50 protein-coding genes, 4 tRNA genes and 1 pseudogene (2 of these 55 cut by a window edge) are annotated in these 57,671 nt (G+C 59.3%); 20 read left to right on the forward strand and 35 right to left on the reverse strand.

Annotation, left to right across the window (positions count from 1 at the left end; all coding sequences use genetic code 11):
* Window positions 1–57, forward strand: the final stretch of a protein-coding gene (locus tag ACA060_RS24715) for an HvfA family oxazolone/thioamide-modified RiPP metallophore (protein ID WP_010467563.1). It extends 342 nt beyond the left edge of the window; 57 of the gene's 399 nt are visible here — the last part of the coding sequence; the start codon falls outside the window, past its left edge; it ends in the stop codon at window positions 55–57.
* Window positions 58–118: 61 nt separating this feature from the next.
* Here ACA060_RS24715 and ACA060_RS24720 read toward each other — a convergent pair whose 3' ends face one another.
* The 8 genes from ACA060_RS24720 to rluD form a co-directional block, all read right to left on the reverse strand.
* Window positions 119–1,744: a methyl-accepting chemotaxis protein gene (locus ACA060_RS24720; RefSeq protein WP_497313775.1), complete on the reverse strand. Its 1,626-nt coding sequence runs from the start codon at window positions 1,742–1,744 to the stop codon at window positions 119–121.
* Window positions 1,745–1,895: 151 nt separating this feature from the next.
* A tRNA-Pro gene (locus ACA060_RS24725) sits at window positions 1,896–1,972 on the reverse strand.
* 95 nt (window positions 1,973–2,067) lie between these two features.
* Window positions 2,068–2,143 (reverse strand) — tRNA-Lys (locus ACA060_RS24730).
* 5 nt (window positions 2,144–2,148) lie between these two features.
* A tRNA-Pro gene (locus tag ACA060_RS24735) sits at window positions 2,149–2,225 on the reverse strand.
* Window positions 2,226–2,234: 9 nt separating this feature from the next.
* Window positions 2,235–2,310, reverse strand: a tRNA-Asn gene (locus ACA060_RS24740).
* Between the two features lie 300 nt (window positions 2,311–2,610).
* Window positions 2,611–5,175, reverse strand: coding sequence for an ATP-dependent chaperone ClpB (gene clpB, locus ACA060_RS24745; protein WP_109634937.1), 2,565 nt, complete (start codon window positions 5,173–5,175; stop codon window positions 2,611–2,613).
* 130 nt (window positions 5,176–5,305) lie between these two features.
* On the reverse strand, window positions 5,306–6,031 hold the full coding sequence (gene pgeF / locus ACA060_RS24750) for a peptidoglycan editing factor PgeF (protein WP_109634938.1): 726 nt from the start codon (window positions 6,029–6,031) through the stop codon (window positions 5,306–5,308).
* Window positions 6,028–6,990 carry a 23S rRNA pseudouridine(1911/1915/1917) synthase RluD gene (rluD, locus tag ACA060_RS24755; RefSeq protein ID WP_007942311.1) on the reverse strand — a complete coding sequence of 321 codons (963 nt, stop codon included), beginning with the start codon at window positions 6,988–6,990 and terminating at the stop codon, window positions 6,028–6,030. The genes pgeF and rluD overlap by 4 nt, the downstream gene beginning before the upstream one ends.
* A gap of 151 nt (window positions 6,991–7,141) precedes the next feature.
* Between rluD and ACA060_RS24760 the strand changes: the two genes are divergently transcribed.
* The 4 genes from ACA060_RS24760 (at window position 7,142) to ACA060_RS24775 (ending at window position 11,434) form a co-directional block, all read left to right on the forward strand.
* Window positions 7,142–8,164 (forward strand): outer membrane protein assembly factor BamD, encoded by a 1,023-nt coding sequence (locus ACA060_RS24760; RefSeq protein WP_109634940.1) that lies wholly within the window; start codon window positions 7,142–7,144, stop codon window positions 8,162–8,164.
* 114 nt (window positions 8,165–8,278) lie between these two features.
* On the forward strand, window positions 8,279–8,512 hold the full coding sequence (locus ACA060_RS24765; protein WP_109634942.1) for a PP0621 family protein: 234 nt from the start codon (window positions 8,279–8,281) through the stop codon (window positions 8,510–8,512).
* The gene (locus tag ACA060_RS24770) at window positions 8,502–10,091 is read left to right on the forward strand and encodes a sensor histidine kinase (protein ID WP_109634943.1); all 1,590 of its coding nucleotides are present in this window, start codon (window positions 8,502–8,504) and stop codon (window positions 10,089–10,091) included. The genes ACA060_RS24765 and ACA060_RS24770 overlap by 11 nt, the downstream gene beginning before the upstream one ends.
* Window positions 10,088–11,434, forward strand: a complete 1,347-nt coding sequence (locus ACA060_RS24775; RefSeq protein ID WP_497313778.1) for a sigma-54-dependent transcriptional regulator — start codon at window positions 10,088–10,090, stop codon at window positions 11,432–11,434. Before ACA060_RS24770 ends, ACA060_RS24775 begins: the two co-directional genes overlap by 4 nt.
* A 48-nt stretch (window positions 11,435–11,482) precedes the next feature.
* Here ACA060_RS24775 and thiO read toward each other — a convergent pair whose 3' ends face one another.
* From thiO to ACA060_RS24810, 7 genes are read right to left on the reverse strand one after another with little or no spacing between them, the layout of a single operon-like run.
* On the reverse strand, window positions 11,483–12,583 hold the full coding sequence (gene thiO, locus ACA060_RS24780; protein WP_497313780.1) for a glycine oxidase ThiO: 1,101 nt from the start codon (window positions 12,581–12,583) through the stop codon (window positions 11,483–11,485).
* 57 nt (window positions 12,584–12,640) lie between these two features.
* Complete coding sequence (locus tag ACA060_RS24785) at window positions 12,641–13,042, reverse strand: type IV pilin protein (RefSeq protein ID WP_109634948.1); 402 nt, start codon at window positions 13,040–13,042, stop codon at window positions 12,641–12,643.
* 14 nt (window positions 13,043–13,056) lie between these two features.
* Complete coding sequence (locus ACA060_RS24790; protein WP_497313782.1) at window positions 13,057–16,167, reverse strand: pilus assembly protein; 3,111 nt, start codon at window positions 16,165–16,167, stop codon at window positions 13,057–13,059.
* Window positions 16,154–16,624 carry a pilus assembly PilX family protein gene (locus ACA060_RS24795; RefSeq protein WP_497313784.1) on the reverse strand — a complete coding sequence of 157 codons (471 nt, stop codon included), beginning with the start codon at window positions 16,622–16,624 and terminating at the stop codon, window positions 16,154–16,156. The genes ACA060_RS24790 and ACA060_RS24795 overlap by 14 nt, the downstream gene beginning before the upstream one ends.
* Window positions 16,621–17,334 carry a PilW family protein gene (locus ACA060_RS24800; protein WP_109634953.1) on the reverse strand — a complete coding sequence of 238 codons (714 nt, stop codon included), beginning with the start codon at window positions 17,332–17,334 and terminating at the stop codon, window positions 16,621–16,623. Before ACA060_RS24800 ends, ACA060_RS24795 begins: the two co-directional genes overlap by 4 nt.
* Window positions 17,331–17,780 (reverse strand): type IV pilus modification protein PilV, encoded by a 450-nt coding sequence (gene pilV, locus ACA060_RS24805; RefSeq protein ID WP_109634955.1) that lies wholly within the window; start codon window positions 17,778–17,780, stop codon window positions 17,331–17,333. The genes ACA060_RS24800 and pilV overlap by 4 nt, the downstream gene beginning before the upstream one ends.
* Window positions 17,777–18,250, reverse strand: a complete 474-nt coding sequence (locus tag ACA060_RS24810; protein WP_497313787.1) for a GspH/FimT family pseudopilin — start codon at window positions 18,248–18,250, stop codon at window positions 17,777–17,779. The genes pilV and ACA060_RS24810 overlap by 4 nt, the downstream gene beginning before the upstream one ends.
* A 131-nt stretch (window positions 18,251–18,381) precedes the next feature.
* Between ACA060_RS24810 and ACA060_RS24815 the strand changes: the two genes are divergently transcribed.
* Complete coding sequence (locus tag ACA060_RS24815) at window positions 18,382–18,939, forward strand: GspH/FimT family pseudopilin (RefSeq protein WP_497318348.1); 558 nt, start codon at window positions 18,382–18,384, stop codon at window positions 18,937–18,939.
* Here the strand turns inward: ACA060_RS24815 and ispH are convergent.
* The 6 genes from ispH to murJ all read right to left on the reverse strand — a co-directional run bounded on the left by ispH (window position 18,908) and on the right by murJ (window position 26,448).
* Window positions 18,908–19,855 (reverse strand): 4-hydroxy-3-methylbut-2-enyl diphosphate reductase, encoded by a 948-nt coding sequence (gene ispH, locus ACA060_RS24820; protein WP_497313789.1) that lies wholly within the window; start codon window positions 19,853–19,855, stop codon window positions 18,908–18,910. The two genes, ACA060_RS24815 and ispH, sit on opposite strands and share 32 nt — an antisense overlap.
* A gap of 192 nt (window positions 19,856–20,047) precedes the next feature.
* Entirely contained in the window at window positions 20,048–20,485 is a 438-nt protein-coding gene (fkpB, locus tag ACA060_RS24825; RefSeq protein WP_178082362.1) for an FKBP-type peptidyl-prolyl cis-trans isomerase, read from the reverse strand.
* Between the two features lie 7 nt (window positions 20,486–20,492).
* Complete coding sequence (gene lspA, locus ACA060_RS24830) at window positions 20,493–21,005, reverse strand: signal peptidase II (RefSeq protein ID WP_497313791.1); 513 nt, start codon at window positions 21,003–21,005, stop codon at window positions 20,493–20,495.
* Complete coding sequence (ileS, locus tag ACA060_RS24835; protein ID WP_497313793.1) at window positions 20,998–23,829, reverse strand: isoleucine--tRNA ligase; 2,832 nt, start codon at window positions 23,827–23,829, stop codon at window positions 20,998–21,000. The genes lspA and ileS overlap by 8 nt, the downstream gene beginning before the upstream one ends.
* Window positions 23,830–24,780: a bifunctional riboflavin kinase/FAD synthetase gene (gene ribF, locus ACA060_RS24840; protein WP_497313795.1), complete on the reverse strand. Its 951-nt coding sequence runs from the start codon at window positions 24,778–24,780 to the stop codon at window positions 23,830–23,832. It abuts the gene before it with no gap.
* A gap of 129 nt (window positions 24,781–24,909) precedes the next feature.
* Window positions 24,910–26,448, reverse strand: a complete 1,539-nt coding sequence (gene murJ, locus ACA060_RS24845) for a murein biosynthesis integral membrane protein MurJ (RefSeq protein ID WP_497313797.1) — start codon at window positions 26,446–26,448, stop codon at window positions 24,910–24,912.
* 252 nt (window positions 26,449–26,700) lie between these two features.
* Between murJ and rpsT the strand changes: the two genes are divergently transcribed.
* Window positions 26,701–26,979: a 30S ribosomal protein S20 gene (gene rpsT, locus ACA060_RS24850; protein ID WP_008154937.1), complete on the forward strand. Its 279-nt coding sequence runs from the start codon at window positions 26,701–26,703 to the stop codon at window positions 26,977–26,979.
* A 185-nt stretch (window positions 26,980–27,164) separates the two neighbouring features.
* On the opposite strand, the gene ACA060_RS24855 is transcribed toward rpsT, so the two are convergent.
* From ACA060_RS24855 to rplU, 5 genes are all read right to left on the reverse strand, one after another.
* Window positions 27,165–27,629, reverse strand: a complete 465-nt coding sequence (locus tag ACA060_RS24855; RefSeq protein WP_497313799.1) for a CreA family protein — start codon at window positions 27,627–27,629, stop codon at window positions 27,165–27,167.
* 12 nt (window positions 27,630–27,641) lie between these two features.
* Entirely contained in the window at window positions 27,642–28,760 is a 1,119-nt protein-coding gene (proB, locus tag ACA060_RS24860) for a glutamate 5-kinase (RefSeq protein WP_109634973.1), read from the reverse strand.
* Window positions 28,761–28,897: 137 nt separating this feature from the next.
* Window positions 28,898–30,121: an Obg family GTPase CgtA gene (gene cgtA / locus ACA060_RS24865; RefSeq protein ID WP_010467530.1), complete on the reverse strand. Its 1,224-nt coding sequence runs from the start codon at window positions 30,119–30,121 to the stop codon at window positions 28,898–28,900.
* Between the two features lie 193 nt (window positions 30,122–30,314).
* On the reverse strand, window positions 30,315–30,590 hold the full coding sequence (rpmA, locus tag ACA060_RS24870) for a 50S ribosomal protein L27 (RefSeq protein WP_003215862.1): 276 nt from the start codon (window positions 30,588–30,590) through the stop codon (window positions 30,315–30,317).
* A 34-nt stretch (window positions 30,591–30,624) separates the two neighbouring features.
* On the reverse strand, window positions 30,625–30,939 hold the full coding sequence (gene rplU / locus ACA060_RS24875; RefSeq protein WP_003176051.1) for a 50S ribosomal protein L21: 315 nt from the start codon (window positions 30,937–30,939) through the stop codon (window positions 30,625–30,627).
* Window positions 30,940–31,179: 240 nt separating this feature from the next.
* Here rplU and ACA060_RS24880 point away from each other — a divergent pair, with 240 nt between their 5' ends.
* The 3 genes from ACA060_RS24880 to ACA060_RS24890 all read left to right on the forward strand — a co-directional run bounded on the left by ACA060_RS24880 (window position 31,180) and on the right by ACA060_RS24890 (window position 33,145).
* Window positions 31,180–32,148, forward strand: a complete 969-nt coding sequence (locus tag ACA060_RS24880; protein WP_109634975.1) for a polyprenyl synthetase family protein — start codon at window positions 31,180–31,182, stop codon at window positions 32,146–32,148.
* Window positions 32,149–32,340: 192 nt separating this feature from the next.
* On the forward strand, window positions 32,341–32,682 hold the full coding sequence (locus tag ACA060_RS24885; protein WP_010467527.1) for a zinc ribbon domain-containing protein YjdM: 342 nt from the start codon (window positions 32,341–32,343) through the stop codon (window positions 32,680–32,682).
* A gap of 205 nt (window positions 32,683–32,887) precedes the next feature.
* Window positions 32,888–33,145: a PA4570 family protein gene (locus ACA060_RS24890; protein ID WP_017340862.1), complete on the forward strand. Its 258-nt coding sequence runs from the start codon at window positions 32,888–32,890 to the stop codon at window positions 33,143–33,145.
* A 129-nt stretch (window positions 33,146–33,274) separates the two neighbouring features.
* Here the strand turns inward: ACA060_RS24890 and bamJ are convergent, their stop codons facing one another.
* The 3 genes from bamJ to ACA060_RS24905 all read right to left on the reverse strand — a co-directional run bounded on the left by bamJ (window position 33,275) and on the right by ACA060_RS24905 (window position 35,022).
* Entirely contained in the window at window positions 33,275–33,892 is a 618-nt protein-coding gene (gene bamJ / locus ACA060_RS24895; RefSeq protein WP_497313802.1) for a BamJ family beta-barrel-assembly machinery protein, read from the reverse strand.
* Between the two features lie 121 nt (window positions 33,893–34,013).
* Window positions 34,014–34,325 (reverse strand): DUF6482 family protein, encoded by a 312-nt coding sequence (locus ACA060_RS24900; RefSeq protein WP_497313804.1) that lies wholly within the window; start codon window positions 34,323–34,325, stop codon window positions 34,014–34,016.
* Window positions 34,326–34,533: 208 nt separating this feature from the next.
* Window positions 34,534–35,022, reverse strand: a complete 489-nt coding sequence (locus ACA060_RS24905) for a TIGR00645 family protein (RefSeq protein WP_007943976.1) — start codon at window positions 35,020–35,022, stop codon at window positions 34,534–34,536.
* A gap of 159 nt (window positions 35,023–35,181) precedes the next feature.
* Here ACA060_RS24905 and ACA060_RS24910 point away from each other — a divergent pair, with 159 nt between their 5' ends.
* Complete coding sequence (locus ACA060_RS24910) at window positions 35,182–37,011, forward strand: hypothetical protein (protein ID WP_497313806.1); 1,830 nt, start codon at window positions 35,182–35,184, stop codon at window positions 37,009–37,011.
* 6 nt (window positions 37,012–37,017) lie between these two features.
* Here the strand turns inward: ACA060_RS24910 and ACA060_RS24915 are convergent.
* A pseudogene (locus ACA060_RS24915) lies at window positions 37,018–37,357 on the reverse strand (PA4575 family protein).
* 317 nt (window positions 37,358–37,674) lie between these two features.
* Window positions 37,675–40,113, reverse strand: coding sequence for a Lon protease family protein (locus ACA060_RS24920; protein WP_109634985.1), 2,439 nt, complete (start codon window positions 40,111–40,113; stop codon window positions 37,675–37,677).
* Between the two features lie 276 nt (window positions 40,114–40,389).
* On the opposite strand from ACA060_RS24920, the gene ACA060_RS24925 reads away from it, so the two are divergent.
* The 4 genes from ACA060_RS24925 (at window position 40,390) to ACA060_RS24940 (ending at window position 43,902) form a co-directional block, all read left to right on the forward strand.
* Window positions 40,390–40,878 carry a DUF3015 domain-containing protein gene (locus tag ACA060_RS24925; protein ID WP_010467516.1) on the forward strand — a complete coding sequence of 163 codons (489 nt, stop codon included), beginning with the start codon at window positions 40,390–40,392 and terminating at the stop codon, window positions 40,876–40,878.
* A gap of 92 nt (window positions 40,879–40,970) precedes the next feature.
* The gene (locus tag ACA060_RS24930) at window positions 40,971–42,824 is read left to right on the forward strand and encodes an Lnb N-terminal periplasmic domain-containing protein (protein ID WP_497313809.1); all 1,854 of its coding nucleotides are present in this window, start codon (window positions 40,971–40,973) and stop codon (window positions 42,822–42,824) included.
* A gap of 156 nt (window positions 42,825–42,980) precedes the next feature.
* Window positions 42,981–43,337: a hypothetical protein gene (locus ACA060_RS24935; protein WP_497313811.1), complete on the forward strand. Its 357-nt coding sequence runs from the start codon at window positions 42,981–42,983 to the stop codon at window positions 43,335–43,337.
* Between the two features lie 70 nt (window positions 43,338–43,407).
* Window positions 43,408–43,902: a GreA/GreB family elongation factor gene (locus tag ACA060_RS24940; protein WP_497313813.1), complete on the forward strand. Its 495-nt coding sequence runs from the start codon at window positions 43,408–43,410 to the stop codon at window positions 43,900–43,902.
* Between the two features lie 166 nt (window positions 43,903–44,068).
* Here ACA060_RS24940 and ettA read toward each other — a convergent pair whose 3' ends face one another.
* Window positions 44,069–45,733 carry an energy-dependent translational throttle protein EttA gene (gene ettA / locus ACA060_RS24945; RefSeq protein ID WP_497313815.1) on the reverse strand — a complete coding sequence of 555 codons (1,665 nt, stop codon included), beginning with the start codon at window positions 45,731–45,733 and terminating at the stop codon, window positions 44,069–44,071.
* A 284-nt stretch (window positions 45,734–46,017) separates the two neighbouring features.
* On the opposite strand from ettA, the gene ACA060_RS24950 reads away from it, so the two are divergent.
* From ACA060_RS24950 to ACA060_RS24970, 5 genes are all read left to right on the forward strand, one after another.
* On the forward strand, window positions 46,018–49,866 hold the full coding sequence (locus tag ACA060_RS24950) for a bifunctional diguanylate cyclase/phosphodiesterase (RefSeq protein ID WP_497313817.1): 3,849 nt from the start codon (window positions 46,018–46,020) through the stop codon (window positions 49,864–49,866).
* 238 nt (window positions 49,867–50,104) lie between these two features.
* Entirely contained in the window at window positions 50,105–51,358 is a 1,254-nt protein-coding gene (gene glyA / locus ACA060_RS24955; protein WP_109634995.1) for a serine hydroxymethyltransferase, read from the forward strand.
* Window positions 51,359–51,639: 281 nt separating this feature from the next.
* Window positions 51,640–52,953: a C4-dicarboxylate transporter DctA gene (locus ACA060_RS24960; protein ID WP_109634997.1), complete on the forward strand. Its 1,314-nt coding sequence runs from the start codon at window positions 51,640–51,642 to the stop codon at window positions 52,951–52,953.
* A 67-nt stretch (window positions 52,954–53,020) separates the two neighbouring features.
* Entirely contained in the window at window positions 53,021–53,725 is a 705-nt protein-coding gene (locus tag ACA060_RS24965; RefSeq protein WP_109634999.1) for a FadR/GntR family transcriptional regulator, read from the forward strand.
* Window positions 53,726–53,750: 25 nt separating this feature from the next.
* Window positions 53,751–54,440, forward strand: a complete 690-nt coding sequence (locus ACA060_RS24970; RefSeq protein WP_497313820.1) for a GntR family transcriptional regulator — start codon at window positions 53,751–53,753, stop codon at window positions 54,438–54,440.
* Window positions 54,441–54,543: 103 nt separating this feature from the next.
* Here the strand turns inward: ACA060_RS24970 and yjiA are convergent, their stop codons facing one another.
* The 3 genes from yjiA to ACA060_RS24985 all read right to left on the reverse strand — a co-directional run.
* Entirely contained in the window at window positions 54,544–55,512 is a 969-nt protein-coding gene (gene yjiA / locus ACA060_RS24975) for a GTPase (protein ID WP_497313822.1), read from the reverse strand.
* Between the two features lie 163 nt (window positions 55,513–55,675).
* On the reverse strand, window positions 55,676–55,873 hold the full coding sequence (locus ACA060_RS24980) for a YbdD/YjiX family protein (RefSeq protein WP_008154232.1): 198 nt from the start codon (window positions 55,871–55,873) through the stop codon (window positions 55,676–55,678).
* Window positions 55,874–55,887: 14 nt separating this feature from the next.
* Window positions 55,888–57,671, reverse strand: partial view of a carbon starvation CstA family protein gene (locus ACA060_RS24985; protein ID WP_497313824.1) — the 3' portion only. Its footprint extends 283 nt past the window's final position; the window shows 1,784 of its 2,067 coding nt (coding positions 284–2,067); its start codon lies beyond the right edge, outside the window; it ends in the stop codon at window positions 55,888–55,890.

Below are 57,671 nucleotides of genomic sequence, written 5' to 3' on the forward strand. Positions count from 1 at the left end.
GGCAAGAAAATGCCAAAAGGCCTGTTCGAGCACCTGAAAGACCAAGACGGCGCCTAAGCCTTCAAGTACAAAACCGCGCTTTTCCTTCGGGAAGCGCGGTTTTTTTCGTCTGGCGGATTTACACCTGGAAGCGCTGGACCATGGTCCGCAAGGAATTGGCCAATTGTGAAAGCTCGTGGCTCGAAGCGCTGGTCTGATCCGCACCGGCAGCGGAACGAACCGACAGGTCGCGAATGTTCACCAGGTTGCGATCGACTTCCCGCGCCACTTGCGCCTGTTCTTCAGCCGCGCTGGCGATCACCAGGTTACGTTCGTGAATTTGGTGGACCGACGCCGTGATGGTCTGCAACGCCTCGCCCGCACGCTCGGCCAAAGCCAAAGTGCTGGCTGCTCGGGTCGAGCTGGCTTGCATGGAATCCAGCGCCTGGGTTGAGCCACTGCGCATGCCCTGGACCATTTGCTCGATTTCCTGGGTCGATTGCTGCGTGCGATAGGCCAGCGCACGCACTTCGTCGGCCACCACCGCAAACCCTCGACCGCTTTCCCCGGCCCGCGCGGCTTCAATGGCCGCGTTGAGCGCTAGCAGATTGGTTTGCTCGGCGATCGCCCGAATCACATCCAGCACCTTGCCGATGTCCTTCGACTGGTTGGCCAGGGATTGCACCAAACCGCCGGTGATCTGCACATCGCTGGCGAGTGCACTGATGGCCGTGACGGTTTCGCTGACGCGCTCCTGGCCAACGTGCGCGGACTCACTGGATTGGCGCGTGGCGTCGGAGGTCGACACGGCATTGCGGGCAACCTCCTCCACTGCCGTGGTCATTTCTGTCACGGCGGTGGCCGCTTGTTCAATTTCGTTGTTCTGTTGTTGCAGGTTCTGCGTGCCGTCGAGGGTGACCGCGTTCAACTCATCAGCCGCCGTGGCCAATTGCGCCGCCGAACCGCTAATACCTTGCAGGGTTTCCCGCAGATTCTGTTGCATGGTCGCAAGGGCCTTGAGCAAGCGGCTGACTTCGTCGTTGCCATGGGTTTCGATGGGGCGAGTCAGGTCGCCTCGGGCGACGTTTTCTGCGGCGTGCAAAGCTTCGCCCAGCGGTTTGACGATGCTGCGGGTCAGCAGCATGGCCAGGCCAACGGTGGCCAAGGCTGCGAGGGCGATGAACAGGCTGACGATCATTCGCGATGTTTCGTAATGCGCTTCGGATTTCTGGCTTTCGGCGGCGACTTGTTTGGCGAACAGATCGGCCAGGTCATTGAGCTGTTTACCGGAGCCATCGACCACGGTTTTCATGTCCACCAGCAGCAGCTTGGTCAGTTCGTCACGGCGTCCCTGCTCCGCCAGTGAGAACGATTGGGCAATGCCGGCACGATACGCCGCGAAGGTGGTTTTGAACTGGTCATACAAGGCCTTGCCTTCGACGGTGTTGACCAACTGGTCGTAGGCGGCAATCTTCTCGCTCAGCTCTTTGTCGCGGGTGTCCATCTGGCCGCGATACACAGCAATGTTCTTCGGGTCCTGATCGAGGGCCATGCGCAGGGAAATGGTGCGGATGCGCAGCATGATCTCGCGGATCTCATCACCGCCGCGGATACTCGGCAGCCATTGTTTCTCCAAGGCCACCTCGCTGTCGCGAATGCTCGACATTTGCCCCAGCGCGAAAACCCCGAGCAAGGCGACCAACACAGCAATCAGAGCAAACCCCAAGGCAGCCCGAGGTGCGATATTCAACTGACGAAGCAACATAACGAACGCCCTATTCTTGTAGTACTTGGATAAGGGGCGTTGTTTCGGCAGTCCCCGTCGCCTCGTTATCGGCAAGTTGTACGATGACTGAAGTGTGTTTTTATGAAGACAAAAAAAATCCCCGTATCTTTCGATACGAGGATTTTTAATATGGTCGGGGTAAGGGGATTCGAACTCCTGACATCCTGCTCCCAAAGCAGGCGCGCTACCGGACTGCGCTATACCCCGGTAAAAAAAAGGCACCTTTTAAAGGCGCCTTCTGCGAACAGAGCTTTTGGCGTCTGATCTTAAGATCTGATCCCAGCGTTAACTGGTTTCAAAAATGGTGGGTCGTGTGGGATTCGAACCTACGACCAATTGGTTAAAAGCCAACTGCTCTACCAACTGAGCTAACGACCCAAAAATGGTCGGGGTAAGGGGATTCGAACTCCTGACATCCTGCTCCCAAAGCAGGCGCGCTACCGGACTGCGCTATACCCCGGTTTGAAATTGGCTCCGTGACCAGGACTCGAACCTGGGACCCAATGATTAACAGTCATTTGCTCTACCGACTGAGCTATCACGGAACTACATATTTCAATTACAACGTTTGACGCTTTGTTGCACTCTCTTCGACCCGTTCGCATCGCTGCGTTCGTGTGTCTGAGGCGCGCTATTCTACAATCTTAAGCACCTCTGTCAACCCCTTAAATTGCATTCAAGTTAATGATTTGCAACTTATTTCAGATTCCTGCTTGGGGAGCAGAAACCCTTACGGGCGACTTACTGCGGGGCGCACTTTACAAGCCTTTTCCTTTCAGTTCAACAACCTGACGAAAAAAAGGCCTCGCGATGCGAGGCCTTGTTTATTTCACCGCCGTGACGGGTCAGGCAAATACGATCTCGTCGTTCTCCACCTTGCCGACAGCCGTGTCGCCAGGCATGAATCGACCGGACAGAATCAGCTGTGCCAGCGGGTTCTCGATCCAGCGCTGAATCGCTCGTTTGAGCGGCCGCGCGCCGTACACCGGGTCGTATCCCACCGCGATCAGCTTGTCCATGGCCTCTGGACTCAGCTCCAGTTTCAGCTCGCGCTCAGTCAGACGACTGCGCAGACGACCCAACTGGATCTCGGTAATGCCCGCGATCTGATCCCGCGCCAATGGCTCGAAGATCACGACTTCGTCGACCCGGTTAATGAACTCCGGACGGAAGTGTGTGGAAATCGCATCCATCACTGCCGCACGTTGCGCCTCGCGATCACCGACCAGTTCCTGGATCTGCACCGAGCCCAGGTTGGAGGTCATGACGATCACGGTGTTCTTGAAATCCACCGTGCGGCCATGGCTGTCGGTCAGGCGCCCATCTTCCAGCACTTGCAGCAAGATGTTGAACACATCCGGGTGGGCCTTCTCGACCTCGTCAAGGAGGATCACCGAGTAAGGCTTGCGACGCACCGCCTCGGTCAGGTAACCGCCCTCTTCATAGCCCACGTAGCCTGGTGGCGCACCAATCAGTCGGGCGACGGAATGTTTCTCCATGAACTCGGACATGTCGATCCGCACCATCGCCTCTTCGGTATCAAAGAGGAACTCGGCCAGCGCCTTGCACAGCTCGGTTTTACCGACACCGGTCGGGCCGAGGAACATGAAAGAACCACTCGGGCGATTCGGGTCGGACAACCCGGCCCGGGAACGCCGCACCGCGTTGGAAACGGCGATCACCGCTTCGTCCTGGCCGATCACGCGCTGGTGCAACAGGCTTTCCATCTTCATCAGCTTGTCGCGCTCGCCTTCGAGCATTTTCGACACTGGAATGCCGGTCCACTTCGAGACGACTTCGGCGATCTCTTCCTCAGTCACCTTGCTGCGCAGTAACTGGTTCTCGCTTTTACCGTGCTGATCGACCATTTGCAGGCTGCGCTCCAGGTCTGGGATCACCCCGTATTGCAGCTCGGCCATGCGGTTCAGGTCGCCTTTACGGCGCGCGGCTTCCAGTTCCTGACGGGACTGTTCAATTTTCTGCTGGATCTGTGCAGAACCCTGAACCTCGGCTTTTTCCGAGTTCCAGATTTCTTCGAGGTCCGAGTACTCACGTTCGTGGCGAACGATTTCCTCCTGGAGTTTCTCCAGACGTTTCTTCGCCGCGTCGTCGCTTTCTTTCTTCAGCGCCTGTGATTCCACCTTCAGCTGTATCAGACGGCGCTCCAGACGATCGAGCACTTCCGGCTTGGAGTCGATCTCCATGCGGATGCGGCTGGCCGCTTCGTCGATCAGGTCGATGGCCTTGTCCGGCAACTGACGGTCTGTAATGTAGCGATGACTGAGCTTGGCCGCGGCGATGATAGCGCCGTCAGTGATCGCCACTTTGTGGTGGACCTCATAACGCTCTTTCAGGCCACGCAGAATAGCGATGGTGTCTTCTTCGCTCGGCTCGTCCACCAGGACTTTCTGGAAGCGCCGTTCGAGGGCCGCATCCTTCTCTATATATTGGCGGTACTCATTGAGCGTGGTCGCGCCGACACAATGCAACTCGCCGCGCGCCAACGCAGGCTTGAGCATGTTGCCCGCATCCATCGAGCCTTCGCCCTTGCCGGCGCCGACCATGGTGTGCAGTTCGTCGATGAACAGAATGATCTGCCCTTCCTGCTTCGACAGTTCATTGAGCAAGGATTTGAGGCGCTCTTCGAACTCGCCGCGGTACTTGGCGCCGGCAATCAGCGACCCCATGTCCAAAGACAGCAAGCGCTTGCCCTTGAGACCATCCGGCACTTCACCGTTGATGATGCGCTGGGCCAGGCCTTCGGCGATGGCGGTTTTACCCACGCCGGGCTCACCGATCAGCACCGGGTTGTTCTTGGTGCGGCGTTGCAGCACCTGGATGGTCCGGCGAATTTCGTCGTCACGGCCGATCACCGGGTCGAGCTTGCCTTCTTCGGCACGCTTGGTCAGGTCGACGGTGTACTTGTCCAGCGCCTGGCGCGACTCTTCGTGGTTGGCGTCATTGACCGCCTCACCGCCGCGCAGGTTGTTGATTGCGTTTTCCAGGGCTTTTTTGCTCACACCTTGGCCGAGCAGCAACTTGCCGAGTTTGCTGTTCTCATCCATCGCCGCGAGCAACACCAGCTCACTAGAGATGAACTGATCGCCCTTCTGCTGAGCCAGGCGATCGGCCTGATTGAGCAGGCGCGCCAAGTCCTGCGACATGTTCACGTCGCCGGTGGGGTTCTGGATTTTCGGGAGCTGGTCGAGCTCTTTGGTCAGCTCTTTACGCAGGCTGTTGACGTCAAAACCGACCTGCATCAACAGGGGTTTGATCGAACCGCCCTGCTGCTCAAGCATCGCCTGCATCAAGTGCGCCGGCTCGATACCGGGATGGTCAAGGCCGACGGCCAGCGATTGGGCGTCGGATAGAGCTAACTGCAATTTGCTGGTTAAACGATCTATACGCATGGGTCACCTTCCTTTTGAGCAGGCCGGACCTATAAAACATCCTGAATGAAGAAACCTGCCAGATACCGTTATAGATGCGGTCGATTCTGGGAGTTTCAAGCGTCGAACAGTTGATGTAGATCAGGAAAGCTTAGTCTTCGAGCCAGATAAGGGAGGCAAACCGACCAGTGCGTGGACTGCGGCGGTAAGAAAAGAAGCGAGGATCGGTCACGGTACAGAAACCGCCACCATAAACAACGGTGACACCGCGCACAGCCAGACGCAAACGCGCCAGCTCGTAGATGTCAGCCATGAATTTGCCAGCATTTTGGCTCGGCACAAAGGCTTTGGCCGCTTCAGGCAGTTGCTGGACGAAAGTCTCGCGCACTTCGGCGCCGACTTCGAAGGCTTGCGGGCCAATGGCCGGGCCAAGCCAGACCAGCACGTCTTCCGGAGGTACGGCCAAACTGTCGAGCGTTGCTTCGAGCACACCCGCCGCCAACCCGCGCCAACCGGCATGGGCCGCCGCAACGCGAGTGCCCGCGCGGTCGCAAAACAATGCGGGCAGGCAATCGGCGGTCATCGCGGCGCAGGCGATTCCGGGTGTGGAAGTCCAGCTGGCGTCGGCGGTGGCCGTGATGCCTGGATCCGCGTGGGCCACGGCGATGCCGTGAACCTGCTTTAACCAGGCCGGTTGAATAGAAAAATGATCGGTGAGGCGACGGCGGTTTTCGGCAACCGCTTCGGGGCTGTCGTCGACGTGATCGCCGAGGTTGAGGCTGTCGAACGGCGCCAGACTGACGCCGCCCGCACGGGTGGTCACACAGGCTTTCACCCCGGCAGGCGCAGGCCAGTCGGGAATCAGCCAGTCACTCATCCGATGAACGCCTCACGGTCTTGCTTGAGCAGAGTCAGCAACCAGACGAAGTCGTCCGGCAGTGGCGATTCCCAGCTCATGCGTTTACCGGTGGTCGGGTGATCCAGCTCCAGGAACCGAGCATGCAGGGCCTGACGCGGGAACGCCTTCAACGATTCGACCATGGTCACACTGGCTGCCGGCGGAATGCGGAAACGACCGCCGTAGGCAGGGTCTCCGACCAACGGGTAGTTGATGTGAGCCATGTGCACACGAATCTGGTGCGTACGACCGGTTTCCAGCTTCACCCGCACATGCGTGTGGGAGCGGAAACGCTCAAGCACGCGGTAATGGCTGACGGCTTGCTTGCCCCCTTCCATCACGGCCATGCGCTGGCGTTGCTGGCCGTGACGACCGATCGGCGCGTTGATCTTGCCGCCGGCAGTGACCACACCGATCACGATGCATTCGTAGATCCGGCTTACGCTGCGGCTCTGCAATTGCGTGACAAGCTGTGTCTGCGCCTGAATGGTCTTGGCCACCACCATCAGACCGGTGGTGTCCTTGTCGAGGCGATGCACGATACCGGCGCGGGGCACATTGATAATGTCCGGCACGTGGTGCAGCAAGGCGTTGAGCAGGGTGCCATCGGCGTGACCGGCGGCAGGATGCACCACCAGGCCCGCAGGTTTGTTGATCACCAGGATGTCGTCGTCTTCATAGACGATGTCCAGCTCGATGTCTTGAGCGATCCATTCACCCTGAGCTTCCTGCTCGGCAGTCAGCTCAAGAATGGCGCCACCATGAACGATGTCTCGCGGGCGGATAACCGCCCCATCCACAGTCAGGCGGCCGTCTTTGATCCAGGCGGAAAGGCGCGAGCGCGAGTGCTCAGCGAATAATTGTGCGGCGACTTGATCGAGGCGTTGGCCGCCCAATTCGGACGGCACCTCTGCGCGAAGTTCAATTTTATCGGACATGCTCAGACTAGGCGTCGGCACAGCCTTTGGTTTCGGCTGCGCGCTTGTGGTTAAATACGGCGTCTTTTGCCCCGAGGCTATTCAACGGGGCGCTCATCATAACAGGACGGCCCCGCCCAAGACAGCGGCCGTCATAGGGACGCAAGCCGCCATGCAAGTGAAACACCTGCTGCTGATCGCCATCCTCGCATTGACCGCTGCTTGCTCATCGAAGGAAGTCGTAGACGAAAACCTTAGCGAAGTCGAGCTGTACCAGCAGGCTCAGACCGACCTGGACAACAATAGCTACACCGCCGCCACAGCCAAGCTGAAGGCGCTGGAGTCGCGTTATCCGTTTGGGCGCTACGCCGATCAGGCTCAACTCGAGTTGATCTACGCCAACTACAAGAACGCCGAGCCTGAGGCTGCCAAGTCTGCCGCGGAGCGTTTCATTCGTTTGCACCCACAGCATCCGAACGTGGATTACGCGTATTACCTCAAAGGCTTGACCTCCTTCGACCAGGACGTCGGCCTGCTGGCGCGCTTCCTGCCGCTGGACATGACCAAGCGTGACCCGGGTGCTGCCCGCGACTCGTACAACGAGTTCGCCCAGCTGACCAGCCGCTTCCCGAACAGCCGCTACTCGCCGGATGCCAAGCAGCGCATGATCTACCTGCGCAACCTGCTGGCCTCCTACGAAATTCACGTCGCCGACTACTACCTGACCCGTCAGGCCTATGTCGCCGCCGCGAACCGTGGTCGTTACGTGGTGGAAAACTTCCAGGAAACCCCATCGGTCGGCGACGGCCTGGCGGTGATGACTGAAGCCTATCAGCGTCTGCACCTGGACGATCTGGCAGCCACCAGCCTCGAAACCCTGAAGCTCAACTACCCGAACCACCCAAGCCTGGTGGACGGTCAGTTCAAGCCTTCGGTCGACGAAGCCGACAACCGTTCGTGGTTGAGCAAGGCCACCCTGGGCCTGATCGAATCCCGTCCGCCGCTGCCGCCGGGCGAAACCCGCGCCAACCAGGACGTGCAGAAGCAGTTCCAGGATGCCAAGGATGCGATTCCGAACGATCTCAAGCCTAAAGATGCAGATGGCGACGTGATCGAAGAAGAGGAACACGAGTCCGAAGCCAACAACGAAGACCGCTCGTGGTTCAGCTACATGACCTTCGGCGTGTTCGACTGACACATCGGGTTGTGCAAAAAAGGGAGACTCTTGAGTCTCCCTTTTTTATTGCGCTGTGCGCGGGTCAGGTCCTTGGCTAAACTGCCTGTTCATTAGCCAATAAAGCTGCTCACCATGCTTCGTTTACTGTTCTGGATTGCCTTGATTGCCGCTGCGGTATGGTTCTGGCGCAAGTTCAAGGCTTCGACTTCCGCGCCCAAGTCCCCCGCCGAGCGGGATGCCGCGCCCATGGTCCGCTGCGCGCATTGCGGCGTTCACCTGCCCCGCGACCGCGCGCTGAGCCTTCAACAACAGTGGTATTGCAGCCAGGCTCACCTCGAGCAAGGCCCGGGCTCAAGTGATCGCTGAGACGTCCAGTCCCGGCGGCAAACAGGCTCAGCGACTGCTGCGCCTTTATCATCTCTACCGTTTAAGCGTCGGCATCACTCTGGTGCTGTTGATCTCCAGCAACATGGACAACCAGTTGCTGGCTTTCGCCGAGGACGAACTGCTGCGCAGTGGCAGCTGGTTATACCTGGTGCTGAACATCCTGCTGGTGGTCTTTTGGGAGAACACCCGACGGCCGGCCCAGCTTTTCAGCCTTGCCCTGGTCGATGTCCTGCTGCTGTGCGGCCTGTTCTATGCCGCGGGCGGCGTGGCCAGCGCCATCGGCAACTTGCTCATCGTTTCGGTGGCGATCAGCAACACCCTGTTGCGCGGGCGTATCGGCCTGTTGATCGCGGCGGTTGCTGCTCTGGGCATCGTCGGTTTCAGCTTCCTCCTGAGCTTCAGCCACCCCGTCAGTCCCAGCGAGTACCTGCAAGCCGGCACCCTCGGCGCGCTGTGTTTTGCCGCTGCATTGCTGGTGCAGGGCCTGATCAGTCGACTGGAGGTCAGCGAACACCTCGCCCGGCAGCGCGCCAGTGAAGTGGTGGGCCTGGAAGCGCTCAACGCGTTGATCCTGCACCGCATGCGCACGGGCATTCTGGTGCTCGACGACCAGCGGCGGGTCCAACTGGCCAATCACAGCGCCTTGAGCTTGCTGGGGCAGAAAAACCTCGACGGCCAGTTGATCGACGATTACTCACCAGCCTTGGTCGAACGCCTGCAACTATGGTTCAACAACCCAACGCTGCGCCCGCAAAGCCTGAAAATCGCCAGCAGTGGCCTGGAACTGCAACCCAGCTTCATTGCCCTGGACCAAAGCCCGAATCATCAGACTCTGGTGTTTCTCGAGGACCTTGCCCAGATCGCTCAACAAGCGCAGCAACTGAAACTCGCCGCACTCGGTCGTCTGACTGCCGGTATCGCCCATGAAATCCGCAATCCACTGGGCGCCATTAGTCATGCCGCGCAGCTATTACAGGAATCCGAGGAACTGAAGGGCGCAGATCGGCGTCTGACGCAGATTATCCAAGACCACTCTCAGCGAATGAATCGGGTTATCGAAAACGTCCTGCAACTGTCCCGCCGCCAGCAAACCGTGCCACAAAGGCTCGATCTGAAGCCGTGGCTGGAGCACTTCGTCGCCGAAACCCGTGAAGGGGCAACTGATCGTCAATTGATTCACCTGCACATCGGATCGGGCGACTTCAAAACCCTGATGGACCCGAATCAGCTGACCCAGATTCTCGACAACCTGTTGCGCAATGCCTGGCGCCATAGCGCGCTGAATCACGACCTGGCGCAAGTATGGCTCGAATTGTTTGTCGAACCCGACAGCCAGTTACCGACGCTCGAGGTCCGGGACAACGGTCCCGGTGTGGCGCCGGACCAACAGACGCATTTGTTCGAACCCTTCTTCACCACCAGTAGCCAGGGCACTGGCCTGGGGCTTTATCTGTCCCGTGAGCTGTGCGAAAGCAACCAGGCCCGCCTAGACTTCAATCCACGCCAAGGCGGCGGCTGCTTTCGCATCACTTTTGCTCACGGACGGAAACAAAGTTGAACACGAGCCCACGGCCAAAAGTCCTGATCGTCGACGACGAACCGGATATCCGCGAACTCCTGGAGATCACCCTGGGACGGATGAAACTCGATACCTACAGTGCCCGCAACCTTGGCGAAGCCCAGGCCTTGTTGACACGGGAGACATTCGACCTGTGCCTGACCGACATGCGCCTGCCCGACGGCACGGGTCTTGAGCTGGTGCAGTACATCCAGCAGCGTTACCCACAAGTGCCGGTGGCGATGATCACCGCCTACGGCAACCTCGAAACGGCGATCAATGCACTCAAGGCAGGCGCCTTCGACTTCCTGACCAAGCCGGTCGACCTGACACGCCTGCGCGAACTGGTCACCAGCGCCCTGCGTTTGACGGCCGCGGGCAGCGCCAGTAACGCCATCGATCGCCGGTTGCTGGGCGATTCACTGCCCATGCGCAACCTGCGCAAACAAATCGACAAACTCGCCCGCAGCCAGGCGCCGGTGTACATCAGCGGCGAATCCGGTAGCGGCAAGGAATTGGTCGCCCGACTGATTCACGAACAAGGCCCGCGGTCTGCTCAACCATTCGTCCCGGTCAACTGCGGGGCGATTCCGTCGGAGTTGATGGAAAGCGAATTCTTCGGCCATCGCAAAGGCAGTTTCAGTGGCGCCATCGAAGATAAACCCGGGCTGTTTCAGGCGGCCCATGGCGGCACTTTGTTTCTCGACGAAGTGGCTGACTTGCCCTTGGCGATGCAGGTCAAGCTGCTCCGGGCCATTCAGGAGAAGGCCATTCGCAGCGTCGGCGGGCAGCAAGAAGTGGTGGTCGACGTGCGTATCCTGTGCGCCACCCACAAAGACCTCGACGCTGAAGTCAGCGCCGAACGCTTTCGCCAGGATTTGTACTATCGGTTGAACGTGATCGAACTCCGCGTTCCCCCATTGCGCGAGCGCCGCGACGACATCGAACCGCTGGCCAGTCATGTGCTCAAGCGTCTGGCGGCCGGCAGCGGCCAACCCGCCGCGAAGCTCCACCCACTCGCTCTCGACGCGCTGAAAAGTTACCGCTTCCCAGGCAACGTGCGGGAGCTGGAGAACGTGCTGGAGCGGGCTTACACCCTGTGCGAGAACAAACAGATCGAAGCCAGCGACCTGCGACTGGCCGAAGGCAACTGCACCGCAGAGAACGTCGTGGCGGACCTGACGCAGATCGACAACCTGGAAGACTATCTGGAAAATGTCGAACGCAAACTGATCCTGCAGGCATTGGAGGAAACGCGCTGGAACCGCACGGCGGCGGCTCAGCGGTTGAATCTTTCATTCCGGTCGATGCGCTACAGGCTCAAGAAACTCGGCCTGGATTGAGGGCCCCATCGCGAGCAGGCTATCTGACCGTCACCGAAGATCCTTCGGCTAGATCCGCCCGGTCGGCGCATACGGCGCCGGATCAATAATCGGCGCCCTCCCCAACATCACATCCACAAACAACTGACACGACGCTGGCGCCAGCACCAGCCCGTTACGGTAATGCCCGCAATTGAGCCAGAGTCCGTCGAAGCCCGGCACTCGGCCAATGTAGGGAATGCCCTCCGGCGACCCCGGCCGCAATCCAGCCCAATGCCCCACCACTTCGGCATCCGCCAGCGCAGGAATCAGCTCCACCGCCGACGCTTTCAGACTCTCCATCGCCGAATCGGTTGGCGTCTTGTCATAGCCTTCATGTTCCAGCGTGCTGCCAATCAGAATGTGTCCGTCGCGCCGGGGAATCGCGTAACGCCCCTTGGCCAGGACCATGCTCGGCAAGAAGTCCGCCGCGCACTTGTACAAAATCATCTGACCTTTCACCGGCTCGACCGGCAATTCAAGCCCCAGACTCTTGAGCAAGTCACCACTCCAGGCGCCCGCCGTCAGGACCACCTGATCACCGAGAACAGGGCCCGTCGAGGTCTGCACACCGACGACCCGATCGCCTTCACGAACAAACCCGCTGACTTCGCACTGCTCACGAATCGTCACGTTCGGCAGCGCCAGCAAAGCAGCCTTGAGGGACTTCACCAGCCGCGGATTACGCACGTTGGCCACATCGGCCATGTAGATCGCCCGGGAAAAACCGGCGCCCAACACCGGTACAGCATCATGTGCCGCCGAGATATCCACAGCCCGCAGCGGACGGTTTTCCCGCTCGGCCCAGGCCAGCGCCTCGGCCTCGTCATCCAGATCCAGCCAGTACAGGCCGGTGGTGTGCACTTCAGGATCAACCCCGGTCGCGGCGAACAGTCGCTCACCGAGCTGTGGATAAAAATCCTGAGACCAATGCGCCAGCGCGGTGACTGCCGGGCTGTAGCGCCACGGATAGAGCGGCGAAACAATTCCGCCACCGGCCCACGACGATTCCTGACCGACGCTCGAACGATCCAGCAACACGATACTTTGCACTTCGGACGCGAGATTGAACGCCGTCAGCAACCCAATCACGCCGCCGCCGACAATCACCACTTGCTGTTGCCTGCTCATGTTCTGATCCAACCGATAAATAGACAGAGGACGCAAAAAGGCGCCCGAAAAAGAAACTCAGCGACCCCAGCAATCTTTGGTGACGAGCCCGGATGTCGCATTGACCATGCTTCTGACGCCGGTATTGGTGAGGGTGAAATCCCCACACTTGTCGGTCGCCATTGCAGCGCCGGTCTTGCGCGTTGCCGTCAGCAAAAAGGTTTGATCGGTCAGGGTCGGGGTGATGGTGTAGAAGTCGTTGCCGGCGCTCAATCCGGTGGCAGCGGTGTAGACATTGTTTTTCGAGTAGAACCGCTCAAGGATTTGCGCCTGCTCGGAAAGCAGCCCGGCCACTTCAGTGCGGCGGCCCTTTTTCACGTACTCCGTGAGGTTTGGGGCGGCAATGGTTATGACGATCCCGATGATCGCAATCACGATCATGATTTCGATCAGGGTGAAACCTCGGTTGGATCTGCGCATTCCTAAACTCTCACTTACTGTATTTGTCGCCACATGATGCGACGGCTGCCGCCGCCGGATTTTTCCACCAGGGTGCTGATGCCGCCACTGGAATCGTTCACGATCTTGCGGGTCGCACCGTTGACGATGGCGTTCAGCGTCGGGATGCCGCCGGTGAAAATCACGCCGCTGGACACCGTGTCCTTGGTGTCGACTGTCCCGTCGTTATTGGTATCGAGCACCGCGTAGTTGAGCATCTTACCGCTGAACGCATCCAGTTCGACCAGTTTGCCCGTACCGAAGCTGGCGCATGGGTCGGTGGTGTCCACACTCGCCGTGGTAAAGACGATCCGCCCCAGCACCAGATTGGCCTGATTGATCACCCGTTCCCCCGTCAGCACGCTGTTGTACACCAGCGGCAAGTACCAGCCCTTCTCTCCCGGATAGGTCACGTCGTTCTGGCTGGTGGTGATGAATTGCCCGGTGCTGCCAGAGAACACACCGGTCACCGCTTGCGCCTGCAAACTGGACACAGTGATCTGACCCGCGCCGCCTTCTGCATCCCACACGGCGTAGAACGCCTGCAAATCCTTGTTGGTCTTGTCGGCAGTCTCGTTGAATTTTCCGGTGCCGAAGAATACTTCCTTGCCGCCCAGTGAGTTGTCCGCCAGCAACGGCTGCACGGTAATCGGCTGGGTGGCGCCACCCGCCGTGGTAAACAACGGCTTGCCGGCAAACGCCACGCCCCAGCTATTGGGGGCGGTAGCGCTCAAATCAAACTTCCACAACCGCCCTTTCAAGTCGCCACCATAGGCGGCCTGCACCACATTCTGCGAGTTGACCCTGAGCTTCACCGACGATAGGCCGTTGGTGGTGTCGGTGCTGTCGACCACGATTTTCTTGATCAACGAACCGTCACGAACATCCACCACGTACAACGCCGCCACCCCGGAGTTGCTGCCATAACCGTTGGAAATGAACGCAGCCCAGCGACCGTCGGCCAAGCGTGCCACTTCCGGTCGTGCGTAGGCATAACCCAGATCATTGAAAACGTTCGCGGTGTTGGCCGTGGCCGGTGCGCTGAACTCCCACAATGCCTTGAACACGTTGCCCGCAGACGCATCGAACAGCTGCAATGCATAGAAAGTTCTGCCGCCGGCCCCGGTCCCGCCAATGGCCAGGGTTTTCCAGGCGCTGCCGAACTGGGCATCGAACACCCCGAGCTGACCGTCGACCAGAAACTTGTGGCTCACACCGTTGATGTAGGTCGGGTCGGCGATGTAGCGCAGCGATGGCAACACGCTGGAAGGCATGTAGGCATAACGCCGGGTGCCATTGGCCGAGTTGATGACATTCACGAACCCGTCGTTGGCGTTCACCACCAGGCTGGTATTCATGCTGGCGGCTTTGGTGGTCAGGTAGGTGCTGTAGGTGGTGTCGCCCACCAGATCGGAGGCGGTTTTGTCCGTGGGTGATGCCAGTACAAGCGGCGAATTGATGATGTCGCCGAGCAGCACGCTACGCACCTTGAGCCCGGCTTTGTTGGTGCCCTTGCTCCATTCCACCAGATCGCTGCCGGTGATGCCCGTAGGCAGGCCTTGGCTGAGGGAGGTCTGCTGCGTCGGGGAGAAACTGGTATACGCCAAGCTGACCGCCGTGTTGGTCAGGGTGTTCCAGGACTGGTAAGTCGGTGCGGTGGCACCGGGAACGATGGTGGTGTCGGTGGTCCACAACGCTGCCGCGGTGTTGACCGTACCGGCCGTGGTGAAGCCGAAGGATTTGATCGTGCCGCGCCAGTCTTTAGGGTCATAACTGGTCTGGAAGTAACTTGAATTGCTGGCCAGGGTAGTGCCGCTGGTGACACCGCTGCCACCGGAGCCGGCCTTCGAGGTGATGTCGCTCAGGGCCGAGGACAATGCACTGTTGAGCCCGGCGCTGTCGGTCGCCTGATAGTACTTGCCCTGTCCGTAGCTTGCCGCGTCCGACAACATCTGATTCGCGGCGGTAAAGCCCACGGTGTAGGTGTTGATGTTCTGTTTCGGGAAGTCCACCGCGTTCCAGCTTTTACCTGCCGCGTCGGTGCCGGTGGAACGCATGTCGATGTCGAAGGCAAACTTGGCAACGTCGTCCAGGTAAAGGGTGTCGCCCTCTCCGTCACCACTCAGGTTGTCACCATCGTTGTTCACACCATCCCAGTTGGGTAGGCGAGCTCCACCCAATGGATCGGCAGTCGGAAAAGTCCGGTCGTAAGTCGGTAACCCATCGGTGATCACCACACCATAATTTTTCTGACAGCGATACTGAATCGGGCTGGTATAAGTCGCCGGTGTCGAGTTGTAGAACGGCGCCAGCCCCCGAAAATAGCGGGTTATTTCATAGTAGGTTTCCGCCAGCGGCGTATTGGCCACGGCGCTCAACCCGTTGATGGCAGCGATCAGGTTGTTGTAGTTGGTGTCAGCCTGAGATTGGGTGACACTGCCGCTCACCGCAGAGAGATCACTGATTGATCGGGCGATGAAGCCGCCGCCCCCGGAGTTGCTGGTCGTGGGGGGATTGAACGTCGCCAGACCAATACGTAGCGAGCGATTGCTGGAGACCAGGTTTGTAGACACATCCTGTGCCACGCTAATCCGGTATTCGTTGGGAATCGCACTGGCTCCCGTGGTGAAATCCTTGCTCGAACCGTTGGCCAGGGTCACCAGATAGGACAGATAGTCAGCCGTATAGCGAGTGTTTTCATTGCCCACCGGGTCGGGCAGTTTCAAGCAGATCGATGACAACCCCAAAAAACCGCGATAAAAACCGTACCAGTTGCCGCTGTTCGGGCAATTGCCACGGTTGAGGCTCGACAAGGGGATATTGGCATTGCTCATGTCCAGATTCTGGCCGTTCAAACATGACCCGTTGGAATTGCAAATCGCAATCTGCGCACGGTTGACCGTTGGATCGAAACCAGGCGCCCATATGATGTTGTTCATACTCCCCGAGTCATCAATCAGCAGCATGACATTCGGAGCGACCGCTGCCGCGCTCAACAGCGGTGAGTCCGACGGTGTGAAGGCGTACGCCGGTGCGGACAGGTAAAGCCCCAGCAACACGCCGCAGATCAGCTGCCACACCCGGCCGCGCCTCTCAGTACTTCGCATAAATACTCTCCACGACGCTGCGCGAGTTGCCCGTGATGCCGACGGCGGTCACCCGGTAAAGCGTCGCCGAGGTGTTGCTCGGCACATTCACGGCGTTAACCGTGGTGCCGATATTCTGCACCGCGTAAAAGCCCTTGCCCGAGGCGATCCAGGTCACGCCGGGGGTGGAACCGGGGCCGGCGACAGTGACCGTCGACGCGTCCGACGGCGGTGCGCACTGGCTGCAGACCGGCAATGAATAGCTGTCCAGCTGGACCGCGCTTTCGCCCACGCGTAACGCCGCTTCAGCACCCTGGAACGACTGATTGCGCAAGCTCACACTGCCGGCCATTTTTTCCTGCAGGGTAGCGTTCTGCATCGATGAAAGGCCGATCAGCGTCAGCAACAACAGAAACACCAGGCTGACCAGCAGCGCCATACCCCGCTGGGCGTGAAAAGTCATGGAGGCCTTCCTCATGGCAACCTGTTGCGCAAGGCGGCAACCACGTTGAAGGTTTGATTGCGCACCCGGTTGTTCGGGTCGGTGAGGGTCAGGCTCAGGCGGACGCTGCGAATCCGCGCGGGGTCGGACGGGTTAGGGCTGTAGCTGGAGGCGGCTACGTCAGTGGCAGAATTGGCGAGGCCGAAGCTCACGCTGAAGGCACTGACGTTGTCGATCAGCACAAACTGGGCCGGCGTGCCGGTACCGGAGCCCATCATGATTTTGTTATTGCTGAAGCTGTAGATCAGGCGCCGGATCGGGAATGCCAGAAACCCCGAGGCCGCTACCCGCGCACCCGTGTAGGCCGTCGCCGTGTTCCGACAGTCGGAGATCACCGTCCAGGCGGGCACCCCGCCACTGCTTCCGATATCAGCGGTCACCAGCGTCAACTTGAGGTTGGCGTTGTCCCAACTGATGGGCGTTATCTGGCCAGCGCTGAAGTCGCCGGCAGTACTTGAGTCAGTGATCGTCCCCAGGCAGCCAAACATGCCGACCATGCGGAGTTCCTGAATCATCTTGCTCAACACAAACCGCGCATCTTCCTGCATGGCGGCGGAGGTGTTCTGGCTGACGTAGGTGTTCTTGGCGGCGATGAAAACCTGCACCACGCCCAGCACCACAATCAGGCTCAACGCGAGGGCGATCAACAACTCGATCAGCCCGAAACCTCTGCTGGACCGATTCATGGCGTTGCCACCGGGTCGACAGCGGCACGACTGGTCAAAACGAAGCTGCGACGTGAATTGGCGGTATTGGCGGCGCGCGAGTCGTCCCAGGTGATGGTGATGGTGTAGACCCGCTGGCTCAGCGTAACGGCGCCGGTGGCTGTCGCGCCGCCGAAATTGACGATGTTGGTGGTGAAATCGTAAAGGTCCTGATCCCGGGCAACGTTCAGGTTGCCTGACGTTGGTGGCGTCACGGTATAGTCGGCGCCGGAGTTGGCGCGGATACGGTCCATCATGTCGTAGGCGATAAAACTCGCCTGGCTGGTCATCCGCGAACTGTCGGTGTATTTCAGCGCATTGAGCTGAATCGCCGCCGCGCCCAGCAGCCCCACGGTCAGAATCACCAACGCGACCAGCACTTCGATCAGCGTCATGCCCTCCTGTGCATGTTTGCTCCGTTCCCTCATCCGCAATTTCCACCCAATAGAATTCGTCCGTTCAAACACACATTCAGCGTCCTGCTTTGCGCCCCCAATACATAGCTGATCACCACGGGTGTGGACGGCGCCGCCAAACCGCCCAGATTGTTGAAATCAATGGCGGTCACTCCCAAGGGTAGCGTCAGAGCCGCGCCGCTGCTCATCGCTGGAACAACCCGCAATACATTGGCCGGCGTGTTCGTACTGTCATAGACCGCCAATTCACCGGTCCAGACGCTGCCACCCGCGGTCGGACGAATCCGAGTAGCGACGCCCCGGTCGATGGCCTCAAGCCGGGCGAAATTGAGTCCGCGTTGCAGGTCGCCAATTTCGGTGTCGGCCTTGGTGCCTTGCACCGACCGGGTAAACGCGGGCACGGCCAGGGTGATCAGGATCAAAAAAACCGCGAGCGAGACCAACAGCTCGATCAGCGTGAAACCTTTTGTACGATGATCCATCGGTGCCCTCCGTTGCCGTCGGCTATACCTGCTTCTACACGCTAGAACATTCGACCGGATGGCGTACGGTTGATTTGCCATTACTCGCGCACGGATTGCGCGGGCCGCAGCACTCCACGGAGGGAGATGATATGCATCAGCGAGGCTTCAGCCTGATCGAACTGCTCATGGGACTGACAATTGCCGGGATTGTTCTGCTGTTGGTCAGTCCGGCGTTCGCGGCGCTTACAGAATCGAATCATCGCGAGGAGGCGGCGAAGTCTCTTGCCAGTGGTATTCGCAGTGCCCGAAGCGAAGCACTCGCGCGTAATCAGGCCACCGTCATCCATGGCATCAACGACGACTGGGGCCAGGGCTGGCGAATCATTCTGGATATCAGCGGCAAAGGGCCGGAGGACAGCAGCAATCCGATGCTGATTGAGCGCGTAAGTGGCGCTCGGGTGCCGATTGTCGGTAATTGGCCGGTCAAGCGATTCGTGCGTTTCAGCCGTATTGGCGAACCACAAATGCCTGGCCGGGCCTTTCAAGCGGGGACGCTGCACATTTGCGCAGCCCGCGAACCGGTCAGCCAGCGCCAGGTGGTGCTGGCCGCGACCGGTCGCGTCAGCCTGCGCAGCGATAAAGCTGAGCAGGCGCTGTGTCCGGGAGGGAAAAAAGTTAAAGCAGGGAGCGCACGCGCAACTCTTTAGGCATGGAGAACGTGATGTTCTCCTCGCGACCAGCCAATTCATCGGCCCCGGTAGCGCCCCAGGCCTGCAACTGCTGGATCACGCCACGCACCAGCACTTCCGGAGCAGAGGCGCCAGCGGTGATACCGATACGCTCGACACCGTCGAACCAGCTCTTTTGCAGGTCTTCGGCGCCGTCGATCAGGTAAGCCGGGGTGGCCATGCGTTCGGCGAGTTCACGCAAGCGGTTGGAGTTGGAGCTGTTCGGGCTGCCGACCACCAGTACCACATCACATTCGTCGGCCAGTTGCTTGACGGCGTCCTGACGGTTTTGCGTGGCGTAGCAGATGTCGTCCTTGCGCGGGCCACCAATCGCCGGGAAGCGTGCACGCAGGGCGTCGATCACGCGGCTGGTGTCGTCCATGGACAGGGTGGTCTGGGTCACGAACGCCAGTTTGTCGGGGTTGAGCACCTGCAACGAGGCAACGTCTTTCTCGTCTTCAACCAGATAGATCGCGCCACCATTGCTGCCATCGTACTGGCCCATGGTGCCTTCGACTTCCGGGTGACCGGCGTGGCCGATGAGGATGCATTCACGGCCATCACGGCTATAGCGCGCGACTTCGATGTGCACCTTGGTGACCAGCGGGCAAGTCGCGTCGAACACTTTCAGGCCTCGGCCGGCGGCTTCGGTACGCACAGCCTGGGAAACGCCGTGGGCACTGAAGATCACGATGACGTCGTCCGGCACCTGATCCAGTTCCTCGACGAAGATCGCCCCGCGAGCACGCAGGTCTTCGACGACGAATTTGTTGTGGACCACTTCGTGGCGCACATAGATCGGCGGCCCGAAGACTTCCAGGGCGCGGTTGACGATTTCGATCGCCCGGTCCACGCCGGCGCAGAAGCCACGGGGGTTGGCGAGTTTGATTTGCATGCTGTGCCTCGTGTCTTGCGCGCAAGAAATAGTAGTGCCACCTGTCATACGAACACCGGGTTCGAAAACAGTGAAAATCTTAATGTGGGAGCGGGCTTGCTCGCGAAGGCTGCTTCACATTCAACAAAATGTTGGCTGATACACCGCTTTCGCGAGCAAGCCCGCTCCCACAATTAGACCGCATTCGGTCAGTTACAGCGATTTGACGCTGATGATCTCGACGTCAAAGGTCAATGTCTTGCCGGCCAGTGGGTGATTGAAGTCGATGGTCACTTGCTCGTCATCAAATTCTTTCACAACACCCGGCAGCTCAGTATTGGCCGCATCGTTGAAGATCACCAGCAAACCCGGCGACAGGTCCATGTCCTTGAACTGCGAACGCGGGATGATCTGCACGTTTTGCGGGTTTGGCTGGCCAAACGCGTTTTCCGGTTGAATCGTCAGCGTGCGCTTATCGCCCGCCTTGAAGCCGAACAGCGCCGCTTCGAAACCCGGTAACAGGTTGCCATCGCCGACCTTGAAGGTCGCCGGGGCTTTGTCGAAGGTGCTGTCGACCGTGTCGCCGTTCTCCAGGCGCAGTGCAAAGTGCAAGGTGACTTCCGTGTTCTGGCGGATGCGTTGCTCAGCCAATACCTGTTCAGTCATGAACGGTTTCTCCGGTTTTCTTGCTTTTGAACATATCCAGCGCAAGCATCACGGCACCGACGGTAATTGCACTGTCGGCGAAGTTGAACGCCGGGAAGTACCAGCGGTTCTGCCAATGCACCAGAATGAAATCGATCACATGGCCCAAGGCAATGCGGTCATACAGATTGCCCAGCGCCCCGCCCAGCACCAGCGCCAAAGCGATGGCCAGCCAGGTTTCGTTGCGCCCCAGACGCTTGAGCCAGACCACCAGAACCGCACTCACCCCAATGGCGATCAGGGCAAACAACCAACGCTGCCAGCCAGAACTGTCAGCCAGGAAGCTGAAGGCCGCGCCGGTGTTGTAGGCCAGGGTCCAACTGAACAGATCGGGAATGATCACGATCTGCTGGAACATTTCGAGCTTGTTTTCGAAGTAGAACTTGCTGGCCTGGTCGATGACCAGGACCAGCAAACTCAACCAGAGCCAGCTCAGCCGTCCGAAACGGCCAACGGCATTAGGCATAATGACGAACCTCGCCAGCGCCGCTGATGTTGTCGACGCAACGACCGCAGATTTCCGGATGCTCCGGGTTCACGCCGACGTCTTCACGGCAGTGCCAGCAACGGGCGCACTTGGCGAAGGCCGACTTGACGATTTTCAGCTTCAGGCCGCTGACTTCGGTGACTACCGCGTCCGCAGGTGCCTGAACAAAAGGCGCCACACTCGCGGTCGAAGTGATCAGCACGAAGCGCAGTTCGTTGCTCAGCTGGGCCAGGTCGGCGCTCAGAGCGTCTTCGGCGAACAGCGTCACTTCGGCTTGCAGGTTGCCACCGACGGCCTTGGCCGCGCGCTGGATTTCCATTTCCTTGTTGACCGCGACCTTCACCGCCATGATCCGCTCCCAGTAGGCGCGGCCCAGTTCGACGTTGTCCGGCAATTCGGTCAAGCCTTCGTACCAGGTGTTGAGCATCACCGACTCGTTACGCTCGCCCGGCAGGTATTCCCACAGTTCGTCAGCGGTGAAGGCGAGGATCGGCGCGATCCAGCGCACCAGCGCTTCACTGATGTGGTACAGCGCGGTTTGCGCCGAACGGCGGGCCTTGCTGTTGGCGCCAGTGGTGTACTGGCGATCCTTGATGATGTCGAGGTAGAAACCGCCCAATTCCTGCACGCAGAAGTTGTGAATCTTGGAGTAGACGTTCCAGAAGCGGTATTCGCCGTAGTGTTCTTGCAACTCGCGTTGCAGCAGCAGGGTGCGATCCACGGCCCAACGGTCCAGCGCCAGCATGTCTTCGGCCGGCAGGATGTCGGTGGCCGGGTTGAAACCGGTCAGGTTCGAGAGCAGGAAGCGCGCGGTGTTACGGATCCGCCGGTAGGCGTCCGCACTGCGTTGCAGGATCTGGTCGGAAACCGCCATTTCACCCGAGTAATCGGTGGAAGCCACCCACAGACGCATGATATCTGCGCCCAGAGTGTCGTTGACCTTTTGCGGCGCGATCACGTTGCCCAGGGACTTGGACATCTTGCGACCGGACTCGTCGACGGTAAAGCCGTGGGTCAGAAGCTCGCGGTACGGCGCGTGGTTGTCGATGGCGCAACCGGTCAGCAACGACGAGTGGAACCAGCCGCGGTGTTGGTCCGAACCTTCCAGGTACAGGTCGGCACGCGGGCCGGTCTCGTGGCCCATCGGGTGCGAACCGCGCAGGACGTGCCAGTGCGTGGTGCCCGAATCGAACCAGACGTCCAGGGTGTCGCTGATCTTGTCGTATTGTGGCGCTTCGTCACCGAGCAACTCGGCGGCGTCCATCTTGAACCAGGCTTCGATGCCTTCGACTTCGACGCGCTTGGCGACTTCTTCCATCAGCTCGGCGGTACGTGGGTGCAGCTCACCGCTTTCCTTGTTGAGGAAGAACGGGATAGGCACACCCCAGTTGCGCTGACGGGAGATGCACCAATCCGGCCGGTTGGCGATCATCGAGTGCAGGCGCGCCTGGCCCCAGGCCGGAACGAACTGAGTCTCTTCGATGGCTTTGAGCGCGCGCTTGCGCAGGGTGTCGCCGCTGACAGGCTCTTTGTCCATGCCGATGAACCACTGCGCAGTGGCGCGGTAGATCAGCGGGGTCTTGTGACGCCAGCAGTGCATGTAGCTATGTTCGATGATGGTGGTGTGCAGCAGCGCGCCGACTTCGGTCAGCTTGTCGACGATGGCCGGGTTGGCTTTCCAGATGAACTGGCCGCCGAAGAACTCCAGCGATGTCACGTAAACGCCGTTGCTCTGTACCGGGTTGAGAATGTCGTCGTTGACCATGCCGTATTTCTTGCAGGTCACGAAGTCGTCCACGCCGTACGCCGGAGCGGAGTGAACCACGCCGGTGCCAGCGCCCAGTTCAACGTAGTCGGCCAGGTAAACCGGCGACAGACGATCGTAGAACGGGTGACGGAAGTTGATCAGTTCCAGTTCTTTACCGGTGGTGGTCGCGATGACCGAGCCTTCCAGGCTGTAACGGGCCAGGCACGACTCGACCAGTTCTTCAGCCAGCACCAGCAGTTTGTCGCCGACGTCGACCAGGGCGTAGTTGAATTCCGGGTGAACGTTCAGCGCCTGGTTGGCCGGGATGGTCCACGGGGTGGTGGTCCAGATCACGATCGAGGCAGGTTTGGCCAGCGACGCCAGACCGAAAGCGGCAGCCAGTTTGGCTTCGTCGGCAATCGGGAAAGCCACGTCGATAGTCGATGACTTTTTGTTCTCGTACTCGACTTCCGCTTCAGCCAGGGCCGAACCGCAGTCAAAGCACCAGTTCACAGGCTTCAAGCCCTTGAACACGAAACCGCCCTTGACGATTTCGGCCAAAGCGCGGATTTCACCAGCTTCGTTCTTGAAATCCATGGTCTTGTACGGGTTGGCGAAGTCGCCCAGCACGCCCAGACGGATGAATTCGGATTTCTGCCCTTCGATCTGCTCGGTGGCATAGGCACGGCACAGTTCGCGGGTTTTGTCCGCGCCCAGGTTTTTGCCGTGGGTCACTTCAACTTTGTGCTCGATCGGCAGGCCGTGGCAGTCCCAGCCCGGAACATAAGGCGCGTCGAAACCCGACAGGGTTTTCGAGCGGATGATCATGTCCTTGAGAATCTTGTTCAACGCATGACCGATGTGAATCGTGCCGTTGGCATACGGAGGACCGTCGTGCAGGACAAACTTCGGACGATCCTTGCCAATCTCGCGCAACTTACCGTACAGGCCAATGCTGTCCCAGCGCTGCAGGATCTGCGGTTCGCGCTGAGGCAGGCCGGCCTTCATTGGGAAGGCGGTGTCCGGAAGGTTTAGCGTGGCTTTATAGTCGGTCATTTAAGGCTCTTCATTAGCGATTGGCGCTAGGTGCGACAGGGCACGGGCGGCGGCAACATCCGCATTGATCGCCGTCTTAAGCGCCTCCAGAGAGGCGAAACGCTGCTCTTCACGCAGCTTGTGGTGGAAAACCACCGTCAAACGCCGGTCATACAGATCGCCGGCAAAATCTAAAAAGTGTACTTCGAGGTGGGCTTTGCCATCCCCTTGGACCGTTGGCCGCACGCCAATGTTGGCGACACCTGGCCAGGTCTTGCCGTCGATGTCGACGTTGACCAGGTAAACCCCGGTCAGCGGCACGCGACGACGCTTGAGTTGAATGTTGGCAGTTGGCGTACCCAGTTGGCGCGCCAGCTTCTGACCGTGCAGGACCCGCCCGGTGATCTGGAACGGACGCCCGAGCAGTCGCTCGGCCAGGGCAAAGTCGGCAGCGGCCAGGGCATTGCGGACCTGGGTGCTGCTGACGCGAATGCCGTCCAGCTCGACGGTTTGCGCCGCTTCGACGGTAAAGCCCTGAACGATGCCGGCCTGTTGCAGGAAATCGAAATCCCCTACCCGGTCACAGCCGAACCGAAAGTCATCACCGACCTCCAGGTGCTGGACGCCGAGGCCGTCGACCAAAATGGTGTCAACGAACTCACTGGCGCTGAGCTTGCTCAGACGGTGATTGAAGGCCAGGCACAAGACCCGGTCGACACCTTCGTCGGCCAGCAGCTGCAGTTTGTCCCGCAGCCGGGCCAGACGGGCCGGGGCCGTGTCCGGGGCGAAGAATTCTCTCGGCTGCGGCTCGAAAATCACCACGCAGCTGGGCACGCCCAACTCGATAGCGCGCTCACGCAGCCTCGCCAGGATAGCCTGGTGGCCACGGTGAACACCGTCAAAGTTGCCAATAGTGGCGACACAGCCCCGATGCTGGGGGCGCAGGTTGTGGAGGCCTCGAACCAGCTGCATAACGCGCTTCTTGCTCATAAAGTGGTCGATTATAACCACACCCGGCGGCCGACGACAGGCAACACCGTAACCCAAAGTAATCGAGCCGACAAAACCGCCGGTTCGCCCATGTTTATCGAGGCCAAAGCCTCAGCTCAGCGCCTTGCGATTGAAGTCGCGCAAACGAAAGCCCATCAACAGCAGCATGCCGAAATAACTGACCACGCCGGCAGCGACCAACGCGCCCAGGCGCAGGAACCGCTCCAGCATATGCCCCTGATCCCAGGCCGGCATGAAGTGCATCCCGGCCAGCAGCACAGCAGACATCACCAACACCGCAATCACAAGCTTGGCGCCGAACTTGGCCCAGCCCGGTTGCGGCTGATACATCTGTTGCTTGCGCAGCTGATAGAACAATAGCCCGGCATTGATGCAGGCACCGATGCTGATGGCCAGGGCCAGACCGGCGTGAGCCAGCGGACCGATCAGCACCAGGTTGAACAACTGGGTAACGACCAGCGTGAAAATCGCGATTTTTACCGGGGTGCGGATGTTTTGTTGCGCATAAAAGCCCGGCGCCAGCACTTTGATCACGATAATCCCGAGTAAACCGACGGAGTAAGCGATCAACGCCCGCTGGGTCATGGAAGCATCAAACGCACTGAATTGCCCGTACTGGAAAAGCGAAACCGTCAGCGGTTCGGCCAGAATCCCCAGTGCCAGCGAACACGGTAGCACCAGCACGAAGCACAGGCGCAGGCCCCAGTCGAGGATGCGCGAGTATTCCTGGCGATCCTTGCTGGCATAGGTCTTGGCCAGGGTCGGCAGCAGAATCGTACCCAACGCCACGCCCAGCACGCCGGATGGCAACTCCATCAAACGGTCTGCGTAATACATCCACGACACGGAGCCGGCGACCAGAAACGAAGCAAAAATGGTGTTGATGATCAAAGAAATCTGGCTCACGGACACACCGAGAATTGCCGGCAGCATCTGTTTCATTACTCGCCAGACGCCGCTGTCGCGCAGATTCAGGCGTGGCAGCACGAGCATGCCGATCTTTTTCAGGTGCGGCAGTTGATAGAGCAACTGCGCCAGACCACCCACCAGCACCGCCCAGCCCAGGGCCATGACGGGAGGATCGAAGTACGGCGTCAGGAACACCGAAAAGACGATCATGCTGACGTTGAGCAGGGTCGGCACGAAGGCCGGCACCGAGAAGCGGTTGTACGTATTGAGGATCGCACCGGCCAATGAGGACAGGGAGATCAGCAATATATAAGGGAAGGTCACCCGCAATAGATTTGAGGTCAGCTCGAATTTTTCCGGGGTATCGGTGAAACCCGGTGCGGTGGCCCAGATGACCCACGGCGCGGCGAGTATGCCCAGCGCGGTGACCAGGGCCAGCACCAGCGTCAGCAGGCCGGAGACGTAAGCAATGAAGGTTCGCGTCGCCTCCTCGCCTTTCTGGCTCTTATATTCAGCCAGGATCGGCACGAATGCCTGGGAAAAAGCCCCTTCGGCGAAGATTCGCCGCAGCAGATTGGGCAGTTTGAAGGCGATAAAGAAGGCGTCAGTCGCCATCCCGGCACCAAATGTGCGTGCGATGAGGGTGTCACGAACGAACCCCAGAATCCGGGAAAGCATCGTGATAGAGCTGACGGCGGCCAACGATTTGAGCAGATTCATTGAAAGAGTTTGTGCCTGTCGATAAACAGCAGGCGAACAAAGCGCCTACTTATGCGATACTCCGCGCCGCAGCAGCACAGAGCCAAAGCTCGCGAGTTTACAGGTCAAGCGCCGGAAATAAATATCCCGCCTCTTTATACCTACCACTTAGCGGAACGTCTCAACCGCCCTTGACAAGACATCAACTCATCGGCATGATTCGCGGCCTATTTTGTTTGCTATTTCCTAAAAAGTCTTTCGAGGAGCTCGACGGTGGCCAACACACCTTCCGCCAAAAAACGTGCAAAACAGGCTGAGAAGCGTCGCAGCCACAACGCCAGCCTGCGTTCCATGGTTCGTACCTACATCAAGAATGTAGTTAAGGCCATCGACGCAAAAGACGCTGAAAAAGCTCAAGCAGCTTACGTTCTGGCTGTGCCAGTTATCGACCGTATGGCCGATAAAGGCATCATCCACAAGAACAAGGCAGCTCGTCATAAGAGCCGCCTGAACGGTCACGTCAAGGCTCTGAACCTTGCTGTTGCCGCATAAGCGATAAGCTTGTTGAAAAACCGACCTCAGGGTCGGTTTTTTATTGCCTGCGATTTGGTAAACGCTGCGCAAAAAAATGTGGGAGCGGGCTTGCTCGCGAATGCGGTGTACCAGTCGGTATCCATGTCGACTGACACTCCCTCTTCGCGAGCAATCCCGCTCCCACATTTTGGATCTCTGTTAGTTTATTGAGCGTGCGTCCACGGCAAAATCGGGATCGCCGTTACCGCATTTTGCGGACTGCCCTCGATCAAGCGATCACTGTAGACCAGGTACACCAGCGTATTACGCTTCTTGTCGAGGAAGCGCACCACTTGCATGGTCTTGAACACCAGCGACGTGCGCTCCTTGAACACCTCGTCACCATCCTTCAGTTCACCCTTGAAGTTGATCGGACCGACCTGGCGGCAAGCAATAGATGCCTCGGCGCGATCTTCAGCCAAGCCCAAACCACCCTTCACGCCGCCCGTCTTGGCCCGCGACAGGTAACACGTCACGCCCTCGACCTTCGGATCATCAAATGCTTCGACGACGATACGGTCGTTCGGGCCGACGAATTTGAACACCGTCGACACCTGACCAATCTCCTCGGCCGAGGCCAGCAGCGGCATTACCAACAGCAGACCCAACAATCCTTTTGCCACACGCATTCAAATATTCCTTCAGACCAGAATCAGGTTATCGCGGTGAACCAGTTCTGGCTCAGCCATGTAACCCAACAGACCGACAATCGCCTCAGACGACTGACCGATGATTTTTTGTGCTTCCAGCGCGCTGTAGTTGGCCAGGCCGCGGGCGATCTCACGACCGTCCGGGGCCACGCACACCACCATTTCACCGCGACGAAAACTGCCCTGGACCAGCTTGACACCAACCGGCAGCAGACTTTTGTTGCCTTGGGACAGCGCCGTCACCGCCCCCGCATCCAGCACCAGAGTGCCACGGGTTTGCAAGTGACCGGCTAACCATTGCTTGCGCGCCGCCAGCATGCCGCGCTCAGGCGACAACAGGGTGCCAATGCGCTCGCCCGCCTTCAGACGATCCAGCACGCGCTCAATGCGCCCGCCGACGATGATGGTGTGCGCACCGGAACGCGCCGCCAGGCGCGCAGCGCGCAATTTGGTCTGCATGCCGCCACGACCCAATGCACCACCGGTACCGCCAGCGACGGCGTCCAATGCCGGATCATCGGCGCGAGCTTCGTAAATCAGGTTCGCATCAGGGTTGTTGCGCGGATCAGCGTCGAACATGCCGTCGCGGTCGGTAAGGATTACCAGCAAGTCTGCTTCGACCAGGTTGGCCACCAGCGCCGCCAGGGTGTCGTTGTCGCCGAAGCGGATCTCGTCGGTGACCACGGTGTCGTTTTCGTTGATCACCGGAATCACTTTCAGCTCGACCAGCGCACGCAGGGTGCTGCGGGCGTTCAGGTAGCGCTTGCGGTCCGACAAGTCATCGTGCGTCAGGAGAATCTGTGCGGTATGCCGACCATGCTCGGCAAAGCTCGATTCCCAGGCCTGCACCAGCCCCATCTGACCGATAGCAGCGGCAGCCTGGAGCTCATGCATCGCACTGGGTCGTACACTCCAACCAAGACGGCTCATCCCCGCCGCTACTGCCCCGGAGGACACCAGCACCAGTTCGACGCCGGCTTCGTGCAACGCCACCATCTGCTCGACCCAGACACCCATTGCCGCGCGATCCAGGCCTTTGCCGTCCGCCGTCAGCAAAGCGCTGCCGATCTTCACGACCCAACGCTGCGCACCTGTCACCTTGCTCCGCATCATCTTCAACCTTAGCTTGAGGACAGCGCGACCTGGCACTGCCCGTAACGTTATTCGTGGTTATTCGTGACTAACTATCGATTTCCAGATACTAAAACGCCGCTCGATTGAGCGGCGCTTAAGTTTACTGCAACGAATCAGTCACGCACGTAAATGATTTCCGGACCGTCTTCGTCATCCACATCTTCTTCGTCCCAATCATCGTCGCCGATATCGTGGACCGACTTCACGCCGCTGCGACGCAGGGCACGCTGGTCATCCAGCGCCTGCAGCTGAGCACGAGCTTCGTCTTCGATGCGCTGATCGAGCTCGGCCAGTTCTTCTTTGTAGACAGGGTCGTTCGCCAGACGGTCAGCGCGATCTTCCATATAACGCATGATGTCGTGGCACAGACGCTCGGTGCCCAGCTTGGAAATGGCGGAGATCACGTAGACCGGACCAGTCCATTCCAGGCGATCAACGATCTCCTTGACGCGAGCATCGTGCTCTTCTTCAAGGATCTGGTCGCACTTGTTCAGCACCAGCCAACGATCACGCTCAGCCAGGGACGGGCTGAACTTGGTCAGCTCGCTGACGATCACTTCAGCAGCATCCGGAGCGCTGGCGTCATCCAGCGGCGCCATGTCCACGAGGTGCAGCAGCAGACGGGTACGCGACAAGTGCTTGAGGAAGCGAATCCCCAGGCCCGCGCCATCGGAAGCGCCTTCGATCAAACCCGGAATGTCCGCGACCACGAAGCTCTTCCAGCGATCGACGCTGACCACACCCAGGTTCGGCACCAGCGTGGTGAACGGGTAGTCGGCGACTTTCGGCTTGGCGGCCGATACCGAGCGAATGAAAGTACTTTTACCAGCGTTCGGCAAGCCCAGCAGACCGACGTCAGCCAACACTTTCATTTCCAGCTTGAGATCACGCGCCTCACCCGGTTTGCCCGGAGTGGTCTGACGCGGAGCACGATTGGTACTGGATTTGAAACGGGTGTTGCCCAGACCGTGCCAGCCGCCATGAGCCACCAGCAGTTTCTGGCCAGCCTTGGTCAGGTCACCGATCACTTCCTGAGTGGCGGAGTCGATGACGGTGGTGCCGACCGGAACACGCAGGACCAGCTCTTCACCTTTCTTGCCGGTGCAGTCGGTGCTGCCGCCGTTGGAACCGCGCTCGGCATCGAAGTGCCGGGTGTAACGGTAGTCCACCAGTGTGTTGAGGTTTTCGTCGGCGATCATGTAGACCGAGCCGCCATCACCACCGTCACCGCCGTTCGGGCCGCCGTTTTCAATAAATTTCTCGCGACGGAAGCTCATGCAACCGTTGCCGCCGTCACCGGCCTTTACTCGAATCGATACTTCATCAACAAACTTCATAACAAAACGCCTCTCGTCATACGGACGAGCCGAAAAAATCCAGACATAAGACTCTTGCAAAAATGAGCGCAGCGACCTCAATCAACGACCGCAAATCCAGCGCTGGAGCCCATCACAAACAGCTTTGCAAGAGACTCACCCCACAAACGAAAAAGCCCCGTCGCGAGACAGGGCTTTTCCAGCATCTACGTAATTATGCCGCGACGACTTCAGTCTTCGGGACAATGCTCACGTAACGGCGGTTGAAAGCGCCTTTTACTTCGAACTTGATCACGCCGTCGATTTTAGCGAACAGAGTGTGATCTTTACCCATGCCAACACCGTAACCGGCGTGGAATTGGGTGCCGCGCTGACGCACGATGATGTTGCCCGGAATGATAACCTGGCCGCCATACATCTTCACGCCAAGGCGTTTGGCTTCTGAGTCGCGACCGTTACGGGTACTACCACCAGCTTTTTTGTGTGCCATGAGTCAATTCTCCTAGTGAGGAATTAGGCTGAAATTAAGCCTGAATACCGGTGATTTTGATCTCGGTGTACCACTGGCGGTGGCCCATACGCTTCATGTGGTGCTTACGACGACGGAACTTGATGATGCGGACTTTATCGTGACGACCTTGGGAGATCACTTCAGCCACAACGGTAGCGCCAGCAACAACTGGAGCGCCGATGTTCACGTCATCGCCATTGGCGACCAACAGAACGCGATCAAAAGTAACGGATTCGCCGGTAGCGATTTCCAGTTTTTCGATCTTCAGGTATTCACCTGGGGCGACCTTGTATTGCTTGCCACCAGTAACAATTACTGCGTACGACATGGTATTTCTCCGATAATCCTGCTCACCCAGCTCTTTATAAGAAGAGGTATTGGCTGGCATGGCTGCATAAGGCTGGAAGGCCTGTTTGCAATTGCGTAAGGCAGGTGCTGCCCAGGAAGTTCAGGGTGCGCGATTGTACGCAAGCTGCCGGGGTGATGCAAGAGGCCGTCCATCGTGCCTTGACACCCGCCGACGTGGGTCCTAGCATGCCGCGCAACCCTTCTGGAGCAACTGTCGCTGATGCAACCCCAAGCTTTCTACCGCGCGGTGGCGGACGATTTTAGCGCCGTCGACGGCATCATCAAGAAGCAGCTGACTTCCCGAGTGCCGCTGGTATCGAAAATCGGCGATTACATTACCTCGGCTGGCGGTAAACGCCTGCGTCCTCTATTAGTGCTGCTGTGTGGCAAGGCCCTGGGTCGCGAAGGCGATGACCTGCGCCTGCTGGCGGCAACCATTGAGTTCCTGCACACCGCCACCCTGCTGCACGACGACGTGGTCGACATGTCCGGCATGCGTCGTGGCCGCTCGACCGCCAACGCCATGTGGGGCAATGCGCCAAGCGTACTGGTGGGCGACTTCCTGTACTCACGCTCCTTTGAAATGATGGTCGAACTGGGTTCCATGCCGGTGATGAAGATCCTTTCGCAAGCCACGCGCATCATCGCCGAAGGCGAAGTGTTGCAGCTGTCCAAGGTCCGTGACGCCAGCACCACCGAAGAAACCTACATGGAAGTCATCCGCGGCAAGACCGCGATGCTCTTCGAAGCGTCGACCCACAGTGCGGCGGCCCTGGCCGGTGCCACACCGGAACAGAGTGAAGCGCTGCGTACCTTCGGTGATCACCTGGGCGTGGCTTTTCAACTGGTCGACGACCTGCTGGACTACAAGGGCGACGCGCAAACCCTGGGCAAGAACGTCGGTGACGATCTGGCAGAAGGCAAACCGACCCTGCCGCTGATCTACACCATGCGCGAAGGCACTCCGGAACAGGCTGCCCTGGTGCGCAAGGCGATCCAGAAAGGCGGCATCGAAGACCTGGAAAGCATTCGCGAAGCGGTAGAAGCGTCTGGCTCGCTGGATTACACCGCAAATCTGGCCCGTGATTACGTGGCCCGTGCGATCAAATGCCTCGATGCGCTGCCAGCCAGCGAGTATCGCGATGCATTGGTCGAGTTGAGTGAGTTTGCAGTAGCCCGCACTCACTGACTCCCACTTGTTCGACCCCGGCCCTTGTGGGAGCCGGGCTTGCCCGCGATGCAGTCACCTCGGTGTATCAGATGCACCGCAGTGATGGCATCGCAGGCAAGCCAGCTCCCACAGGAATCGCGTTGCCCCACCACCCACCTAAAACCCTATATAATGTGCGCTTTTTAGCCATCTTGAATCCAAGGAGCTTTAGTGAGCACGTTGCCACCCTGCCCAAAATGCAATTCCGAATACACCTATGAAGACGGCGCACAGCTGATCTGCCCTGAGTGCGCCCACGAGTGGTCCGCGAGCGGCGAAGCCGAAGCGGCGTCCGATGACACCGTGAAAAAGGATTCGGTCGGCAACGTCCTGCAGGACGGCGACACCATCACCGTGATCAAGGACCTGAAGGTCAAAGGCACGTCGCTGGTGGTCAAGGTCGGCACCAAGGTCAAGAACATCCGCCTGTGCGATGGCGATCACGACATCGACTGCAAGATCGACGGCATCGGCCCGATGAAGCTCAAATCCGAGTTCGTCAGAAAAGTCTGAATCTGCTGTCTTCCATCCCGCGCCCCGCGTGGGATGGTGCTTCACCCTCCCCGCCTCCCCGCCACATGTCTCGCAATAGCCAAACGCCAGCCGTTTTGACCTTACGCAATCTTTACCCTCAAAAAATCACAAATCGCCAATAGGTCCTTGCTATTTGATGAATAAGAATTATTCTCATTGAAACACATCAATGGAGATGAGACCCATGACTTATTTGATCGATGCCTGGCTGGACCGCCCACACCCATACCTCAGGATCCTGCATCGGGAAACAGGGGAAGTCTGTGCAGTGCTTGAAGAAGAAGCCTTGAACGAGCTGCAGGATCAGGGAGACCTGGACGTCAATGGCTTGAGTTCCAGCGAGCCGGTGGTGCTCAAGGAACTGGTGCGCAATCTGTTTCTGTTCTGCTATGCCCGGGCGTTGCGCCCGACCAGTGAGTTGCATAACAAGCTTGAAGTATGAATAGCGCCGTAAAAACTGTGGGAGCTAGCCTGCTGGCGATGGTATCAACGCGGTCTTGAAGAAACCCGGTCGCTCCTATCGCCAGCAGGCTAGCTCCCACATTAGCCCGACGTGATATCGGGCCAGGTATTACAGAACGTCGAGCAGTTCGACGTCGAATACCAGTACGCTGTGCGGCGGAATGCTGCCAACGCCTTGAGCGCCGTAAGCCAGTTCGCTCGGCACGTACAGACGCCATTTGCTGCCGGCATTCATCAGTTGCAGGGCTTCGGTCCAGCCAGCGATCACACCGCCAACCGGGAATTCTGCAGGCTGACCACGATCATAGGAGCTGTCGAACACAGTGCCGTCGATCAGGGTGCCGTGGTAGTGGGTGCGCACTTGATCTTCACGGGTGGGCTTGGCGCCTTCACCTTGAGTCAGCACTTCGAATTGCAGGCCGGAAGCCAGGGTGGTGATGCCATTACGCTTGGCGTTTTCAGCCAGGAAAGCCAGGCCTTCGCCAGCAGCCGCTTCAGCTTTGGCAGCTGCTTCAGCTTGCATGATTTCGCGAATGACCTTGAAGCTCGCGGACATTTCTTCCTGACCCACACGGCTTTCCTTACCGGCGAAAGCGTCGGTCAGACCTGCCAGGATCGCGTCCAGGCTAACGCCCGGTGGCGGGTTGTCGCGCAGTTGATCGCCCAGCTGACGGCCAATACCGTAGCTGACGCGGGTTTCGTCGGTGGACAGATTTACTTCGGACATGACACTGCTCCGCTGTGCGGACGGCCCTGGAACTTGCCGTGCGTGCACAGCGCGTCCCGGAGCGCCCGGAACCAAAAGGGCCAGCAGACTAGCACAGATGCCGTTGCGTTGATGAGCGCTGTCAGTGGTGCCAGGCAGAACGGAAGGCAATCGGTACTTTCAGGCTTTCCTCTGCACCGGAACTCATCCCGCACATCTCATCATGAACGGACGTGTGGACAAGGTTGAATGACAAGGAGGGAAAGGCATGCAGCATTTGACGCGCATGCTCGACCGAGCGTAGGTGAACCATCTGGTCGTGGGCATCACTCAAGGGATACGCCGCACCATGCATGCGCGCTTCCAGCAGGTAGATTCCGCCTTCCATAGAGATCAGATTCAGCTCATCGATTTTCCCGGCGATGGCATACGCACGCAACTCAACGAAGTTCATGAAGGCACCTCTTACAGTGTCGAGCAAAGACACTTACAGGCATATGCCTTGATGCCTCAAAGCACAAGCCACGAACGCCACCGCCCGTCTGTTTGCGTCTGACTGTAGGAGCGAGGCTTGCCCGCGAAGGCGGTGTGACAGGCAACATCTATATCGACTGACACGACCCCTTCGCGGGCAAGCCTCGCTCCTACAAGGGCCGTGTGAATCAGTGCTTGGTGAGTTTGTCCAGGTAGCCCATGGCAAACGCCGACACCACGAACGTCATGTGAATGATCACGTACCACTTCAAATGCTCGGGATCGACGTTCTTGGCGTCCATGAAGATCCGCAGCAGGTGGATCGACGAGATCGCCACAATGGAGGCGGCCACTTTCATCTTCAGCGAAGACGAATCCATGGTGCCCAGCCAGTTGAGTTTTTCCTTGCTGTCGTCGATGTCCAGTTGGGAAACGAAGTTCTCGTAACCGGAAATCATCACCATCACCAGCAAACCGCCCACCAGCGCCATGTCGATCAGCGACAGCAGCACCAGAATCAGGTCCGACTCGGCCATCGAGAATACGTTAGGGATGACGTGGAAAACTTCCTGGAAGAATTTCAGCGCCAGCGCCAGTAGCCCGAGGGACAGACCGAAGTAGATCGGCGCCAGCAGCCAGCGGGAGGCGTACATTGCATTTTCGATAAAGCGTTCCATTGAATCTCACACGTGGGCTGGAAATGGCCGCGAGTATAACAGTCCCCCGTTACAGCCAGAAACCGTCGGGAAATCCGCAACCTGCGCGTGTGTCACAAAGTTTTTCTGCTAGTGTCCAGACTATTGACAGCTCAGCGACATCGGACAGGAAGACTGGAAATGGATCTGCGATTGCCAATAACGAGTGCCGGTTTTTGCCTGGCGCTGCTGCTGAGCGGCTGCTCACCCAGCGACGAGAAGCGCCAGACCAGCCTCGAGGAAAAGACCGCGCAGTTCGAGAAGTCTCTGGATGCGATTGAGGATCCGAAGCTCAAGGATGCCGCTGCCGAACTCGGTGGTTCGCTGCTGTTGCTTGAGCGCGCTCAACTCAAGCTGGACAGCAAACCCGTTGAAACCGAATACGGCGAAGACGCCCTCGCCGTGCTCAAGCACTACCCCACGCCTCAGGCGCTCGTCGATACCTACATCAACGGTCTGTTCGTGCTGCACAAGGATTCCAGCTCCGACTACCTGACCGATCTGCAACCGGTGTTCCCGTTCAACTTCAATATTCCGGCCGCGTTTCTCTTTCCCCATGGCCTGGAATGGCAATCGGTGACCCTGAGCAACAAGCGCGTCATCGCGTTCCAGCCGGAATGGTCGGAAACCGATCCCGGCATTCAGCTGAGTCCGTCGAGTTCCAACGTGACTAACCCGGATGATCTGACGGTGACTTATCCCTTCATCGATGGCCTGGACGTCGACAACAAGCACCAGCCCCAGCCAGTAAGCCTGCAAGGCAAGGTCGAAGTCATCGCGCCGCGCAGGCTCTACACCTTCGACCTGAGTAAAAAAGACGTCGGCCAGACCCGCACCAACGACAACCTCAGCGTCACCTTGCTGAAACTGGGCAACAACTACGCCGAAATCGAATTCAACAACAGCGCGCCACTGGCACCCGAAGTCAGCGAAACACCGTTGAATCCATTGATCGTGCAGGCCAAAGACACCACAGGGCAATTCCTCTCGCGTTCGGGTTCGATCAACGAAACTGCCGCGCAAATTGCCTTCTATCAAAAACAACTGGCGAAAATTCAGCAGCAGAAGGCCTGGAGCGAGACGTTCGAACAACAGATCGATGACGAACAGCGCACCTTCGAGGCACAGCAGAAGAATCATTACAGCAAAGTGTATTTCAACGGACCGGTCGAAACCGTCGAAGTCAGCGTGCTGGATTTCTCGGCTGCCACGGTGACCCGCAAGGACCTGAATTTGCCGGTGCGCCGCTTCGATTCGCATACCACGGAAAAAACCGTCCAGCCACTGACCTTGCCGGTGGTGGTGTATGACGATCAGGCCCCGAACTGGCTCAAGGGCGCGACATTGAGCGAGGAACAATTGAAGAAACGCATCATCGTCAGCCAATCGGTGGAGGACCCCAGCGCCGCACGCATCGAGTTCGATCACCCCAAAAGCTTCAATGATGAGCTGCTCGGCACATCGTTCAGCGCTGGCAATAGCCCGGTCACGTTCTTTACGGAGGATGGCAGCGGCAAACGCGATGAGCCGATCGAGCTGCCACAAGAGGCTTATGAGGTCGACCCGCTAAGTGGCGCCATCACCTATGACCTGAACCTGTTTCCGGAAACACCGGCCTATGCAGTGGGCTCCATGCCGCTGTTCCTGGCGACAGTGGCCAAACAAACGTTCGACGCCCCTGCGCTACCCAAGGGCCTGGAACTCAAAGGCAATGCGCTGGTGGTTGATTTGAAGCTGTTTCCTGCCCAGGACTGGCGATTTTTCGCCAAGGACGGCTCCGGAAACTATCTGAAGGAAATTCTTTCCGTCACACACGACGCGAGCGCAGAAGGCCCGGCGTTATTTGCCGTGCATTACTTCTATGGCCAGCCAACGCGTCTGGAAAGTTATCAGCGAACCGATCTCACCACGGTCCAGTATGGTTTCGAGGTCAAACTGGCCAAGGCTGATCTGTCTCACCTGGATCAATAGGCGGAATCAGTGCCCGGGTCGAAAATCAGCCGCCGAGGTTGCGGCAACGGCCGCCGTTGATTTCCCGCAGTTGGGCTTGCAGGTGCAGGCACCAGATCTGTGGGTCATCGGCCAGCTCGTAGCCATGCAGCGTCAGGCTTTCAACAATCGTGTCGAGGATGGATTCAGCCACGAAAGGCCCATGGAACGGGCCCTGTGCCTTGATGGCGGAAGGTTGTTCGCCGGCCATTCCGGCGGCAAAAAGCAAGGTCCACATGCCCGTATCCCCCGCCAACGGGCGGATGGCACACTCGATACGGGTCACAAGGCCCAAACATTGACGGGTGAGGCAGAGGTTGCGCGACATGGCGGCGACCCTCGGTAGATCCGGTATTCAGCCCCCACGAGAAGGCTGTCTCGATCCAGTGATTACTGTCGATATCCTTGAGCTGAGAATAGAAGAAAAGTCTGACTAGCACGTCAGGTAGAACCAGAAGGCGCCGAATGGTCATTGTGTGAATATTGACGCCAGAGTGATGGCACTTTCTTGTGCTTCACACAAACAAATGTGGGAGCGAGCCTGCTCGCGATGAGGGAGTATCAGTCAACAATGATGTGACTGATACACCGCTATCGCGAGCAGGCTCGCTCCCACAGTGGGTTGAGGGTGACCTCAGGTTGGCGTCAGGCCGGTTTTGCTTCGACCAATGCTTCCAGCGCCGCTTCCTTCTCGGCTTCCTTGAGGTCTTCTTCGCTGATCATTTCCGCGATCACCCGCAAGCGTTCCACCACCCGCGCGTTGACGCTGCCTTCAGGGAACTGGCCATCGGCATCCGGCGCACCGGCCGGTTCGCCGACCAACAAGCTCAACGCCTCGTCAGCCTGGCGCACGGCGTAGACATGGAACTGCCCCGCACGCACCGCCGACAACACCTTCTCGTCGAGCATCAGCGTGGCCACGTTGGCCTGCGGAATGATCGCCCCCTGCTCACCGGTCAACCCGCGGGCCTCGCAGAGCCGGAAGAAACCTTCGATCTTCTCGTTGACCCCGCCCACCGCCTGCACTTCACCGAACTGGTTGATCGAGCCGGTAATCGCGAAGCACTGCTTGAGCGGCGTCTTCGACAGCGCCGAGATCAGCGTACACGCCTCGCCCAGCGACGCACTGTCGCCATCGACATAACCGTAGGACTGCTCCAGCGCGATACTCGCGGAAATCGCCAGCGGGAATTCTTGAGCGTAACGGCTGCCCAGATACCCGGTGAGGATCATCACGCCCTTGGAGTGAATTGGCTGCCCGAGGTTGACCTCACGCTCGATGTCGACGATGCCGCTGCCGCCCGGGTAGACCGTGGCGGAAATCCGCGCCGGCACACCGAACGCCGAGTCGCCGACTTCCAGCACGGTCAGTCCGTTGCACTTACCGACGGCGGCGCCGTCCGTGTCGATCAGGATGATCCCGGCCAGCATGTCATCGAGAATCCGCGCCGAGACCCGCCCGGTACGCGTGGCCTTGGCCTTGAGCGCCCGTTCGATATGCCCGGCATCGGTCATCTCGTCACCCGCCAGGTGACGGATGAAATCCGCCTCGCTGACCAGCTGGAACAGATCACCGATACGCGCCGACAAACGCCCCTGGTGTTCGGCCAGACGCGCGCTGTACGTCGCCAGTCGCGCCACGGCATCGGCGGTCAGCGGTGCCATGCCTTCTTCCGAGGTACGGGTTTTGAGCAATTGGGCGAACTGCTCCAGGCTCTCGTCGACCATCGGGATGTCTTCGTCGAAGTCCACCAGGACGCGGAACATCTCCTGGAAGTCCGGATCGAGATCTTGCAGCGTGTAATACAGCTGACGCGCACCGATGATGACGACTTTGACCTGCAACGGAATATGTTGCGGCGTCAGGGTCACCGTGGCCAGACGGCCCAGTTCACCGAGCGGCGATTCCATTTTCAGTTTGCGCGATTGCAGGGCGCGCTTGAGCGCATCCCACACGAACGGCTCGCTGAGCATTTTTTCCGCCTCAAGGATCAGGAAACCGCCGTTGGCCCGGTGCAGCGCACCCGGCCGCAGCTGCCGATACGTGGTGTAGAGCGCGCCCTGATCGGTGCTGTATTCAATGCGGCCAAACAGGTTTTCGTAAGTCGGGTGCGGCTCGAAGACCACCGGCGCACCGCCGCTGGACGAATGACCGACCACCAGGCTCGGAGCGTATTGTTCTTCCAGCAGCTTGCGGGCGATTGCGTCGGTCTTGCTGTCGTCCACCAGTTGCTCGACCACCGTCTTGAGCAGATAGACCTGCATGGCTTGCAGGTAACCACACACGGCCGCGTTCTCGGCGTATTTCTCCGACAACGGCGACAGCAACGGCTGCAAGGCCAGGGTGATGGTTTCTTCGTTGAGGTGGCGCAGTTGATTGCTCGACTCGCGCTTCCATTGCGGCAGGCTGGCGAGCTCTTCGTTCAGTCGCTCCTCCAGACCGGAAATATCGTCGTGGAAACGCTCACGATCGGCTTCCGGCAACTGGGCGAATTCCGCTTCGTCCAGGGCTTTGCCTTCGCTCATCGGCGTGAACGCGATGTTGCTGGCGTCGCGGTACAGCGCGACTTCCTTCTCCAGCGCCAGGCGCTCGATCACGTCCAGCGCCTTGTCGTAGCGCTGGTTGAAGGCGCGGTCGATGGCGCTTTTTTTCTGCTGGTAGGACGGATGCTCGAAGACAGCCGGAAAGGTTGCCAGCAGGTTGTCGATCAAACCGTTGATGTCACCGATGAAGGCGCCGGCGGTGCCCGACGGCAATTCTAGCGCACGAGGTTCGCGAGGCTCATCGAAATTGTTGACGTAGACCCAGTCTGCCGGGGTCTGCAGGCGTTTGCCTTCGGCTTTCAGGTAGCGTTTGACGAACGAAAACCGGCCGGTGCCGGGCTCACCCATGACGAATACGTTGTAACCGGGGCGTGGCATGGCCACGCCGAACTGCAAGGCTTCGACAGCACGTTCCTGGCCAAGCACACCGCGGAAGGGCTCCAGATCATTGGTGGTAGAGAAGCTGAACTGTTCAGCGGAAAACGGACGGGTCAGCGCTTCAGGCGCTAGACGCAAGCTGGCAGCAACAGGATCAGGCATCGGGCTTCCTTACATCAGGCGGGGCAGATAGCGGCATTCTGGCGCTGCCCATACCTCACTTGCAAGGCGCACCTCCAGCCAAAGCATAGTCAAACCGTCATCTCCAGTCCGGCCGGGCGCAAATCAACGATTTCAACGAATGTTTCGCAAAAAATCACGGAACCCCGGGAACGTGCCTAAACTCCAAACTGCGCGGCTGGATTAATAACTGGCCCACTGGCGCCGGATTGGGCCAGACCCCTTGTCCATTGGTATGCACATAAAGAGAACAAAGCTATGAAACGGATTCTTCTCGGTACTCTCTTCACCGCTGTATCCATCAACGCCATGGCGCAAGCGCCAGGCGGCCCGGATTGCGGTTGGGGCAACATGCTGTTCGAAGGTCAGCGTGGCACCCCGGCTCACTTCCTGGCATCCACCACCAACGGCACTTCCGGTAACGCAACGTTCGGTATGACTTCTGGTACCAACGGTTGCTCGACTAATGCGTCGCTGACTTATGGCGGCAAATCCTGGTTTGCCATGAATGGCATGATGAACGAGCTGTCCGAAGACATGGCCAAAGGTAACGGCGAAGCGCTGACTACCTACGCTGTGGTACTGGGCGTGGCGCCGGAAGACCGTGCGCATTTCGCCGCTGTGACTCACCAGCACTTCCAGCAGATCTTCAGCAAGGCTGACGTGACCGCTGACGACGTGCATACCAACACCCTGGCCGTTCTGAAGAACGATCCACGTCTGGCCAAGTACGCGACTCAAGCTTAAGCTCGACCCGCCCGCTCCTTTCGGGGAGCGGGTTTTATTTTTTGGACCTGGCCCTTTTTGGTCTTTGTTTCTTTCGACTTAAGTTGCCCACTATGCTCAAACGCCTTGCCTGGCTGGCGCTCTGTGTCTGCGCCCCGCTGTCCGCCGCGCCACCTATCGACAATCAACGTTTGCAGCAACTGGCCAACGACCCCTTCTGGATTTCCCTGGGCCACTACGAAACCGCCAAGCTGGGCGGCTGGCGCAGCTATGTCAGCGACAAGAAGTTCTTTCTCGCACCCGACGGTAACGAACACCCCGACCGCGAACTGGCAGCCACCGTGCAGGCGTTGTATGCACCGGCCAGTGCGGGCGAAAAGCATGCGCAATGCGTCTATCCGGCCCGCACCCGTTGGTTGAAAGCGCAGCTCAACCTGACCGATCTACCGCCCCTCGAATGCAGCGAATTCAAGCAATGGTTCAAGGATGTCTCGCCCCACAGCGCGGTGATGATTTTCCCGGCGGCTTACCTGAACAGTCCGTCGTCGATGTTTGGCCATACCTTGCTGCGTATCGACCAGGCTGACGTTCAGAGCGATCACACCGCTCTGCTCAGTTACGCGATCAACTTCGGCGCCTACATCGAAGGCTCGGACAACAGCATCCTCTACGCCTGGAAAGGCTTGATGGGCGGCTATCCAGGGCTGTTTGCGCTGGTGCCGTATCAGGAAAAACTCTCGGAATACCGCAGCCTCGAGAACCGGGACCTGTGGGAATACCGGCTGAACCTGACGCAGGCCGAAACCGAGCGCATGGTCGAGCACGTCTGGGAGTTGAAGCAGATCCAGTTCGACTATTTCTTCTTCGACGAAAACTGCTCCTATCGCCTGCTTGAGCTGCTGCAAGTGGCGCGGCCGAGCCTGCGCCTGACCGAACAGTTCCCGCTGACTGCAATTCCAACTGACACCGTCAAAGCGGTGAAAGAAGCCGGGCTGGTGGAATCCATTCAGTATCGTCCGTCTCGTGAACGGGAACTGCTGAGCCGCGCCGAGCCGTTGACTGACGAAGAACAGGAGTGGGTGCTGAAGGTCAGCGCCGACCAGAAGCTTTTGCAGACGCCGGCCTTCAAGGCCCAGCCCCGCGCGCGTCAGGCGCTGATCATCGATGCGGCTTACCGACTCGAACGCTACCGCGCCAACGGTCAGGAGCGCGATCCAGAGCGGGCGCAGCGCAGTTTCGAATTGCTGCGGGCGATCAACCAGAACCCGGCGCCGGAGCTGGACATCCCACGGCCCGGCCTGCCCGAGGACGGCCACGAATCCCGCACCTGGCAAGCCGGAATCGGCACTCGGGGCGACAAGGCCTTCGGCGAATATGGCCTGCGCATGGCTTATCACGATCTCAACGATAACGCCGAGAGCTTCCCGCTGGGTGCGCAGATCGAAATCCTGCAGATGAAACTGCGTCAGTACGAAGGCAATGAGTGGCAGTTCCAGCAATTGGACCTGGCGACCATCCGCTCGCTGACGCCGCGCAATGAGCTGTTGCAGCCGCTCTCGTGGCAAGTCACCGGCGGTCTGGAGCGCGTGCCGGGCAAGCATGACGATGAAACGTTGGTCAGCCACGTCAACGGCGGCGGCGGCGGTACTTGGCAACTGGGCGAAGACATGCTCGGCTTTGCACTGGGCACCGTGCGCGTCGAGCACAACAACGACTTCGCAGGCTTTATCGCGCCAGCCGCAGGCTTCAATAGCGGCCTGCTGTGGAAAAACCCGCTGGGTAACTTCAGCCTGGAAGCCAAGGGCGATTTCTTCACCAATGGCGAAGTGCGCCGCAGCGTGAGTCTGAACCAGCAGTGGGAATTGTCGCGCAACCTGGGCCTGCGCCTGAGCGCCCAGCGCGAATTCAGCCACCTCGCCTCACCGGAGAACGAAGTGATGCTTGAGGTGAAGTGGTATCACTACTGACCCGAATCCACTGCAAAACCAATGTGGGAGCGAGCCTGCTCGCTCCCACAGGGGATTTGTGGTGGTCAACAGATTGATCACACGCCTTTCACGATCGCCTGACAATTTCACTCGTAGACTTCACCCATTGGCCGTCTAACGGCCCGGGAGTCCGAGATGTGGCGTTGCGCAGGTGTGTTGGGGATGTTGATGTTGATCGCGGGTTGCCAGACCACCCACGAGGATTTGATCGCCAAGGGTTACCCACCGGCGTTCGCCGATGGTTTCGATGACGGTTGCAGCAGTGGCCGGCAAGCCGCCGGGGCAATCACCGGGGAATTTCGCAAGAACGTGCCGCGTTACCTCAAAGACAAGCAATACGCCGAAGGCTGGAGCGACGGCTTTCGCCAGTGTCAGGCCATGCGCGAAAGCGAGGATCGCGAAGACTATCGCAGCCACCATTGGGATGACCGGGACAAGGCCTGGCGGCAACAGAAGGACCAGGACGCCGCCCGTGCCTATCGCTCGCAATGAGTCGCTGACAGACATCCGTCGAAACTAATAGCCTGCAACCATGGCCCAAACCCTATAACGGGAGAAAACCATGAGTCGCGCCTTCGTCAATGAAGATAACGTCGCCGCGCAAGCCGATCAGCCAGTCGAACGGCAGGTCAGCGCGCAGCCCAATTACGTCACGCCCGCCGGGCTTGCGCAGCTTCAGGTGAAAGTCGCCGAGGTGCAAAACCTGATCAATGAACAGAATGCGAAGGGTGAACTGGCGGACAAACAGCGCCAGGCCGACCTTGAGCGTGACTGGCGGTACTTCAATCAACGCCTGCAAAGCGCTCAGCTGGTTGTACCGGCCTCTTCGACCGACAAAGTGCAGATCGGCGCGTGGGTGACCTTTGCCGATGAGCACGGCAACGAACAGCGTGTGCAGTTGGTGGGTGAGGATCAGGCGGAGGCTGCGAGCGGGCTGATCAACTGGGGCTCGCCACTGGGGCGGGCGTTGCTGGGCGCGCAGGTTGGGGATGAAGTGGTGTGGAAGCGGCCGGTGGGGGATTTGGTGATTGAGGTGTTGTGCATAGAAATCGGGTGATCTTCAGGACGCCATCGCTAGCAGGCTAGCTCCCACAGTGGATTTGTGTCGCTCTCATACCCCCTGTGGGAGCCAGCCTGCTGGCGATGGCCGCACCACGGTGTAACTTAAGCCCATAAAAAACGGAGCCCCGAAGGCTCCGTTTTTACATGCAACCCACCCGATATCAGGCCAGTTTCTTGTGCCGTACACGATGCGGCTGGGATGCAGCTTCGCCGAGGCGTTTCTTGCGATCGGCTTCGTACTCGGTGTAGTTGCCTTCGAAGAACACGGCTTGCGAGTCGTCTTCGTACGCCAGGATGTGGGTCGCGACGCGGTCAAGGAACCACCGATCGTGAGAGATCACAATGGCGGCGCCCGGGAAGTCCAGCAGGGCTTCTTCCAGGGAACGCAGGGTTTCAACGTCGAGGTCGTTGGACGGTTCGTCGAGCAGCAGGACGTTGCCGCCCTCTTTCAGGGTCAGGGCCAGGTGCAAGCGACCGCGCTCACCACCGGACAGATCCTTGACGAACTTCTGCTGGTCGCCGCCCTTGAAGTTGAAGCGGCCGACGTAGGTGCGCGACGGGATCTCGTAGTTGCCGATGCGGATCTGATCGGAACCGTCGGAGATTTGCTGGAACACAGTCTTGCTGCCGTCCAGGTCGTCGCGGCTCTGATCGACACACGCCAGTTGCACGGTTTCGCCGACTTCGATGCTGCCCGAATCCGGTTGTTCCTTGCCCATCAGCATGCGGAACAGGGTCGATTTACCGGCGCCGTTACCACCGATCACGCCTACGATGGCGCCTTTTGGCATGGAGAACGACAGGTTGTCGATCAACACGCGATCGCCATAGCCCTTGGAAACGTTCTTGAACTCGATGACCTTGTCACCCAGGCGCGGACCGGCCGGGATGTAGATCTCGTTGGTTTCGCTGCGCTTCTGGAATTCCTGCGATTGCATTTCTTCAAAGCGTTGCAGACGAGCCTTGGATTTGGACTGGCGGGCCTTGGCGCCTTTGCGCACCCACTCCAGTTCTTCCTTCATGGCTTTTTCGTGGGCCGACTGCTGCTTGGATTCGGCAGCCAGACGGTCGGACTTGGCTTCGAGCCAACCCGAATAGTTGCCCTCGTACGGGATACCGGCGCCGCGGTCGAGCTCGAGGATCCAGCCGGCAACGTTGTCCAGGAAGTAACGGTCGTGCGTGATCGCGACCACGGTGCCCGGGAAATCGTGCAGGAAGTGCTCCAGCCAGGCGACGGAATCGGCGTCCAGGTGGTTGGTGGGTTCGTCGAGCAGCAGCATGTCGGGGGCGGACAGCAGCAGGCGGCACAGGGCCACACGACGCTTTTCACCACCGGACAGGAATTCGACCTTGGCATCCCAGGCTGGCAGGCGCAGCGCATCGGCGGCTACTTCCAGTTGGCGATCCAGGTTGTGGCCGTCGCTGGCTTGCAGGATGGCTTCGAGCTTGGCCTGTTCGGCGGCCAGTTTGTCGAAGTCGGCATCTTCATCGGCGTAAGCGGCGTAGACCTCGTCCAGGCGCGCCTGGGCGTTCTTGATCACGCTGACCGCTTCCTCGACCACTTCACGCACGGTCTTGGTCGGGTCCAGGATCGGTTCCTGTGGCAGGTAGCCGATGTTCAGCTCCGGCATCGGACGAGCTTCGCCCTCGAACTCGGTGTCGACGCCCGCCATGATTTTCAACAGCGTGGACTTACCCGAACCGTTGAGACCGAGCACACCGATCTTGGCGCCAGGGAAGAACGACAGAGAAATGTTTTTCAGGATTTCCCGCTTCGGCGGAACAACTTTGCCCAGCCGATGCATGGTGAAGACGTATTGAGCCATGGAGAACCTTGGGTCAGTGACAGATGAATGATTGGAGCGCAGGCGAAGCCCGGCCAGACTGTGCGCGTCGTCCGCTTGGTAAAGACCCTGCGTGCGCGCTGAAAAAGTCTGATTCTAGGAGCTGGAACGCCCCCACGTAACCCGCAAAGCTACCTTAATGACAGATGGCAGTCCAGCCGGGAGGGGCTGGCACTTAGCCACAACTCAAGGCATGCTAGCCGCCCTTCGGGCGTCCGGCTTATAGTGCACGTCGCGCCAGTCCAGCCAAACCGCAGGATTACAGTTTGTCTAATGTCTCTCCGCCTTCGTCCGTGAGCGCACCCCATCCTGCGACCGGCTCGCCCCTGCGCGGATCCTTGAAGGGTGCGCTGGCAACGCTCGTGCTGTTGCTGCTCGCACTGCTGTTCTGGCAGTTGCTGGATCAGCTTCGCGAAACCCAGAAACATCAGCGCCAATACACCATCGACTACACCGCCGACCTGGCCGCGCAAGTCAGCCTTAACATGGCGCTCAATGCCCAGATCGCGCTGAACCTGCTACCGATCGTCGAACAACCGCAAAGTGCCGACGAACAGCAGGCGTTGCTGCGCAAGCTGCAGCAATCGCTGCCTGAACTGCGCAGCCTGGCGTTGCTCAGCCCGTCCGGCAAAGTCCTTGGCGACAGCGCCGCCGATAGCCAGGACGCCGATTATCTGAGCGATCTGGTCCGGCGCAGCCGCGCCCAGGCCCACTATTTCAGCAATGCCGACGACGGCTCAGTGGTGCACCTGCTGCTGCATCAGGCCAGCGGCAGCACTCGCGGTTACTGGGTCCTGCGCCTGACACCGACCTTTTTCTCGTCACTGACCAAACAAAACGAAGCCGGCATCCGCCCGTTGTGGCTGGTGGAAAACCGGGTCAATCATCAGATTGTCAGCCGTGATGAAGGGGTGCCTTCAGTCAACCCCGGCGCAGTGACCCCGGACGATCTGGCCAACAGCGTGCTGACCGTTCCCCTAAGCAGCAGCGACTGGCAAATGCGCGGGCTGTTCGATCGCCAGCAAGTGCTTGAACACCTGTTGCCGGCGTTCATCGGCAAATGCCTGTTGGGTCTGGCCTTCTCCCTGCTGCCGTTCATCGCGCTGCTGAACATTCGCCGCCGTCAAAGCCAGCTGCACGAAGGTCGCCGGCGCTATCACGATATTTTCGAAGGCACTGGCGTTGCTCTGTGCGTACTTGATGTCTCGGGGCTCAAGACCTTTTTCGACAAGGCCCACCTGCACAACAGCGAGCAACTCAAAGCCTGGCTCGACGTACCGGAGCAACGCCAGCAACTGCTCCAGGAACTGCGCATCACCGAGGTCAACCAGGTCGCACTGCAACTGCTGAACGTCAACTCCTGCGAGCAGGCCTGGAAACTGTTGATTAACGGCTGCCCGCTGGATGGCACCGCCATCGGCCATCAAGTGCTCGAAACGGTGCTCAACCAGCAGCGACAGCTTGAGCTGGAAATCAAACTCCAGGATGCCAATGGCCGTGACCAGCACCTGTGGCTGGTGCTGCGCCTGCCGGAAGATCACGCCGACTATAAAGCGGTGATCCTGAGCATCACCGACATCACCAGCCGCAAACTCATCGAGCTGTCGCTGCTGGAACGTGAAGGCTTCTGGTCCGATGTGGTGCGCACCGTGCCGGATCACCTGTACGTGCAGGACGTGATCAGCCAGCGGATGATTTTCAGCAACCACCACTTGGGCCAGACCCTCGGTTACAACCGAACCGAACTGCACCAGATGGGCGAGTATTTCTGGGAAATCCTCCTGCACCCCGAAGATGCCGATTACTACCACCGCTCGCGCCAGACTCAGCGCCGCGCGGGTTACACCCAATTGCTGCAATGCCAGCTGCGCTTCCGTCATCGCGATGGCAAGTGGCGGCGTTTCGACATTCGCGAACAGGCACTGGCGCGGGACAAACACGATCAAGTCACGCGGATCATCGGCGTGGCCAAGGACATCACCGATCAGATCGAAGCCAGCGAATCCCTGCGTGACAGCGAGCAGCGCTACCGGATGCTCGCGGAAAGCATCAGTGACGTGATTTTCTCCACCGACAGCAAGATGAAGCTCAACTACGTCAGCCCGTCGGTGCATGCGGTACTGGGCTACGACGCCGAGTGGATCTTCCAGAACGGCTGGCAGTCGACCATCGCCAACCCGCAACAACTGACCGGCATTTACAGCCTGATGGACCGGGTCAGCAAAGCGCTGGATAAACCCGAGCAACTGGCACTGCTGCGCAGTCAGGTGCAGACCCAGCTGTTCCTGTTCGATTGCCTGCGGGCCGACGGGCGCAAGATCCCGATCGAACTGCGGTTGGTGCTGGTCTGGGACGAACACGGCGCCTTCGAAGGCGTGCTGGGCGTCGGTCGCGACATCAGCCAGCAACGCCGGGCCGAGAAAGACCTGCGCATGGCGGCGACGGTATTCGAACATTCGACCTCGGCGATCCTGATCACCGACCCGGCCGGCTACATCGTCCAGGCCAACGAAGCGTTTAGTCGTGTCAGCGGTTATGCCGTTGAGCAAGTGCTGGACCAGTTGCCGAACATGCTGACCGTCGACGAACAGCAGGAAGCCCATCTGCGTTATGTGCTCAAGCAACTGCATCTGAACAGCACCTGGGAAGGCGAAGTCTGGCTCAAGCGGCGCAATGGTGAACATTACCCGGCCTGGGTCGGCATCACGGCGGTGCTCGACGATGAAGGTGACCTGGCCAGTTACGTGTGCTTCTTCAGCGACATCAGTGAGCGCAAGGCCAGCGAGCAGCGGATTCACCGCCTCGCCTACTACGACGCCCTGACCCACCTGCCCAACCGCACGCTGTTCCAGGACCGTCTGCACACCGCGCTGCAATCGGCCGAGCGGCAGAAGTCCTGGGTGGTGCTGATGTTCCTCGACCTCGACCGTTTCAAGCCGATCAACGATTCCCTCGGCCACGCCGCCGGCGACCGCATGCTCAAGGAAATGGCCACGCGTCTGCTCGGTTGCGTCGATGACGACGACACCGTGGCGCGCATGGGCGGCGATGAATTCACCTTGCTCCTGCAACCGCGGGTCAACCGTGAAATCGCCTTGAACCGGGCGATTCATGTGGCTGAGCAGATTCTCGCCAGCCTGGTGAAACCGTTCGTGCTGGAAGGCCGCGAGTTCTTCGTCACCGCCAGTATCGGTATCGCCCTGAGTCCGCAGGATGGCAACGAACTCAGTCAGTTGATGAAGAACGCCGACACCGCGATGTACCACGCCAAGGAACGCGGCAAGAACAACTTCCAGTTCTATCAGGCGGACATGAATGCCAGCGCCCTGGAACGCCTGGAACTGGAAAGCGACTTGCGCCATGCCCTGGAACAAGACGAATTCGTTCTGTACTACCAGCCGCAGTTCAGCGGCGACGGCAAACGCCTGACCGGCGCCGAAGCGCTGCTGCGCTGGCGCCATCCACGTCGTGGCCTGGTGCCGCCGGGGGATTTCATTCCGGTGCTCGAAGAGCTCGGGCTGGTGGTGGATGTCGGCGACTGGGTGATCAGCGAAGCCTGCCGTCAGCTCAAGACCTGGCACCAGGCCAAGGTGCGGGTGCCGAAGGTGTCGGTGAATATCTCGGCCCGGCAGTTCTCCGACGGCCAGCTGGGGACGCGGATCGCCACCATCCTCAAGGAAACCGGCCTGCCGCCGGCGTGCCTGGAGCTGGAACTCACCGAAAGTATCCTGATGCGCGAAGTCAGCGAAGCGATGCAGATCCTCGCCGGGCTGAAAAACCTCGGGCTGAGCATTGCGGTCGATGACTTCGGCACCGGTTATTCATCGCTCAACTACCTCAAGCAATTCCCGATCGACGTGTTGAAAATCGACCGCACCTTCGTTGATGGCCTGCCGTCGGGTGAACAGGATGCGCAGATTGCCCGCGCGATTATCGCCATGGCTCATAGCCTGAATCTGGCGGTGATCGCCGAAGGTGTGGAAACCCATGAGCAGCTCGATTTCCTGCGTGAGCATGGTTGCGATGAGGTTCAGGGGTATCTGTTCGGGCGGCCGATGCCGGCGAGCCGGTTCGAGGCGCAGTTCAGCAATGATGCGCTGTTTATGTTCGACTGAAATTTTGTGGAGAGGCCATCGCCAGCAGGCTGGCTCCCACAAGAATTTATGTCGGTCAGGGAATTTGCAGTCTATCGCGATTACTGTGGGAGCCAGCCTGCTGGCGATTGGGGCGCATGATCACCGCTGATCCCGTCATGAAGCCCACTTGTCTGCGACATGATGTCCTTTCATATGCCATCTAAAACCCATTGGGTTAGAATGCCCCCCTTTTCTGCCCCGATCCTTGAGGACCGCCATGTTCAGCCGTGATTTGACTATTGCCAAGTACGACGCCGATCTTTTTGCCGCCATGGAGCAAGAAGCTCAGCGCCAGGAAGAACACATCGAGCTGATCGCTTCGGAAAACTACACCAGCCCAGCGGTGATGGAAGCTCAAGGCTCGGTACTGACCAACAAGTACGCCGAAGGCTACCCGGGCAAGCGCTACTACGGTGGTTGCGAGTTCGTCGACGTGGTTGAGCAACTGGCCATCGACCGTGCAAAAGAGCTGTTCGGCGCTGATTACGCCAACGTTCAGCCGCACGCCGGTTCCCAAGCCAACAGCGCCGTTTACCTGGCTCTGCTGCAAGCGGGCGACACCATCCTGGGCATGAGCCTGGCCCACGGTGGTCACCTGACCCACGGTGCCAGCGTTTCCTCCTCCGGCAAGCTGTACAACGCCGTTCAGTACGGCATCGACGCCAATGGCCTGATCGACTACGACGAAGTCGAGCGCCTGGCTGTTGAGCACAAGCCGAAAATGATCGTGGCCGGTTTCTCTGCCTACTCGCAGATTCTGGACTTCCCGCGCTTCCGCGAAATCGCTGACAAGGTTGGCGCTTACCTGTTCGTCGACATGGCTCACGTAGCCGGTCTGGTCGCCGCTGGCGTCTACCCGAACCCGGTTCCTTTCGCTGACGTCGTGACCACCACCACGCACAAGACCCTGCGCGGTCCACGTGGCGGTTTGATCCTGGCTCGCGCCAACGCCGACATCGAGAAGAAGCTGAACTCCGCCGTATTCCCGGGCGCCCAGGGTGGCCCGCTGGAGCACGTGATCGCCGCCAAAGCGATCTGCTTCAAGGAAGCGCTGCAGCCTGAGTTCAAGACCTACCAGCAACAAGTGGTGAAAAACGCCCAGGCCATGGCCAGCGTCTTCATCGAGCGCGGTTTTGACGTGGTGTCCGGCGGAACTGAAAACCACCTGTTCCTGCTGTCGCTGATCAAGCAGGAAATCTCCGGTAAAGACGCCGATGCCGCTCTGGGCAAAGCGTTCATCACCGTGAACAAGAACTCCGTACCAAACGATCCACGCTCCCCGTTCGTCACTTCCGGCCTGCGCTTCGGCACTCCGGCTGTGACCACTCGCGGCTTCAAGGAAGCAGAGTGCAAAGAGCTGGCCGGCTGGATCTGCGACATCCTGGCTGACCTGAACAACGAAGCGGTGATCGACGCCGTTCGTGAAAAGGTCAAGGCCATCTGCAAGAAGCTGCCGGTGTACGGCGCTTAATTGCACCGCTGAACCGCAGCACTGAAAAACCGGCCACGTGATGGCCGGTTTTTTTTCGTCCGCATTTTTTTCAAAAGGTGAAAAGGCTCAAGGTCGGGCTATTGCGCTCAACTGGTAAGACCGGTCATGCCAATTCCATAATTTCCGCTTGCGATCACCCAAAAACAGCGCCTAGACTGCGCCTGCACTGGACATACCGGTAAGACCACAATAATTAAGTCCTGAATCTGATGCGGCCACCCAAGCGCACGGCAGCCAGGACACCGACCAGGATTCCTCCCATGCTCAGATGGTGCTCGCGTTCAATCTTCCTCCAAGTGGTTCTCGGACTGGTGCTCGGCATCGTCTGCGGGCTGACCCTTCCTGAATACTCCGCCCAGCTCAAACCGCTCGGCGATGGCTTCATCAAACTGATCAAGATGCTCATCGGTCTGATCGTGTTTTGCGTGGTGGTCAGCGGCATCAGCGGTGCCGGCGACCTGAAGAAGGTCGGACGCATCGGCCTGAAATCGGTGATCTACTTCGAAATCCTCACCACCATCGCCCTGGTGATTGGTCTGGTGTTCGCTTTCACCACCGGCATCGGCAGCGGCGCGAACATTCATCTGGAACAGCTCTCCGCCGCCGACATGGGCGATATCGCCCAGCGCGGTCAGCACATGCAAACCACCTCGCAGTTCCTGATGAACCTGATCCCGACCTCGGTCATCGGCGCCTTCGCGGAGAACAACATCCTGCAAGTGCTGCTGTTTTCAGTGCTGTTCGGCAGTGCGCTGAACCTGGTGGGCGAAGCGGCTTCCGGCATTTCGCGTTTGATCAACGAGCTCAGCCACGTGATCTTCCGCATCATGGGCATGATCGTGCGTCTGGCGCCGATCGGCGTGTTCGGCGCCATTGCTTTCACCACCAGCAAATATGGCCTGGATTCGCTGCAGCACCTGGGCAGCCTGGTTGGCCTGTTTTACCTGACCTGTGTGGCGTTCGTAACCTTGATTCTCGGCCTGGTGATGCGCCTTTCGGGCCTGAAGATGTGGCCGTTGCTCAAGTACCTGCGCGAAGAACTGCTGATCGTCATGGGCACCGCTTCTTCCGACGCCGTGCTGCCACAAATCATGCGCAAGCTTGAGCATCTGGGCATCGGCAGTTCGACGGTCGGGTTGGTGATTCCTACGGGTTATTCATTCAACCTCGACGGCTTCTCGATCTACCTGACCCTCGCCATCGTCTTCATCGCCAACGCCACCGGCACGCCGCTGGCCATGACCGACCTGCTGACGATTCTGCTGGTGTCGTTGATTACCTCAAAAGGGGCCCACGGGATTCCCGGCTCGGCGCTGGTGATTCTGGCGGCGACACTCACGGCAATCCCGGCGATTCCGGTGGTCGGCCTGGTATTGGTGCTGGCCGTGGACTGGTTCATGGGCATCGGCCGGGCGCTGACCAACCTGATCGGCAACTGCGTCGCTACCGTGGCCATCGCCCGCTGGGAGAAGGACATCGATATTCAACGGGCGAACAAAGTGCTTTCCGGCCAGGTGGGTTATACCTTCCAGCCGAGAAAACCAGTGGCCCCGGCGCATCAGCAGGAATTCTGAATAAACGCCGTGCCTGCCTGCGGGCGGGCACGGTCTTCAACCGTTTTGGATGCTCATGGAGCGAACAGTGATTACCTCGTCGACCGTTGTGAACTCAGTCGTAGAAAAACTCCGGGCCGCGTTGGCCCGTGGTCAGTGGCGCTCCGGCGAAATGTTGCCGGGGCAACGGGAACTGGCCGAACAACTGGGCATCAGCCGCCCGAGCCTGCGCGAAGCAGTGATCGTGCTGGAAACCCTTGGCCTGGTGCGCTCGATGCCTGGCAAAGGCGTGGTGGTGCTGGACGCCCACCTCAGCGACAGCCAAAGCCACGACAGCGCGGTGGCCGGCGCGAGCCTGGAAGATGTGCTGCAACTGCGCTACACGCTTGAGCCGTTCATCGTCGGCCTGGTCGCGCAATCGATCAGCAGCAAGGAAGTCGGGCAGTTGCGCCTGACCCTGATGGACATGCGCGAAGCGCTGGAGGCCAACGACAGCGAGGCCGGGGTCAACGCCTATATCGCGTTCCACGAGGAGCTGTTCACCCTGACCTCGAACCCGATCTTCCAGAGCGTGGTGCAGCAAACCAGCAACGCCCTCAAGCAAAGCGCCGAGGTGCTGCGCAATTCGCCGGAGCATCTGGCAGAACGTCTCGAAGAGAACGAAGCCGTGGTGCGGGCGATCCGCAGCAAAAACAGCGCCCAGGCCAGCGCCGAGATGCGTCGGCACATCCTTCGGGAAGGCCAGCGGATGGGCATCGAACTGAATATTCCGGACGACAACCTCGGCAGCTAAAACTTCTTCGAACTGGAGACAGGCCATGAACAGCTTCGCTTCACCGCAGACACTCACTGCCCTGCCCTTTCCAGCGCGAGCGGACGATCTCTACTCGCGGCTCTTCGACGCCATTCTCGAACAGCGCCTCACTGCGTCCAGCCGCTTTACCGAAGAAAGCCTGGCGCAGATGTTCAGCGCTCGACGCAGTGATATTCGTGGCGTGCTGACGCACCTGTCCCATCAGCAGATCATCGTCCTTCGCCCGAACCACCGGCCTCGCGTTGCCACGCTTGATGTCGAGCAGACCCGCCAGACGTTGCATGCCCGGCGGCTGACCGAGATGACGTTGGTGCGACTGGCTTGCCGGCAACCCCGTGCGCAAGACTTGAATCGCCTGTGTGCCCTGATTGATAGCGAACGCAGCTGTACGGCGCGTGGCCCGGCGATTCGGTTGTCGGGGGAGTTTCATTTGCAGTTGGCGCAAATGGCAGGGAATGCCCCGTTGGCGCATTTTCTCGGCAGTCTGGTGCCGCTGACTTCGTTGGCGATTGCGCAGTTTGATGCGCAGGTAGAGGGTGATTGCGGGTGGCAGTTACATCAAGGAGTTCTGGAAGCAGTGGAGCGTGGCGATTCAGTCATGGCCGAAACGCTGCTAAGCCAGCATCTGGACCACCTTGAGGAAACACTGCTGAACTCAGGATCAAGATCCAGCCTGAATCGTGTTGCCGGTTAGATCGCTATCGCGAGCAGGCTCGCTCCCACATTTGGAATGCATTCCCCTGTGGGAGCGAGCCTGCTCGCGATGACGGCATAAGATTCACTGAAAATCTTTTATTTTAGTCCGCAGCCACCCGCGCAAACCCTTCCCGAATCTTCTCTTCCGGCAAATCATCGGCAATAAACACAATCACGCTTTCCCGCGCCTCGCCGTCCGCCCATTCGGTGTCCCAGTCGAAACCGTACAACTTCAGGACCCCTTGAAACACCATCCGCCGCGGTTCACCAACCATATTCAACACACCTTTGTAGCGCAGCAATTGCTTGCCATGGTCTTCCAGCAGTTCGTTCATGAACTCGCTGAGCTTGTCGATATCCAGCGGCTTGTCCGTGCGCAGCACCAGGCTGGAAATCCGGTCGACGGACGGCGCCTTGCCCACCGGGCGCAGGCTGATACCGCCGAGGTCGGCATTCAGGTTGAAACCGCGTACGTCGAGCAGTTCGGCCAGGTCGATCTTGCCGTGTTCGACCACGCGAATCGGCGCGCGACGGTTGATGCGGGTCAGGCGCTCGCTCAGCGCGGTAAACGTCGCTTCGTCCACCAGATCGCGCTTGCTGATCAGCAAGCGGTCGGCAAAACCGATCTGTGCCTGGGCGATGGTCTGGGTCAGGTGAGTGTCGGCATGCGCCGCGTCCACCAGGGTGATGATGCCGTCGAGAATGTAGCGCTCGCGCAGCTCTTCATCGATAAAAAAGGTTTGTGCGACCGGTGCAGGATCGGCCAGGCCGGTGCATTCGATCACTAGGCGATCAAAGGCGATTTCGCCGCTGTCCAGGCGTTCGAGCAACAGGTACAGGGCTTTGGTCAGGTCGGTGTGGATGGTGCAGCAGACGCAGCCGTTGGACAGCGTCATCACTTGCACGGGTTCGTCGCCCAACAGCTGGGTGTCAATACCGGCGTCGCTGAATTCGTTCTCGATCACGGCGATTTTCAGGCCGTGTTCGGCTTTGAGCAGGTGGCGCAGCAGCGTGGTTTTGCCGGCACCGAGGAAGCCGCTGAGGATCGTGACTGGGATGGGAGAGGACAACGGGAGTCTCCTGTTTCACAAAATTAGAAAGCAACACAAAAACAAATGTGGGAGCTAGCCTGCTAGCGATAGCGGACTGTCAATCAACAGTGATGTTGAATGTTCAGCCGCCATCGCTAGCAGGCTAGCTCCCACAGGGATTGCTGTTAACCCGACAACCGGGTCAACAGCACTTCGGCCCACCCTTGCCACCGTAACGCGCTTCCTGACGTTCCCTGAAGAACATCTCGTAAGTCATCACCGGTTTGTCCGGGTGTTTGGTTTGCATATGCTCGACGTAGTTGTCGTAGTCGGGCATGCCGACCATCAGGCGCGCGGCCTGACCGAGGTATTTACCGAGGCGACTCAGGTCATTGAACATCGTGCATTCCTCGATTACGCATCCGGCAGCACCTGGAACGGTGCTTCTTTATCCGTACGCTCTTTGCTGCCCCAGGCGGAAATACCGACCTTGAGCGCATAGAACAGGATGCTGAAGACCACGAACAGGAACAGCGCGGTGAGCGTTGCGTTGGTATAAGCGTTGAAAATCACGTGCTGCATTTGAGTGATGTCCTTGGCCGGGGCGAGGATCTGACCGTTGGCCAGCGCATCGCTGTATTTTTTCGCCAGCGACAGGAAGCCGATCGCCGGGTTGGCGTCGAACAGCTTGATGAAGCCCGCGGTGGTGGTGCAGACCAGAAGCCAGACCGCTGGCAGCATGGTTACCCAGACATAGCGTTGGCGTTTCATTTTGATCAGCACGACGGTGCCGAGCATCAGTGCGATACCGGCCAGCATCTGGTTGGAGATACCGAACAATGGCCACAAGGTGTTGATGCCGCCCAGTGGATCAATCACGCCCTGGTACAGCAACCAGCCCCACATCGCCACGCAACCGGCAGTTGCGATCAGGTTGGCGGTCCAGGATTCGGTGCGTTTCAGCGCCGGCACGAAGGAGCCGAGCAAGTCCTGGAGCATGAAACGTCCGGCACGGGTGCCGGCGTCGACGGCGGTCAGGATGAACAGCGCTTCGAACAGGATCGCGAAGTGGTACCAGAACGCCATGGTGTTTTCACCCGGCAGGACACTGTGCAGGATCTGCGCAATACCGACCGCCAGGGTCGGCGCACCGCCGGCACGGGCCAGGATAGTGGTTTCACCGATGTCCTTGGCCACTGCTTGCAGCGCTTCGGGGGTAATTGCAAAGCCCCAGCTGCTGACGGTTTGAGCCACGGCCACCACATCACCACCGACGACTGCCGCCGGGCTGTTCATGGCGAAGTACACGCCTGGCTCGATCACCGAAGCAGCGACCATCGCCATGATGGCCACGAAGGATTCCATCAGCATGGCGCCGTAACCGATGTAACGGGCGTTGACTTCGTTATCCAGCAGTTTTGGCGTGGTGCCGGAGGAGATCAGCGCATGGAAACCGGAGACCGCGCCACAAGCAATGGTGATGAACAGGAACGGGAACAGACCGCCCTTCCACACAGGGCCGGTGCCGTCGACGAACTGGGTCAATGCCGGCATTTTCAGCTCGGGCATAGTGACCAGAATGCCGATCGCCAGCGCCACGATGGTGCCGATTTTCAGGAAGGTCGACAGGTAGTCACGCGGCGCCAGAATAAGCCAGACCGGCAGCGAGGCGGCCACGAAACCGTAACCGACCAGCATCCAGGTAATCTGCACGCCACTAAAGGTAAAGGCTTTGGCCCAGACCGGATCAGCGGCAATCTGCCCGCCCAGCCAGATCGAACCGAGCAGCAGCAACACGCCGACCACGGAGATTTCACCAATGCGGCCCGGGCGGATGTAGCGCATGTAAATGCCCATGAACATCGCGATCGGGATGGTCGCCATTACCGTGAAAATCCCCCATGGGCTTTCGGCCAGGGCTTTCACGACGATCAGCGCCAGCACCGCGAGGATGATGATCATGATCAGGAAGCAGCCGAACAGCGCAATGGTCCCGGGGATACGGCCCATTTCTTCACGGACCATGTCGCCCAGGGAACGGCCGTTGCGGCGGGTGGACATGAACAGGACCATGAAGTCCTGAACCGCACCGGCCAGCACCACACCGGCAATCAGCCACAGCGTACCGGGCAGGTAGCCCATCTGTGCAGCCAATACCGGACCGACCAGCGGCCCCGCGCCAGCGATGGCGGCGAAGT

The sequence above is a fragment of the Pseudomonas sp. LBUM1671 genome, assembly GCF_059695685.1.

Excerpts from the sequence above, each read along its gene's own strand:
- ACA060_RS24810 (WP_497313787.1), bottom strand. The coding sequence starts at position 18,250 with ATGGATCATCGTACAAAAGGTTTCACGCTGATCGAGCTGTTGGTCTCG.
- ispH (WP_497313789.1), bottom strand. The coding sequence starts at position 19,855 with ATGCAAATCAAACTCGCCAACCCCCGTGGCTTCTGCGCCGGCGTGGAC.
- thiO (WP_497313780.1), bottom strand. The coding sequence starts at position 12,583 with ATGAGCAGGCAACAGCAAGTGGTGATTGTCGGCGGCGGCGTGATTGGG.
- rpmA (WP_003215862.1), bottom strand. The coding sequence starts at position 30,590 with ATGGCACACAAAAAAGCTGGTGGTAGTACCCGTAACGGTCGCGACTCA.
- ACA060_RS24960 (WP_109634997.1), top strand. The coding sequence starts at position 51,640 with ATGCTCAGATGGTGCTCGCGTTCAATCTTCCTCCAAGTGGTTCTCGGA.
- ACA060_RS24765 (WP_109634942.1), top strand. The coding sequence starts at position 8,279 with ATGCTTCGTTTACTGTTCTGGATTGCCTTGATTGCCGCTGCGGTATGG.
- rplU (WP_003176051.1), bottom strand. The coding sequence starts at position 30,939 with ATGTCGTACGCAGTAATTGTTACTGGTGGCAAGCAATACAAGGTCGCC.
- ACA060_RS24855 (WP_497313799.1), bottom strand. The coding sequence starts at position 27,629 with ATGCGTGTGGCAAAAGGATTGTTGGGTCTGCTGTTGGTAATGCCGCTG.
- ACA060_RS24880 (WP_109634975.1), top strand. The coding sequence starts at position 31,180 with ATGCAACCCCAAGCTTTCTACCGCGCGGTGGCGGACGATTTTAGCGCC.
- clpB (WP_109634937.1), bottom strand. The coding sequence starts at position 5,175 with ATGCGTATAGATCGTTTAACCAGCAAATTGCAGTTAGCTCTATCCGAC.
- ACA060_RS24785 (WP_109634948.1), bottom strand. The coding sequence starts at position 13,042 with ATGCGCAGATCCAACCGAGGTTTCACCCTGATCGAAATCATGATCGTG.
- ACA060_RS24815 (WP_497318348.1), top strand. The coding sequence starts at position 18,382 with ATGCATCAGCGAGGCTTCAGCCTGATCGAACTGCTCATGGGACTGACA.
- ACA060_RS24925 (WP_010467516.1), top strand. The coding sequence starts at position 40,390 with ATGAAACGGATTCTTCTCGGTACTCTCTTCACCGCTGTATCCATCAAC.
- murJ (WP_497313797.1), bottom strand. The coding sequence starts at position 26,448 with ATGAATCTGCTCAAATCGTTGGCCGCCGTCAGCTCTATCACGATGCTT.
- proB (WP_109634973.1), bottom strand. The coding sequence starts at position 28,760 with ATGCGGAGCAAGGTGACAGGTGCGCAGCGTTGGGTCGTGAAGATCGGC.
- pilV (WP_109634955.1), bottom strand. The coding sequence starts at position 17,780 with ATGAGGGAACGGAGCAAACATGCACAGGAGGGCATGACGCTGATCGAA.
- ACA060_RS24930 (WP_497313809.1), top strand. The coding sequence starts at position 40,971 with ATGCTCAAACGCCTTGCCTGGCTGGCGCTCTGTGTCTGCGCCCCGCTG.
- lspA (WP_497313791.1), bottom strand. The coding sequence starts at position 21,005 with ATGCCTAATGCCGTTGGCCGTTTCGGACGGCTGAGCTGGCTCTGGTTG.
- ACA060_RS24910 (WP_497313806.1), top strand. The coding sequence starts at position 35,182 with ATGGATCTGCGATTGCCAATAACGAGTGCCGGTTTTTGCCTGGCGCTG.
- ACA060_RS24790 (WP_497313782.1), bottom strand. The coding sequence starts at position 16,167 with ATGCGAAGTACTGAGAGGCGCGGCCGGGTGTGGCAGCTGATCTGCGGC.
- ACA060_RS24760 (WP_109634940.1), top strand. The coding sequence starts at position 7,142 with ATGCAAGTGAAACACCTGCTGCTGATCGCCATCCTCGCATTGACCGCT.
- ACA060_RS24935 (WP_497313811.1), top strand. The coding sequence starts at position 42,981 with ATGTGGCGTTGCGCAGGTGTGTTGGGGATGTTGATGTTGATCGCGGGT.
- cgtA (WP_010467530.1), bottom strand. The coding sequence starts at position 30,121 with ATGAAGTTTGTTGATGAAGTATCGATTCGAGTAAAGGCCGGTGACGGC.
- ACA060_RS24800 (WP_109634953.1), bottom strand. The coding sequence starts at position 17,334 with ATGAATCGGTCCAGCAGAGGTTTCGGGCTGATCGAGTTGTTGATCGCC.
- pgeF (WP_109634938.1), bottom strand. The coding sequence starts at position 6,031 with ATGAGTGACTGGCTGATTCCCGACTGGCCTGCGCCTGCCGGGGTGAAA.
- ribF (WP_497313795.1), bottom strand. The coding sequence starts at position 24,780 with ATGCAGCTGGTTCGAGGCCTCCACAACCTGCGCCCCCAGCATCGGGGC.
- glyA (WP_109634995.1), top strand. The coding sequence starts at position 50,105 with ATGTTCAGCCGTGATTTGACTATTGCCAAGTACGACGCCGATCTTTTT.
- bamJ (WP_497313802.1), bottom strand. The coding sequence starts at position 33,892 with ATGTCCGAAGTAAATCTGTCCACCGACGAAACCCGCGTCAGCTACGGT.
- ACA060_RS24890 (WP_017340862.1), top strand. The coding sequence starts at position 32,888 with ATGACTTATTTGATCGATGCCTGGCTGGACCGCCCACACCCATACCTC.
- ACA060_RS24920 (WP_109634985.1), bottom strand. The coding sequence starts at position 40,113 with ATGCCTGATCCTGTTGCTGCCAGCTTGCGTCTAGCGCCTGAAGCGCTG.
- ACA060_RS24970 (WP_497313820.1), top strand. The coding sequence starts at position 53,751 with ATGAACAGCTTCGCTTCACCGCAGACACTCACTGCCCTGCCCTTTCCA.
- ACA060_RS24905 (WP_007943976.1), bottom strand. The coding sequence starts at position 35,022 with ATGGAACGCTTTATCGAAAATGCAATGTACGCCTCCCGCTGGCTGCTG.
- ACA060_RS24940 (WP_497313813.1), top strand. The coding sequence starts at position 43,408 with ATGAGTCGCGCCTTCGTCAATGAAGATAACGTCGCCGCGCAAGCCGAT.
- ACA060_RS24900 (WP_497313804.1), bottom strand. The coding sequence starts at position 34,325 with ATGAACTTCGTTGAGTTGCGTGCGTATGCCATCGCCGGGAAAATCGAT.
- rluD (WP_007942311.1), bottom strand. The coding sequence starts at position 6,990 with ATGTCCGATAAAATTGAACTTCGCGCAGAGGTGCCGTCCGAATTGGGC.
- ACA060_RS24980 (WP_008154232.1), bottom strand. The coding sequence starts at position 55,873 with ATGTTCAATGACCTGAGTCGCCTCGGTAAATACCTCGGTCAGGCCGCG.
- ACA060_RS24795 (WP_497313784.1), bottom strand. The coding sequence starts at position 16,624 with ATGAGGAAGGCCTCCATGACTTTTCACGCCCAGCGGGGTATGGCGCTG.
- ACA060_RS24720 (WP_497313775.1), bottom strand. The coding sequence starts at position 1,744 with ATGTTGCTTCGTCAGTTGAATATCGCACCTCGGGCTGCCTTGGGGTTT.
- ileS (WP_497313793.1), bottom strand. The coding sequence starts at position 23,829 with ATGACCGACTATAAAGCCACGCTAAACCTTCCGGACACCGCCTTCCCA.
- ettA (WP_497313815.1), bottom strand. The coding sequence starts at position 45,733 with ATGGCTCAATACGTCTTCACCATGCATCGGCTGGGCAAAGTTGTTCCG.